At 74.4% G+C, this 56,574-nt stretch carries 59 protein-coding genes and 1 riboswitch (2 of these 60 cut by a window edge); of the genes, 15 read left to right on the top strand and 44 right to left on the bottom strand.

Features of this window, described 5'->3' with window-relative positions; translation table 11 throughout:
• The 3 genes in view from ABD644_RS11765 to ABD644_RS11775 are tightly spaced (at most 49 nt apart) and all read right to left on the bottom strand, a layout consistent with a single transcriptional unit that may run on beyond the window.
• Positions 1-314: the start of an HNH endonuclease family protein gene (locus ABD644_RS11765; protein WP_344689067.1), read on the bottom strand. Its footprint begins 397 nt before the window's first position; 314 of the gene's 711 nt are visible here — the first part of the coding sequence; it begins with the start codon at positions 312-314; its stop codon lies beyond the left edge, outside the window.
• Between the two features lie 49 nt (positions 315-363).
• Positions 364-2,034: an alpha-amylase family protein gene (locus ABD644_RS11770; protein ID WP_344689069.1), complete on the bottom strand. Its 1,671-nt coding sequence runs from the start codon at positions 2,032-2,034 to the stop codon at positions 364-366.
• Positions 2,031-3,002 carry a TIGR03885 family FMN-dependent LLM class oxidoreductase gene (locus ABD644_RS11775; protein WP_344689070.1) on the bottom strand — a complete coding sequence of 324 codons (972 nt, stop codon included), beginning with the start codon at positions 3,000-3,002 and terminating at the stop codon, positions 2,031-2,033. The genes ABD644_RS11770 and ABD644_RS11775 overlap by 4 nt, the downstream gene beginning before the upstream one ends.
• Positions 3,003-3,252: 250 nt before the next feature.
• Between ABD644_RS11775 and hrpB the strand changes: the two genes are divergently transcribed.
• The 5 genes from hrpB (at position 3,253) to ABD644_RS11800 (ending at position 9,075) form a co-directional block, all read left to right on the top strand.
• Positions 3,253-5,730, top strand: coding sequence for an ATP-dependent helicase HrpB (gene hrpB / locus ABD644_RS11780; RefSeq protein WP_344689071.1), 2,478 nt, complete (start codon positions 3,253-3,255; stop codon positions 5,728-5,730).
• Between the two features lie 37 nt (positions 5,731-5,767).
• Entirely contained in the window at positions 5,768-7,606 is a 1,839-nt protein-coding gene (gene malQ / locus ABD644_RS11785) for a 4-alpha-glucanotransferase (RefSeq protein WP_344689072.1), read from the top strand.
• Positions 7,607-7,677: 71 nt separating this feature from the next.
• Entirely contained in the window at positions 7,678-7,971 is a 294-nt protein-coding gene (locus tag ABD644_RS11790) for a hypothetical protein (protein ID WP_344689073.1), read from the top strand.
• Between the two features lie 68 nt (positions 7,972-8,039).
• Entirely contained in the window at positions 8,040-8,240 is a 201-nt protein-coding gene (locus ABD644_RS11795; RefSeq protein ID WP_344689074.1) for a hypothetical protein, read from the top strand.
• Positions 8,241-8,289: 49 nt separating this feature from the next.
• Complete coding sequence (locus tag ABD644_RS11800) at positions 8,290-9,075, top strand: DUF998 domain-containing protein (RefSeq protein ID WP_344689075.1); 786 nt, start codon at positions 8,290-8,292, stop codon at positions 9,073-9,075.
• Between the two features lie 7 nt (positions 9,076-9,082).
• Here the strand turns inward: ABD644_RS11800 and ABD644_RS11805 are convergent, their stop codons facing one another.
• A complete protein-coding gene (locus tag ABD644_RS11805; protein WP_344689076.1) occupies positions 9,083-10,084 on the bottom strand; it encodes an Acg family FMN-binding oxidoreductase in 1,002 nt (333 codons plus the stop codon).
• Between the two features lie 110 nt (positions 10,085-10,194).
• Between ABD644_RS11805 and ABD644_RS11810 the strand changes: the two genes are divergently transcribed.
• Positions 10,195-10,650, top strand: coding sequence for a pyridoxamine 5'-phosphate oxidase family protein (locus ABD644_RS11810; RefSeq protein WP_344689077.1), 456 nt, complete (start codon positions 10,195-10,197; stop codon positions 10,648-10,650).
• 36 nt (positions 10,651-10,686) lie between these two features.
• Here ABD644_RS11810 and ABD644_RS11815 read toward each other — a convergent pair whose 3' ends face one another.
• The 3 genes from ABD644_RS11815 to ABD644_RS11825 all read right to left on the bottom strand — a co-directional run bounded on the left by ABD644_RS11815 (position 10,687) and on the right by ABD644_RS11825 (position 13,793).
• On the bottom strand, positions 10,687-11,916 hold the full coding sequence (locus ABD644_RS11815) for an amidohydrolase family protein (protein ID WP_344689078.1): 1,230 nt from the start codon (positions 11,914-11,916) through the stop codon (positions 10,687-10,689).
• A gap of 66 nt (positions 11,917-11,982) precedes the next feature.
• Positions 11,983-12,939, bottom strand: coding sequence for a DMT family transporter (locus tag ABD644_RS11820; protein ID WP_344689079.1), 957 nt, complete (start codon positions 12,937-12,939; stop codon positions 11,983-11,985).
• A gap of 107 nt (positions 12,940-13,046) precedes the next feature.
• Entirely contained in the window at positions 13,047-13,793 is a 747-nt protein-coding gene (locus ABD644_RS11825; RefSeq protein ID WP_344689080.1) for an SDR family oxidoreductase, read from the bottom strand.
• 58 nt (positions 13,794-13,851) lie between these two features.
• Here ABD644_RS11825 and ABD644_RS11830 point away from each other — a divergent pair, with 58 nt between their 5' ends.
• Entirely contained in the window at positions 13,852-14,802 is a 951-nt protein-coding gene (locus ABD644_RS11830; protein ID WP_344689082.1) for an alpha/beta fold hydrolase, read from the top strand.
• A 15-nt stretch (positions 14,803-14,817) separates the two neighbouring features.
• Positions 14,818-16,377, top strand: a complete 1,560-nt coding sequence (locus tag ABD644_RS11835; RefSeq protein WP_344689083.1) for a helix-turn-helix domain-containing protein — start codon at positions 14,818-14,820, stop codon at positions 16,375-16,377.
• Positions 16,378-16,407: 30 nt separating this feature from the next.
• On the opposite strand, the gene ABD644_RS11840 is transcribed toward ABD644_RS11835, so the two are convergent.
• The 3 genes from ABD644_RS11840 to ABD644_RS11850 are packed head-to-tail and all read right to left on the bottom strand — an operon-like array spanning position 16,408 to position 19,941.
• Positions 16,408-17,166: an SDR family NAD(P)-dependent oxidoreductase gene (locus ABD644_RS11840; RefSeq protein WP_344689084.1), complete on the bottom strand. Its 759-nt coding sequence runs from the start codon at positions 17,164-17,166 to the stop codon at positions 16,408-16,410.
• Positions 17,167-17,225: 59 nt separating this feature from the next.
• Positions 17,226-17,981 (bottom strand): DUF5995 family protein, encoded by a 756-nt coding sequence (locus ABD644_RS11845; RefSeq protein ID WP_344689085.1) that lies wholly within the window; start codon positions 17,979-17,981, stop codon positions 17,226-17,228.
• A 16-nt stretch (positions 17,982-17,997) separates the two neighbouring features.
• On the bottom strand, positions 17,998-19,941 hold the full coding sequence (locus ABD644_RS11850) for a PucR family transcriptional regulator (protein ID WP_344689086.1): 1,944 nt from the start codon (positions 19,939-19,941) through the stop codon (positions 17,998-18,000).
• 273 nt (positions 19,942-20,214) lie between these two features.
• Between ABD644_RS11850 and ABD644_RS11855 the strand changes: the two genes are divergently transcribed.
• Entirely contained in the window at positions 20,215-21,225 is a 1,011-nt protein-coding gene (locus ABD644_RS11855) for an oxamate carbamoyltransferase subunit AllH family protein (protein ID WP_344689087.1), read from the top strand.
• Positions 21,226-21,384: 159 nt separating this feature from the next.
• Complete coding sequence (locus tag ABD644_RS11860; RefSeq protein WP_344689088.1) at positions 21,385-22,209, top strand: alpha/beta fold hydrolase; 825 nt, start codon at positions 21,385-21,387, stop codon at positions 22,207-22,209.
• Between the two features lie 19 nt (positions 22,210-22,228).
• Here the strand turns inward: ABD644_RS11860 and ABD644_RS11865 are convergent, their stop codons facing one another.
• Genes ABD644_RS11865 through rpe form a run of 8 tightly spaced genes read right to left on the bottom strand, consistent with a single transcriptional unit; the run spans position 22,229 to position 28,024 of the window.
• Entirely contained in the window at positions 22,229-22,663 is a 435-nt protein-coding gene (locus tag ABD644_RS11865) for an SSI family serine proteinase inhibitor (RefSeq protein ID WP_344689089.1), read from the bottom strand.
• A 51-nt stretch (positions 22,664-22,714) separates the two neighbouring features.
• The gene (gene hisG, locus ABD644_RS11870) at positions 22,715-23,581 is read right to left on the bottom strand and encodes an ATP phosphoribosyltransferase (protein ID WP_344689090.1); all 867 of its coding nucleotides are present in this window, start codon (positions 23,579-23,581) and stop codon (positions 22,715-22,717) included.
• A 36-nt stretch (positions 23,582-23,617) separates the two neighbouring features.
• The gene (locus tag ABD644_RS11875; protein WP_344689091.1) at positions 23,618-23,881 is read right to left on the bottom strand and encodes a phosphoribosyl-ATP diphosphatase; all 264 of its coding nucleotides are present in this window, start codon (positions 23,879-23,881) and stop codon (positions 23,618-23,620) included.
• On the bottom strand, positions 23,878-24,402 hold the full coding sequence (ribH, locus tag ABD644_RS11880; protein WP_344689092.1) for a 6,7-dimethyl-8-ribityllumazine synthase: 525 nt from the start codon (positions 24,400-24,402) through the stop codon (positions 23,878-23,880). The genes ABD644_RS11875 and ribH overlap by 4 nt, the downstream gene beginning before the upstream one ends.
• On the bottom strand, positions 24,399-25,688 hold the full coding sequence (locus ABD644_RS11885) for a bifunctional 3,4-dihydroxy-2-butanone-4-phosphate synthase/GTP cyclohydrolase II (protein ID WP_344689093.1): 1,290 nt from the start codon (positions 25,686-25,688) through the stop codon (positions 24,399-24,401). The genes ribH and ABD644_RS11885 overlap by 4 nt, the downstream gene beginning before the upstream one ends.
• A complete protein-coding gene (locus tag ABD644_RS11890) occupies positions 25,685-26,296 on the bottom strand; it encodes a riboflavin synthase (RefSeq protein ID WP_344689094.1) in 612 nt (203 codons plus the stop codon). The genes ABD644_RS11885 and ABD644_RS11890 overlap by 4 nt, the downstream gene beginning before the upstream one ends.
• Position 26,297: 1 nt before the next feature.
• The gene (gene ribD, locus ABD644_RS11895) at positions 26,298-27,356 is read right to left on the bottom strand and encodes a bifunctional diaminohydroxyphosphoribosylaminopyrimidine deaminase/5-amino-6-(5-phosphoribosylamino)uracil reductase RibD (protein WP_344689095.1); all 1,059 of its coding nucleotides are present in this window, start codon (positions 27,354-27,356) and stop codon (positions 26,298-26,300) included.
• Positions 27,353-28,024: a ribulose-phosphate 3-epimerase gene (gene rpe / locus ABD644_RS11900; protein ID WP_344689096.1), complete on the bottom strand. Its 672-nt coding sequence runs from the start codon at positions 28,022-28,024 to the stop codon at positions 27,353-27,355. Before rpe ends, ribD begins: the two co-directional genes overlap by 4 nt.
• Positions 28,025-28,078: 54 nt before the next feature.
• Here rpe and ABD644_RS11905 point away from each other — a divergent pair, with 54 nt between their 5' ends.
• Positions 28,079-28,720, top strand: a complete 642-nt coding sequence (locus ABD644_RS11905; RefSeq protein ID WP_344689097.1) for a GPP34 family phosphoprotein — start codon at positions 28,079-28,081, stop codon at positions 28,718-28,720.
• Between the two features lie 4 nt (positions 28,721-28,724).
• Here the strand turns inward: ABD644_RS11905 and ABD644_RS11910 are convergent, their stop codons facing one another.
• The 19 genes from ABD644_RS11910 to pyrR form a co-directional block, all read right to left on the bottom strand.
• Entirely contained in the window at positions 28,725-29,222 is a 498-nt protein-coding gene (locus ABD644_RS11910) for a hypothetical protein (protein WP_344689098.1), read from the bottom strand.
• A gap of 20 nt (positions 29,223-29,242) precedes the next feature.
• The gene (locus ABD644_RS11915; RefSeq protein WP_344689099.1) at positions 29,243-30,622 is read right to left on the bottom strand and encodes an RsmB/NOP family class I SAM-dependent RNA methyltransferase; all 1,380 of its coding nucleotides are present in this window, start codon (positions 30,620-30,622) and stop codon (positions 29,243-29,245) included.
• Positions 30,619-31,605 carry a methionyl-tRNA formyltransferase gene (gene fmt / locus ABD644_RS11920; RefSeq protein WP_344689100.1) on the bottom strand — a complete coding sequence of 329 codons (987 nt, stop codon included), beginning with the start codon at positions 31,603-31,605 and terminating at the stop codon, positions 30,619-30,621. Before fmt ends, ABD644_RS11915 begins: the two co-directional genes overlap by 4 nt.
• Positions 31,542-32,087 (bottom strand): peptide deformylase, encoded by a 546-nt coding sequence (gene def / locus ABD644_RS11925; RefSeq protein WP_344689101.1) that lies wholly within the window; start codon positions 32,085-32,087, stop codon positions 31,542-31,544. The genes fmt and def overlap by 64 nt, the downstream gene beginning before the upstream one ends.
• A gap of 99 nt (positions 32,088-32,186) precedes the next feature.
• Positions 32,187-34,142 (bottom strand): primosomal protein N', encoded by a 1,956-nt coding sequence (locus ABD644_RS11930; RefSeq protein ID WP_344689102.1) that lies wholly within the window; start codon positions 34,140-34,142, stop codon positions 32,187-32,189.
• Positions 34,143-34,192: 50 nt separating this feature from the next.
• On the bottom strand, positions 34,193-35,389 hold the full coding sequence (metK, locus tag ABD644_RS11935; RefSeq protein ID WP_344689103.1) for a methionine adenosyltransferase: 1,197 nt from the start codon (positions 35,387-35,389) through the stop codon (positions 34,193-34,195).
• A gap of 76 nt (positions 35,390-35,465) precedes the next feature.
• Positions 35,466-36,692 carry a bifunctional phosphopantothenoylcysteine decarboxylase/phosphopantothenate--cysteine ligase CoaBC gene (coaBC, locus tag ABD644_RS11940; protein ID WP_344689104.1) on the bottom strand — a complete coding sequence of 409 codons (1,227 nt, stop codon included), beginning with the start codon at positions 36,690-36,692 and terminating at the stop codon, positions 35,466-35,468.
• A 197-nt stretch (positions 36,693-36,889) separates the two neighbouring features.
• Positions 36,890-37,153 (bottom strand): DNA-directed RNA polymerase subunit omega, encoded by a 264-nt coding sequence (gene rpoZ, locus ABD644_RS11945; RefSeq protein WP_012949163.1) that lies wholly within the window; start codon positions 37,151-37,153, stop codon positions 36,890-36,892.
• 78 nt (positions 37,154-37,231) lie between these two features.
• The gene (gene gmk / locus ABD644_RS11950; RefSeq protein ID WP_344689107.1) at positions 37,232-37,831 is read right to left on the bottom strand and encodes a guanylate kinase; all 600 of its coding nucleotides are present in this window, start codon (positions 37,829-37,831) and stop codon (positions 37,232-37,234) included.
• A gap of 40 nt (positions 37,832-37,871) precedes the next feature.
• Entirely contained in the window at positions 37,872-38,198 is a 327-nt protein-coding gene (gene mihF, locus ABD644_RS11955) for an integration host factor, actinobacterial type (RefSeq protein WP_344689108.1), read from the bottom strand.
• A 312-nt stretch (positions 38,199-38,510) separates the two neighbouring features.
• On the bottom strand, positions 38,511-38,816 hold the full coding sequence (locus ABD644_RS11960) for a hypothetical protein (protein WP_344689109.1): 306 nt from the start codon (positions 38,814-38,816) through the stop codon (positions 38,511-38,513).
• The gene (gene pyrF / locus ABD644_RS11965; RefSeq protein ID WP_344689110.1) at positions 38,813-39,712 is read right to left on the bottom strand and encodes an orotidine-5'-phosphate decarboxylase; all 900 of its coding nucleotides are present in this window, start codon (positions 39,710-39,712) and stop codon (positions 38,813-38,815) included. The genes ABD644_RS11960 and pyrF overlap by 4 nt, the downstream gene beginning before the upstream one ends.
• Positions 39,709-40,659 carry a dihydroorotate dehydrogenase gene (locus tag ABD644_RS11970; RefSeq protein WP_344689112.1) on the bottom strand — a complete coding sequence of 317 codons (951 nt, stop codon included), beginning with the start codon at positions 40,657-40,659 and terminating at the stop codon, positions 39,709-39,711. The genes pyrF and ABD644_RS11970 overlap by 4 nt, the downstream gene beginning before the upstream one ends.
• Positions 40,656-41,555, bottom strand: a complete 900-nt coding sequence (locus ABD644_RS11975) for a dihydroorotate dehydrogenase electron transfer subunit (RefSeq protein ID WP_344689113.1) — start codon at positions 41,553-41,555, stop codon at positions 40,656-40,658. The genes ABD644_RS11970 and ABD644_RS11975 overlap by 4 nt, the downstream gene beginning before the upstream one ends.
• On the bottom strand, positions 41,552-44,848 hold the full coding sequence (carB, locus tag ABD644_RS11980) for a carbamoyl-phosphate synthase large subunit (protein WP_344689114.1): 3,297 nt from the start codon (positions 44,846-44,848) through the stop codon (positions 41,552-41,554). Before carB ends, ABD644_RS11975 begins: the two co-directional genes overlap by 4 nt.
• On the bottom strand, positions 44,841-45,953 hold the full coding sequence (carA, locus tag ABD644_RS11985) for a glutamine-hydrolyzing carbamoyl-phosphate synthase small subunit (RefSeq protein ID WP_344689115.1): 1,113 nt from the start codon (positions 45,951-45,953) through the stop codon (positions 44,841-44,843). Before carA ends, carB begins: the two co-directional genes overlap by 8 nt.
• Complete coding sequence (locus tag ABD644_RS11990; RefSeq protein ID WP_344689116.1) at positions 45,950-47,239, bottom strand: dihydroorotase; 1,290 nt, start codon at positions 47,237-47,239, stop codon at positions 45,950-45,952. Before ABD644_RS11990 ends, carA begins: the two co-directional genes overlap by 4 nt.
• Before the next feature lie 67 nt (positions 47,240-47,306).
• On the bottom strand, positions 47,307-48,227 hold the full coding sequence (locus ABD644_RS11995) for an aspartate carbamoyltransferase catalytic subunit (protein WP_344689117.1): 921 nt from the start codon (positions 48,225-48,227) through the stop codon (positions 47,307-47,309).
• On the bottom strand, positions 48,224-48,838 hold the full coding sequence (pyrR, locus tag ABD644_RS12000) for a bifunctional pyr operon transcriptional regulator/uracil phosphoribosyltransferase PyrR (RefSeq protein WP_344689118.1): 615 nt from the start codon (positions 48,836-48,838) through the stop codon (positions 48,224-48,226). Before pyrR ends, ABD644_RS11995 begins: the two co-directional genes overlap by 4 nt.
• Positions 48,839-49,087: 249 nt before the next feature.
• On the opposite strand from pyrR, the gene bldD reads away from it, so the two are divergent.
• From bldD to ABD644_RS12020, 4 genes are all read left to right on the top strand, one after another.
• Positions 49,088-49,639, top strand: a complete 552-nt coding sequence (gene bldD, locus ABD644_RS12005; protein ID WP_344689120.1) for a transcriptional regulator BldD — start codon at positions 49,088-49,090, stop codon at positions 49,637-49,639.
• A gap of 113 nt (positions 49,640-49,752) precedes the next feature.
• A riboswitch (guanidine-III (ykkC-III) riboswitch) is annotated at positions 49,753-49,817 on the top strand.
• 12 nt (positions 49,818-49,829) lie between these two features.
• On the top strand, positions 49,830-50,144 hold the full coding sequence (locus tag ABD644_RS12010; RefSeq protein ID WP_344689121.1) for a DMT family transporter: 315 nt from the start codon (positions 49,830-49,832) through the stop codon (positions 50,142-50,144).
• A 115-nt stretch (positions 50,145-50,259) separates the two neighbouring features.
• The gene (locus ABD644_RS12015; RefSeq protein WP_344689122.1) at positions 50,260-51,234 is read left to right on the top strand and encodes an ABC transporter ATP-binding protein; all 975 of its coding nucleotides are present in this window, start codon (positions 50,260-50,262) and stop codon (positions 51,232-51,234) included.
• Positions 51,231-52,265, top strand: a complete 1,035-nt coding sequence (locus tag ABD644_RS12020; protein WP_344689123.1) for a hypothetical protein — start codon at positions 51,231-51,233, stop codon at positions 52,263-52,265. Before ABD644_RS12015 ends, ABD644_RS12020 begins: the two co-directional genes overlap by 4 nt.
• 12 nt (positions 52,266-52,277) lie before the next feature.
• On the opposite strand, the gene ABD644_RS12025 is transcribed toward ABD644_RS12020, so the two are convergent.
• The 7 genes in view from ABD644_RS12025 to ABD644_RS12055 are tightly spaced (at most 17 nt apart) and all read right to left on the bottom strand, a layout consistent with a single transcriptional unit that may run on beyond the window.
• Positions 52,278-52,856 carry a nucleoside/nucleotide kinase family protein gene (locus ABD644_RS12025; protein ID WP_344689124.1) on the bottom strand — a complete coding sequence of 193 codons (579 nt, stop codon included), beginning with the start codon at positions 52,854-52,856 and terminating at the stop codon, positions 52,278-52,280.
• Positions 52,853-53,263: a transcription antitermination factor NusB gene (nusB, locus tag ABD644_RS12030; RefSeq protein ID WP_344689125.1), complete on the bottom strand. Its 411-nt coding sequence runs from the start codon at positions 53,261-53,263 to the stop codon at positions 52,853-52,855. Before nusB ends, ABD644_RS12025 begins: the two co-directional genes overlap by 4 nt.
• A gap of 17 nt (positions 53,264-53,280) precedes the next feature.
• Positions 53,281-53,841, bottom strand: coding sequence for an elongation factor P (gene efp / locus ABD644_RS12035; RefSeq protein WP_344689126.1), 561 nt, complete (start codon positions 53,839-53,841; stop codon positions 53,281-53,283).
• Entirely contained in the window at positions 53,841-54,944 is a 1,104-nt protein-coding gene (locus tag ABD644_RS12040; RefSeq protein ID WP_344689128.1) for a M24 family metallopeptidase, read from the bottom strand. Before ABD644_RS12040 ends, efp begins: the two co-directional genes overlap by 1 nt.
• The gene (gene aroQ, locus ABD644_RS12045) at positions 54,941-55,366 is read right to left on the bottom strand and encodes a type II 3-dehydroquinate dehydratase (RefSeq protein ID WP_344689130.1); all 426 of its coding nucleotides are present in this window, start codon (positions 55,364-55,366) and stop codon (positions 54,941-54,943) included. Before aroQ ends, ABD644_RS12040 begins: the two co-directional genes overlap by 4 nt.
• Entirely contained in the window at positions 55,363-56,427 is a 1,065-nt protein-coding gene (gene aroB, locus ABD644_RS12050; RefSeq protein ID WP_344689131.1) for a 3-dehydroquinate synthase, read from the bottom strand. Before aroB ends, aroQ begins: the two co-directional genes overlap by 4 nt.
• Positions 56,424-56,574 carry the 3' portion of a shikimate kinase gene (locus ABD644_RS12055; RefSeq protein ID WP_344689132.1) on the bottom strand. The gene runs 377 nt beyond the window's last position, so only the last 151 of its 528 coding nucleotides appear in the window; its start codon lies beyond the right edge, outside the window — the gene reads right to left on this strand; the stop codon is at positions 56,424-56,426. Before ABD644_RS12055 ends, aroB begins: the two co-directional genes overlap by 4 nt.

The following is a 56,574-nucleotide window of genomic DNA, read 5'->3' on the forward strand; positions in this document are numbered from 1 at the left end:
GCGAGGTCGCGGTGCAGCACGTCGTTGCGCTGGTCGCAGCCGTTGCGGTCGACGTCGGCCCAGGCCGGCCCGAATACGCAGCCCTCGCCGTCGCCGCAGCCCCGCTCGTACCCGTCGAGGGAGGTCTTCTCCTCCACCGGGAGTGCCACGAGCGCCGCCGCGGCGGCCGCCGGGTCGAGCGTTCCCTCCGGGACGTCGCCCTGGCCCACCGACGCCGCAGGAGCCGGCGGACCGGACTCGATCTGCCACTCGAACTCGCAGCCGGTGAGGGCGAACAGGACGGCGAGCAGCGCGACGACGGCGGAACGGGGCACACGCCGACGCTACGAGCGGCCACCGACGGTTCCGGGGACCGACACCCGTTCAGACCAGACGGCGGCTGTCCTGGGCGACCACGCGCAGCCAGCGGTAGCCGTAGCCCTCCAGCGGGATCTCGACCGTGCCCTTGTCCGACACCGGCGTGCTGCCGGTCTGCAGCAGGTCCACGAGCCGGTGCGAGGAGTCGCACCCCTCCAGCGTCAGCGGCACCGAGCGGGGCTCCGCGCAGAGGTTGTGCAGGGCCACCAGTGAGCCGTCGTCCCAGGTGGTCAGGTGGGCGAGCACCTCCGGGCACGGGTGCTCCAGCACGGTGAACTCCCCCCAGCCGAGCTCGGGTGACTCCCGGTACCGGCGGACCAGCAGCTTCATGAACGACAGCAGCGAGTCCGGGTCGTTGCGCTGGTCGGCGACGTTGACGAACTCGGGGGCGAAGCCGCCGGTGACCACGGGGCCGGGCAGCTTGCGCGGAGGCGCCGGGGAGAAGCCGCCGTTGCGACCGGAGGTCCACTGCATCGGCGTGCGGACGGCGAGGCGCCCCTCGGCGTCGAGGTCCTCCCCCATGCCGATCTCCTCGCCGTAGAAGAGCACCGGGGTGCCCGGCAGCGAGAACAGCAGGCTGTAGACGCAGCGCACCCGCCGCGGGTCGCCGTCCAGCATCGGCGGCAGCCGCCGGCGAAGGCCTCGGCCGTAGACCTGCATCCGCTCCTCGGGTCCGAAGGCGGCGAACACCTCGGCGCGCTCGGCGTCGGAGAGCTTGTCGAGGGTGAGTTCGTCGTGGTTGCGCACGAAGGTGGCCCATTGCGAGTCGGGGTGCAGGGCCGGGCGCCCGGTGAGCGCCGTGACCAGCGGGCCGGCGTCGGCGCGGGCCAGCGCCAGGTACAGCGCCTGCATGCCGATGAAGTCGAACTGCATGGTCAGCTCGTCGCCGTCGGCGCCGCCGAAGAACTCCAGCTGCTGGTCGAAGGGCAGGTTCACCTCCCCCAGGAGCACCCCCGCGCCCGACCGGCGGCCGACCAGCGAGCGCAGCGCCCGGAGGTAGTCGTGCGGCTCCGGGAGCGCCGCGCCGTCGGTACCCGCCGTCTCCAGGAAGAACGGGACGGCGTCCACCCGGAAGCCGTCGAGGCCCAGCTGCAGCCAGAAGCCCATGATCTTGGCGACCTCGTCGCGCACCCGCGGATTGGTGACGTCGAGGTCGGGCTGCTCCTTGTAGAAGCGGTGCAGGTACCACTCCCCTGTCTTCTCCGACAGCGTCCAGATGCTGTCCTCCTGGTCGGGGAAGACGACCTGGTCCGAGGTGTCCGGCGGCGGGTCGGAGCGCCAGACGTAGAAGTCGCGGAACGGCGAGTCCTTGCTCTGCTCCGCCGACCGGAACCACGGGTGCTTGCGCGACGTGTGGTTGACGACGAGGTCGGCGATCACCCGCATCCCCCGGTCCTTCGCCGTCCGGATGACCTCGACCAGGTCACCGTGCGTGCCCAGCCGCGGGTCGACGCCGTAGAAGTCGGTGATGTCGTAGCCGTCGTCGCGCTCGGCGGTCGGGTAGAAGGGCATCAGCCACAGGCAGGTGACGCCGAGGTCGGCGAGGTGGTCGATGCGCTGGGCGAGGCCGGCGAAGTCGCCGATGCCGTCGCCGTTCCAGTCCATGTAGGTCTCGACGTCGAGGCAGTAGACGACGGCGTTCTTCCACCAGAGATCGCTGGTGTCGGTGATCCTCATATCGGCATCTCGACCTCGAACTGCGGCAGCACGTGCTCCCCGAAGGCGTCGAGGAAGGCCCGTTGCTCCTGGCCGACGTGGTGCAGGTAGATCTCCTCGAAGCCGAGCTCGGCGTACTCGGCCAGCCAGGCAGCGTGCTGCCCGAGGTCGGCCGAGACGTTGACCACCGTCGCGACGTCGCCCGCTGTGACGTGCTCGCTGGCGGCATCGAACGCCTCGGCGGTGTCGAGGTCCCAGCACACCGGCGGCGGGAAGACGTTGCTCCGCCACTGGTCGAAGGCGAGGTCCGCGGCCCGGTCGGGATCGGGGTCGTAGGACAGGTGCACCTGGACGGCGAGCTTCCCGCGGCCGCCGGCGTCCCGGTAGGCGGCGATCATCTCGCGCAGCTTGTCGTGCGGCTGGTTCACGGTGACCAGGCCGTCGGCCCACTCCGCGCCGGCGCGGGCGGTGGCCACGCTGACCGCCGGGCAGATGAGCGCGGGCTGGATCTCGGGGAGGGTCCAGAGCCGCGCCCGGTCGACGTGCACCAGGCCGTCGTGGCTGACCTCCTCGCCGGCCAGCAGGGCCCGGATGACGTCGACGCACTCCCGCAGCCGGGCGTCCCGGAGCTCCTTGCGCGGCCAGCCCTGCCCGGTGATGTGCTCGTTGGACGCCTCGCCGCTGCCGAGCGCGATCCAGAACCGGCCAGGGAACATCGCGCCGAGCGTCGCGACCGCCTGGGCGACGATCGCCGGGTGGTAGCGCTGCCCGGGCGCGTTCACCGCCCCGAACGGCAACGACGTCGTCGCGAGGGCCGCACCCAGCCACGAGAAGCCGAACGCCGACTGTCCCTGCCGGGTGCTCCACGGCGAGAAGTGGTCGGAGCTCATCGCCGCGGTGAAGCCCACCTCCTCGGCGTGCTGCACGGCCTTCAGCAGCTCCGTGGGGTGCACCTGCTCGTGCGAGTTGTGGAATCCGATCACCGGCATCCGTCATGCCTACCGAGGTCGGGTGGATGCGGCCACCTCAGCCCAGGCCAGCGAGAGGCCGCCAGCGTGACGCCGAACCCGATGAGCGTCGTCCCGGTGACCCCGTCGACGGCCCGGACGGTCCTGGAACGGCGGAGCCGGGCGCCCAGCGCGGAGGCCAGCGCGATAGCACGTCGTAGGCGAGCTGGGAGGCGGTCAGCAGCGCCGAGACCCCCACGGGCCAGGAGGGCAGCAGGCGAGACTGGTCCCCGTGCTTCCACCGCCCGGGACGCCGGGGACCGACCTCCCGGTCCGCTCCGCCCTGCCCGCGCTGGCGGACGCGCTGTCGGCCCGGGGGTCCGCCGTGCTCGTGGCCCCGCCCGGCACCGGGAAGACGACGCTCGTCCCCCTCGCCCTGGCCGGCGCCCTGGCGGGGCGCATCGTCGTCGCCGAGCCGCGCCGGGTGGCCGCCCGGGCGGCCGCCCGCCGGATGGCCTCGCTGCTGGGTGAGGCCGTGGGTGGGCGGGTCGGTTACAGCGTCCGCGGCGACAGCAGGCGCAGCGCCGCGACCCGCATCGAGGTGGTCACGACCGGCCTGCTCGTCCGTCGGCTGCAGGCCGACCCGGAGCTGTCCGGGGTCGACGCCGTCGTCCTCGACGAGTGCCACGAGCGACACCTGGACACCGACCTGGCGCTCGCCTTCTGTCTCGACGTCCGGGCGGCGCTGCGCCCGGACCTGCAGCTGCTCGCCATGTCGGCCACGGCCCAGGCGCAGCAGCTGGCCACGTTGCTCGGCGGGGACGGCGACGCGGCCCCGGTCGTCGAGGCCACCGGCGCGCTGCACGACGTGGACGTCGTCTGGGCCCCGCCGTCCTCGCCGGTCGACCCACCGCACGGCATCCGGGTAGACCCCCGGTTGCTCGATCACGTCGCCGCGACGGTCCGCCGGGCGCTGGGCGAGCAGACGGGCGACGTGCTGGTCTTCCTGCCCGGTGCCGGAGAGATCGGCACCGTCGCCGGGCGGCTGAGCGGGGTCGACGCCGACGTGCTGCCGCTGCACGGCCGGCTCCCGGCCGGGGCGCAGGACGCCGCGCTCCAGGCCGGGCTCCGCCGCCGGGTCGTCCTGTCCACCGCGCTCGCCGAGAGCAGTCTCACCGTGCCGGGCGTTCGCGTCGCCGTCGACGCCGGTCTCTCCCGGGTCCCGCGGGCCGACCTGTCCCGCGGGCTGGGTTCGCTGGTCACCGTGCGCGCCTCGCGGGCAGCAGTCACCCAGCGCGCCGGCCGGGCAGGCCGGGAGGGACCGGGCGCGGTCTACCGCTGCTGGACCGCCGCCGAGCACGACCGGCTCCCCACGCACGACGAGCCGGAGGTCGCCACCGCCGACCTCACCGCCTTCGCGCTCGAGCTGGCCTGCTGGGGAGCGCCCGGCGGCCGCGGCCTGGCCCTTCTCGACCCTCCGCCGGCGGCGGCGATGACCGTGGCCGAGCAGACCCTGCGGAGCCTCGGCGCGGTCGACGACGAGGGCCGCGTGACCGCACGAGGGCGGGCGCTGACCGCCGTCGGCGTGCACCCACGCCTGGCCCGCGCACTGCTCGACGGCGCCCCGCTGGTCGGCCGCCGACGGGCGGCCGAGGTCGTCGCCCTGCTCTCCGGTGACACGTCCTTCCGCAGTGACGATCTCGGCGCTGTCTGGCGGAGCCTGCGCGAGGGCGCGGACCGTGGGGCCACCGCCCGCTGGCGGGAGGAGGTGGCCCGGCTCGTGCGTGCCGCCGCCGACGCCCCGCCCCCGCGCCTGCCAGACGACACCGCCGCCGGGCTGGTGGTCGGACTGGCGCACCCCGAGCGGCTCGCCCGGCGCCGGCCGGGCACGACCGGCACCTACCTCATGGCCGCCGGAACAGGCGCCGAGCTCTCCCCCGGGACGGCGCTGGCCGGGGCGCCGTGGCTGGCGATCGCCGTCGCCGACCGGTCCCCCGGCCGCCGTGACGCGCGGGTGCGCTCGGCCGTCGCGATCGACGAGGCGACCGCCCTGGAGGCCGGCGCTGCTCTCCACGTGGAGCGCGACGAGGTGGCTTGGCGCAACGGCGACGTGGCCGGCGCGCGCGTGGAGCGGCTGGGCGCGATCGTGCTGGCCGAGCGGCCGCTGCGCGATCCGGACCCGGCCGAGGTGGCCGGCGCCGTCGCCGAGGGCCTGCGCCTCGAGGGGCTCGGGCTGCTGCACTGGACGCCTGCCGCGCGCCAGCTCCGCGCTCGGCTGGCGGCGGCTCACGCCGGGCTCGGCGATCCGTGGCCGGCCGTTGACGACGACGTGCTGCTGGCCGCGATCGACGTGTCGGGTGCCCGCAGCCGCGCCGACCTCACCCGCCTGGACGTCGTCGCCGCCTTGCGCGCGCTCGTCCCGTGGCAGGTCGCCGGCGAGCTCGACGACGTCGTGCCCGAGCGGGTCGAGGTGCCCACGGGCTCCCGGATCCGGGTCGACTACTCCGATCCGGACGTCCCCACGCTCTCGGTGCGGGTGCAAGAGGTGTTCGGCTGGGCTCAGGCACCCTTGATCGCCGGACGTCCGCTCCGGTTGCAGCTGCTCTCCCCCGCCCAGCGGGTCGTCGCCACGACCGCGGACCTCTCCGGGTTCTGGGCCACCGGGTACCCCGCCGTCCGCAGCGAGCTGCGCGGCCGTTACCCCCGGCACCCGTGGCCGGAGGACCCCGCAGTGGCATCCGCCACGAAGCGGGCCCGACCGCGGCCCTGAGGCTGCAGGCTTTCCCCGGCGCGGCGAGGATCGCCCGGTGACACATGCGCGGACGACCGACGAATGGGGCATCGACGCCACCTGGCTCGACGCCCTCGACGAGGAGCACGAGGTCGCCGAGGCGACGATCGAGAGGCTGCGGGCGGTCATCGGCCGTCCACCGGCCGACCTCGACGACCGGGCACCGATCGTGGCCCGCCCCGGCGACGTCCTCGAGGTCGACCGGGCCTCAGTCGTCTGCGAGGACGGCGAGGTCCGGCACGTCGACGGCGCGCTGCCCGACGACTTCCCCCTCGGCTACCACTGGCTGCAGACGCCGGAGGGACGGCGCCGGCGGCTGATCGTCTCCCCCGGCCGCTGCTGGCTGCCCGAGGGGCTGCGCGCCTGGGGCTGGGCCGTGCAGCTCTACGCGACCCGCAGCCGGCAGAGCTGGGGCATCGGCGACCTCGCCGACCTGCGCGCGGTGCGCCGGATGGCCGCCGACCAGGGTGCCGGTTTCCTGCTGATCAATCCCCTGCACGCCGTCGCGCCCATCGCCCAGCAGGAGGCCAGCCCCTACCTGCCCGCCACGCGGCGCTTCCGGAACCCGATCTACCTGCGGGTCTCCGAGGTGCCCGGGGCCGAGGGCGTCGACCTCGAGGAGGACGCCGGCCGTGCGCTGTCGGCCGGTGCGCTGATCGACCGCGACGCGATCTGGGCCCGCAAGCGCGAGGTGCTCATGCGGATCTTCTTCGCCCACGGCGGCGGCGAGGCGTTCGGCCGCTGGCGGGCGGAGCAGGGGCAGCCGCTCCAGGACTGGGCGATCTGGGCGGCGATCACCGAGGAGCACGGCGCCGACTGGCACGCGTGGCCGGCCGAGCTCCGGCGCCCCGGGAGCCCCGCCCTCGACGCCTACGTCGAGCGGCACGGCGCCGTCGTCGCCTTCCACGCCTGGCTGCAGTGGGCGCTGGAGCTGCAGTTCACCGCCGCCACCGACGGGATGACCGTCATCCAGGACCTGCCGATCGGCTTCGCCGGCGGCGGGGCCGACGCCTGGACGTGGCAGGACGTCCTCGCCGAGGGGGTGAGCGTCGGCGCGCCACCGGACGCGTTCAACTCCCACGGCCAGGACTGGGGCTCCCCGCCGCTGATCCCGTGGCGGCTTCGCGACGCCGACTACGAGCCGTTCGTCCAGTCGATCCGCGCCACCATCGCCGGCGCCGGTGGGCTGCGGATCGACCACGTCATGGGCTTGTTCCGGCTGTGGTGGGTGCCCTCCGACGGGACGGCTGCCGACGGCGCCTACGTGCGCTACCCGGCCGAGGACCTGCTCGACATCGTCGCCCTGGAGAGCCACCGCGCGCAGGCGCTCGTCGTCGGCGAGGACCTCGGCACCGTCGAGGACGGCGTCCGGGAGGCCATGGCCGAGCACGGCGTGCTGTCCTACCGGCTGCTGTGGTTCGAGGACGACGACCCGGCCGAGTGGCCCGCCGCGTCGATGGCCGCGATCACCACCCACGACCTGCCCACGGTCGCCGGGCTGTGGACCGGCTCGGACGTCGAGGAGCAGCGGGAGCACGGCACGGGCACCGACGAGGAGCTCGAACGCGGCCGGGCGTCGCTGCTGGCCCACCTGCCGGGGCTCCCCGAGGGCGCCCCGGCCGCCGCGGCGGTGGAGCGGGCGCACGAGTTGCTGGCGCGGGCCCCCGCGACGCTGCTGTCGGCGACGCTCGACGACGCCGTCGGCGAGGTCCGGAGGCCCAACATGCCGGGGACGACGGACCGGCCGAACTGGTCCCTGCCGCTCCCGGTCGCCGTCGAGGACCTGCCGGACCACCCGCTCGTGCAGGCGGTCACCCGGACGCTCGGCGACGCCGTGGGCGGCGGACGGGGCTGACGCCACGCCGGACGCTGATCCGTCGAACACACGTTCGACAGACGTGCGACACTGCTCCGGTGGCCGGCGGCATGACTCCTGGACGCGGCGGTCGCTCCCTCGGTGAGCGGGCCGCCGCCTCCGGCCTCCGCGTGGAGGCACCGGAGCCGGGCCCCGCCTACGCCGCGGCCGGCGACGGCGGGGAGGGCCGGCACTGCTGGGTGCGCGACCCGCCCGAGGCGGCCGGCGTGTGGCCGGGCCTGCTGGTGGAGTGGCGGCAGCGGGGCGGCGCGTGGCAGGGCCGGGTCGCCTACACGGTGACCGGACCGCACGGCCCGGCGCTCGTGGAGTCGTGGCTGCCGGCCGCCCGGCTCGAGCCGCGCTGATCACGGTTGGCGGGGTCGCCGGCGGGCTATGCCCTCGACGACGCATCCCCTTCCGGACGGAGTCCCCCATGACCGCCCCGAACGACGGCCCGACCCTCGACGACGTCATCGTGCCCGAGGAGCACCCGACGCCGGACCGGACGCAGCACGCCAAGGACCCGCACCCGAGCGACGAGGTGCTCGAGCACCGCACGGAGCACGAGCGCCAGATGGTCGGGTCCGATGACGCGAACCCGGCCGGAGCCGACGAGCACGCGGCCACCGATTAGCCGGCGACCGCCACCGGCCTCCGGTGGCGGCCCCGACCGGCCTGCGACGATGGCGCCCGTGATTGCCCACCGGCTGCGCTGGGGCGCCCTCGCCTGGCTGCTGACCCTCCAGTTCTTCGTCGTCGAGACCGTGGTGCAGGTCCGGTTCGGGGGCGGGTACTCGCGGTCCGCCGATGTCATCAGCGCGCTGGGAGGTTCGACCTCGCCGGCGGCCCAGCTGATGAACGCCTCGTTCGTGGCGCAGGCGGCGCTGATCCTGGCCGGGGCGGTGGCGCTGCGCCCGCTGTTGCGCGGGACCGCCGGGCGCATCGCCGTCGGGCTGCTCGCCCTGGCCGCCGTCGGAGTGCTGCTGGTCGGCGTGTTCCCCCTCGACGGCAACGTGACCGCGCACCGCGCCGGGGCCGTGCTCTACCTCGTCGGCGGCGGCCTCGGGCTGATCGCGCTCGCGTACACCCTCCGCCCCCGCTCGGAGCTGGTCGGCACGGCCCTGGCGGTCCTCGGCCTGATCGGGACCGCGGGCACCGTGTTCTTCCTGACCGGAGTGACGTCGTTCCTGGGCGAGGGCGGCACCGAGCGGGCGGCCGCCTACGTGCTGCCGATCGCCCTGGCCCTGGCCGGCGCGACGCTCTGGCGGTCCGGGGCCGACCCGGCCGCTGCGACCGCGGCCCGCGACGAGCGGCTCGCGGCCCGGGCACGGGCCCGCGAGGAGAAGGCCGAGCAGGACCGGCTGCGCGACGAGGCGCTGGAGGCGGCCGCCCGTCGCCACGAGGCGACCCGCGAGCAGGAGACCGCCGACGACGACCACTGGTCGACCAGGGTGCGCCCCGGCGACTGACGGGGGCTCAGCCGAAGTCGAGCACCTCGGCGACCGGCCGGCGGCCACTGACCGCGCCGTCGGGCAGGTCCGGCGGGTACCCCATCCGCAGCAGCATCTGCGGGTGGCCCACCAGCGAGAGCCGGGACTGCAGCCGCGAGCGGGTGGACGGCCAGTCCAGCGCCTGGGTCAGCGGCGACGCCGCGACGCCGTCCACGGTGACGATCAGCAGCGCGCGGGCCAGCGCACGGCCGGCCATCAGCCAGTCGTCCCGGTCGTCCTCGTCGGTGCCCAGCAGCACGACGGCGGGCCGCTCGACCTCCGGCGGCGGCGCGTCCGGGTCCTGGCCGGGCAGGAAGTCGGCGCGCTCCCGGCTGCCCACCACGAAGTCGCGGATGAGCCAGTTGGACGGGCGCGCCTGCGGGTCGTCGGAGGGCACGGCCTCGACCGGGACACCGTCGACGGCGCCGGGCTCCGTGCGCATCCAGCTCTCGAGCTCGGCGAGGTAGGCCGGGTCGCTCTGCTCGATCTCCTCGGCCCGGGAGAGGAGGAAGACGGTGGCGACCTCCTCCTCCTCGCGCGTGATCGGCTTGACCCACGTGCCGAACCGCCCCGCCTCGACCTGGATCCGGTCGATCAGCTCCTGGGGCACCGCCCGGGGCAGGAACGGCGCGCGGACCGTGTGGCGGCGCTCGATCGCCGTCGCCAAGGCGGCGTCGTCGGCTCCGGTCGCCGCCGCGCCGGTCACCCGCAGGACGGCGAGGTGGTCGGGGTCGCCCGGATCCGGCAGCAGGTCCACCTCGGCGGCCTTCCCCTGGGCGGCGAGGGCGACGACGGCGAACTCGACGGCGATGCCGCAGCTGATGACCTGCTGGCGCGCGGTGGGGTCGAGCACCGGCAGGGCGCGGCCGGGGTCGAAGAACACGTCCAGCCGGTCGGCGGTCGCGCGGAACCGCCACGGCTGCGTGTTGTGGATCGACGGCGCCCGCGTCGCGGCCGCGACCACCTGCGCCCAGTCCTGCTGCTCCACCGCCACACCCCCTGCTCCAAGGTCTGCGCCGCGTCCGGGACGCCGCGCTGCTGCCTACCTTCTCAGCCTTCCCTACTGCGCACTCGGCGGGCACTGGCCAGGATGGGGCCATGACCAACGGTGGCTCGGACCCGACGATGAACGTGCTCCCGACCGAGGAGTGCTACCGCCTCCTCGCAACGCACGAGATCGGGCGCATCGGGGTCGTGGCCGACCACTATCCGCTGATCCTCCCGGTCAACTACCGCCTCGACGGCACGACGGTGGTGATCCGGACGCACGCCGGCACGATCCTGCACGCCGCCGAGCACGCCAACGTCACCTTCGAGGTCGACGAGGTCGACCGGGCCGCGCGCAGCGGCTGGAGCGTGCTGATCCGCGGCCAGGCCGAGGAGGTGACCGAGGCGCACCGCGCGGAGCTCGTGGCCAGCACCGAGGAGAGCGGCGTCCAGCCGTGGGCGCCGGGCGACAAGGGGCACTGGCTCCGGCTGATCACCCACGAGATCTCCGGACGGCGGATCGTCCCCGGCGAGCTGCCGGCGCTGGACCCCCGCGCCTACCTCTGACCGGCGGCCGGGCGGCCCCGCCCGCACCCGCCCGGCTCACGCATCCGCCCCGGCGACGACCCGGCCGGCGCGGAGAACGGCCCGGGGCGCCGCGTGGCGCGCCAGCAGGTCCACCGTGCGCTGTGCGTCGTGCACCAGGAGGTCGGCCGGGCCGCCCTCGCGCAGCCCGTAGGACCCGAGCCCGAGCACGCGGGCGGCCGAGGTCGTGACCAGGTCGACGAGCACCTCCTGCTGCGGCGCCGAGCGCATGTCCAGCAGGTGCGCGGCCAGGAAGGCCACCTCGAGCAGGCTGTGCCGGCCGAAGGGGTAGTACGCGTCCTCGATGTCGTCCTGCCCGAGCGCCACCGCCACCCCCGCCGCCAGTGCCCGCTCGACCGGGAGCGCCACCGAGCCGGTGTGCGGGTCGCTGACCAGGCCCAGCCCGGCCTCGCGGGCCAGGTCGAGCACCGCGGTCAGCCGCTCCTCGGGATAGTGGCCCAGCGCCCGGGCGTGGCAGGCGACCCCGCGACCGGTCAGCCCGTGCCGCAGCATGGCCTCGGCGAGCATGCCCGTCGTCCCGAGGGACGGGTCGGGCGCGTCGTCGGTCAGCATGGCCACCCGGCGGCCGAGCCGGGCGGCCAGCGCGCACGCCCACTCCACGTGGGCCTGCTGGTCGGCGACGGACTCCTCGATCCACGGGATGCCGCCGACGACGTCGGCCCCGGCGGCGAGCGCCTGCTCGACGAGGTCCGCGGCGCCCGGGTCGCGCAGCACGCCGTCCTGCGGGAAGGCCACGAGCGCGACGTCGACCCGGCCGGCGAACTCGCGGCGGGCGAGGTCGACCGCCTCGAACCCGACCAGGCCCGCCGCGGTGTCGACGTCGGCGAAGGCCTGGACGTGCAGGACGCCGTGGGTCAGGCCGTCCTGCAGCGCCTGCCGGATGTTCGGCAGCAGCCGCTCGACGGTGTAGTGCCGCTTGACGGCGCTGGCCAGGTCGATGCTGCGCGCGGAGCCGGCCATGCCGTCGGCCGTGTAGGCCCGGAGCGCCTCGTCGCCGATCAGCGGCAGCGTGCGCACCTTGTCCAGGTGCAGGTGGGCGTCGACGAAGGGCTCGGTGACCAGCCCGCCGCCGGCGTCGATCCGGGTCGCCCCGCCGGGTACGTGCAGGGCGTCCGCCGGCACCATCGCGGTGACGAGCCCCCCGGCACAGTGGACGTCGACGACCCGGCCGTCGCGCAGCCGGGCGCCGGTGACGACGAGCGGGCCGGACGCCGATGGATCGGTCACGGCGGAGGTCTAGCGCATCCGCAGCCCGGCGTGCGCGTTCCCGGCCCTCACCCGGTCACGCCGGGCTCAGGCGGTCGGGCCGGCTTCCTGCGCGGCCGGCACCGGTGGCCGCACCCGAGCGCGGCGACGGGACAGCGCCACACCCGCCAGGCAGACGACGCCGCCGAGCAGTGCCAGCGCCGGGGGGACCTCGTCGAGCAGCAGCCAGCCGAGCAGGATCACCAGGGGTGGCACCAGGTAGGTGGTCACCCCCAGCCGCCCGGCGTCCATCCGGCGCAGCGCGTAGGCCCAGGTGCTGAATGCCAGCGCCGTCGGCACCACGCCGAGGTAGACCATGCCGGCGATCGACGCCCCCGAGGCGGCACCCAGCTCCCCGACCAGCACACCGGCCCACGGCAGGCAGCAGGCCGCGCCGATGGCGCAGGCGAGGAAGGTGACCTGGATGCCGGGAAGCCGGCGCAGCACCGGCTTCTGCGCGACCACGCCGCCGGCGTACGCGACGGCGGCCACCACGCAGAGAACGACACCGACCAGGTCGGTCTCGGCGCCCCGCGTCGCCACCCCGATCAGCACCACACCGGCGAACGAGACGCCGATGCCGGCGACCAGCCAGCGCGGGAAGCCCTCCCCCAGCATCAGCCCGGCGAAGACGGCGATGAGGATCGGCCCGATGTTCACCAGCATCGCCGTGGTGCCGGCGTCGAGGTGCTGCTCGGCGGCGTTGAGCGCGACGTTGTAGATGCCGAACCAGCCGACCCCGCAGAAGGCGATGAGCGCCCACTCGCGGCGGGTGGGTTGCACCCAGCCGCCACGCAGCATGAGCAGCGCGAGGACCGCGGAGCCGATGAGCAGCCGGCCGACCGCCAGCGCGCCGGGCGAGAAGTCGCGCCCCACCCCGCGGATCGCGACGAAGGCCGAGGCCCAGGCGAGCAGCGTCACGACGACGGCGAGCACCGTGCGGCCGCCGATGCCGGCCGACGGGGCGGTGCTCGCGGAGGGGACGGGCTGGGTCTGCGTGCTCACGAGCGGACAGTAGGCGGCGGGTACGACGATTCCCGGCGGCTTTCGGCCACGGCACCCAGGTCGACCGTCGCGGTGCGGGAACTGGCAGGACCGACGCGGTGCGGACCTCAGCCGCGCAGGTGCTCGGCGTAGGTCCGCCGTCCCCGGCCGCCGCCCGAGGGCAGCGCGGCGCCCTCCCGCACCGCGGTGCTCATCCGGCCGGGCACCGGCGTGGCCACCACGTGGGCCCCGGACGCCCGCTCCGCCGCCCAGGCCCGCGCCACCTCGGCGGCGGTGAGCTCCTCCGGCCCGCCGAACTCGACCACGTCGCCGGCCGGCTCGGCACCCACCAGCCCGGTGATGTGCTCGGCGACCTCGCCGACGTCGACCGGCTGCAGCCGCCAGCCCATCGGCACCGGCAGGACCGGCCCCTTCCGGGCGGTCTCGAGCAGCGTGTCGACGAAGTCGTGGAACTGGGTGACGCGCAGCAACGTCACCGGTAGGCCGGAGGCCAGCAGCACCTGCTCGGCGGAGAACTTAGCGCGGTAGTAGCTGAACGGGATCCGGTCGACGCCGACGATCGAGACGTAGACCAGGTGCCGCAGCCGATCGCGGTCGACCGCCTGCACCAGGCGCCGCGTGCCGGCGACGTCGACCTGCCACGGGTCGCCCCGCGGATCGCTGGCCGCGTGCACGACGACCTCGGCCCCGGCCAGCGCCGCGGCCAGCCCCTGGCCGGTGGCCAGGTCGGCACGCACGCCACCCGGGCCCGCGCCCCGCCGCGACATCTGCCGGACCGAGTGCCCGGCACCCTGCAGGGGCGCCAGGAGCCGTTGACCGAGATGACCGCTGCCGCCGGTGACCAGTACGTCCACGCCGCCCAGTCTGTCGTGACGCCCCCGCCCGGCACACCCCTTCCGGCAGGATGCGGTCGTGCCCGCCCCCCACCCCCAGACCGAGCCCGACGAATCCGGCCTGCTCGAGGTGGGCGAGGGCAACGCCGTGTACTGGGAGTCGCGCGGCGACCGGGAGGCCCGTCCCGCCGTCGTCGTCCACGGCGGCCCCGGGGCGCCGGCCCGGGGCATGCACCGGCTGCTCGACCCGGCCGTCTACCGGACCGTGGTCATCCACCAGCGCAACTGCGGCCGCAGCACGCCCTCGGCGGCCGATCCGGCGACCGATCTCTCGGCCAACACCACGACCGCCCTGGTCGCGGACATGGAGGCCGTGCGCGAGCACCTCGGCATCGACCGGTGGCTGGTGTTCGGCGCCTCCTGGGGGACGACGCTCGGCCTCGCCTACGCCCAGGCGCATCCCGAGCGCGTCACGGCGATGGTGCTGCTGGCCGTGTGCACGACGACCGCCCGCGAGGTCGAGTGGATCACCCGGGACATGGGGCGGATCTGGCCCGAGGCCTGGGAGCGGTTCCGGGGCGGCGTGCCCGAGGCCGACCGGGACGGCGACCTGGCCGCGGCCTACGCGCGCCTGCTCGAGTCGGGCGACCCCGCCGTCCGGGAGCAGGCGGCACGCGACTGGTGCGCCTGGGAGGACACCCACGTCTCCCTCGACCCGGCCTGGCAGCCCAATCCGAGATTCGCGGACCCGGTCTTCCGGATGGAGTTCACCCGGCTGGTCACGCACTACTGGTCGCACGCCGGGTTCCTCCCCGACGGGGCGCTCCAGCGCGGGGTGGCGCGGTTGTCGGGGATCCCCGCCGTCCTCGTCACCGGCCGGCAGGACGTGAGCGGGCCGCCCGACGTCGCCTGGCAGCTGCACCGCGAGTGGCCGGGCAGCGACCTGGTGATCGTCGAGCAGGGCGGCCACGGCACCGGCTCCGCGGAGGCCCTGGACGCCGCCTTCCACCGATTCGCATCTCACATGTGAGATAGCGTGCCCCGGGTGACGGTCACCGACTCTTCCCTCGACACCACCGACGCCGCCGCCGTGACCCGACGCATCGGCAGCCTGGTGCGCGACGCCCGCCGCCACCGCGGCCTGACCCAGCAGCAGCTGGCCGACCGCCTCGGCACCAGCCAGAGCGCGATCGCCCGCATCGAGCAGGGCAACCAGAACCTGACCCTCGAGCTGCTCGGCCGGCTCTCGGCCGCGCTCGACAGCGAGCTGATCACCCTCGGCCCGACGGGGCCGACCCACCTGCGGGTCACCGGCGGCCGCCCCCTGCAGGGCAGCGTGACGGTGAAGTCGTCGAAGAACGCCGCGGTCGCCCTGCTCTGCGCCTGCCTGCTCAACCGCGGTCGGACGACGCTGCGCAACGTGGCCCGCATCGTCGAGGTGGACCGCATCCTCGATGTGCTGCGCTCGATCGGCGTCTCGGCCACGTGGGACGACGCGGGCCGCGACCTCACCCTCGTCGTCCCGGACGAGCTGGACGTGGCCGGCATCGACGCCGACGCCGCCCGCCGCACGCGCAGCATCATCATGTTCCTGGGCCCGCTGCTGCACCGGGCGGAGGTCTTCGCGCTCCCCTACGCCGGGGGCTGCGACCTCGGCACCCGCACCGTGCAGCCGCACATGATCGCGCTGCGCCCCTTCGGCCTGGACGTGGAGGCCCGGGCGGGCGAGTACCACGCGACGGTGCGACCGACCGGCGCGGCGAGCCGCACCGTCGTCCTGACCGAGCGCGGGGACACCGTCACCGAGAACGCGCTGCTGGCCGCCGCGCGCACCGAGGGCACGACGACGATCCGCAACGCCAGCTCCAACTACATGGTGCAGGACCTCTGCCTGTACCTGCGGCTGCTCGGCGTCGGCATCGAGGGCCTGGGGACGACGACGCTCGTCGTCACCGGGAGCACCGAGTTGGACGCCGACGTCGACTACACGATCAGCGAGGACCCGGTGGAGGCGATGAGCCTGCTCACCGCGGGCATCGTCACCGGCTCCGAGCTCACCGTGCGGCGGGCCCCGGTCGACTTCCTGGAGATCGAGCTGGCCGTGCTCGCCGAGATGGGCCTGCGGTACTCGCTCTCCCCCGAGTACCTCGCCGACAACGGGCACACGCGGTTGGCCGACGTCACGATCTCGCCGTCCACCCTGCAGGCCCCGCTCGACAAGATCCACCCGATGCCGTTCCCGGGCCTCAACATCGACAACCTGCCGTTCTTCGCCGTCATCGCGGCGACGGCGACCGGCTCGACGCTGATCCACGACTGGGTCTACGACAACCGGGCGATCCACCTGTCGGACCTGACGCGGCTGGGCGCCGACGTCCGGCTGCTCGACCCGCACCGCGTGCTGATCGACGGGCCGACGCACTGGTCGAGCGCCGAGGTCGTGTGCCCGCCCGCGCTGCGCCCGGCGGTGTGCATCCTGCTGGCGATGCTGGCGGCCAAGGGCACGTCGGTGCTGCGCAACGTCGACATCATCGCCCGCGGCTACGAGCACCTCTACGAGCGGCTGGTCGAGATGGGCGCCTCGATCGAGGTCTTCCGGGACTGAAAGAGAGGACCCCTGCTCCACCCGACTCGATCAGCCCTCCTGGTCGGTGGGGCGGACCAGGATCTCGTTGATCGCCACGTGGGGCGGCTGGCTGACCATGTAGAGCACCGCGCGGGCGATGTCGTCGGCCGCGAGCACCCGCATGCTGGCGTGCATCTTCTCCGAGGCGGCCTTCGCGCCCGGGTGGGTGATGTGGGTGTTCAGCTCGGTGGTGACGGCGCCGGGCTCGACCAGGCCGATCCGGACCCCCTTCGCCGTCACCTCCTGGCGCAACGACTCGCTGAAGGCGTTCACCGCCCACTTGCTGGCGTTGTAGACGCCCGCGCCCTTGCGGGCCACGCGGCCGGCGACGCTGGACACGTTGACGACGTCGCCGGAGCCCTGCTCGACCATCCCCTCGATCGCGGCGTGGGTCATGTACATCAGGCCGAGGACGTTGGTGTGCATCATCCGGCGCCACTCCTCGGTGTCGGCGCCGCGGATGGTGCCGAGCAGCATCACGCCGGCGTTGTTGACCAGCACGTCCAGGCCGCCGAGTTCCTCCCGCGTCCGGCGGACGGCATCGGCGCAGGCCTGCTCGTCGGTCACGTCGAGGTCGAGCGTCAGCACCGACGCGCCGCCGTCGGTGAGCTTCGCCGTCAGCGCGTCGAGCCGGTCGCGGCGGCGGGCGCCGATGGCGACGGCGGCACCGGCTCCGGCGAGCGCGACCGCCGTGGCCTCGCCGATCCCCGACGAGGCTCCGGTGACCAGTGCGACCTTGCCGGACAGCGGACGGGCGGGTTCGGACATGCGGGATCTTCCCTCCTCGCGCCGCCGGGTGCGGCGCTCCTCCCCCACCCTGCCGGGGATCAGGCCGGCGCGCCGCCCGGCGCGGGCGCGATCGTGACGCCGAAGCCGCGGACGGCCAGCCGGAGCAGCACCGGCCCCGGGCGCAGCAGGTCGCGCACCCGGGCGGCCGCGGCCTCCTCCAGGTCGGCCAGCCGGATCGCGTACTCGCCGTCCCCTCGCCGCCGCGCCGCGTCCAGGGCACGGGCGTTGCGCCACACCTTGCGCCGAGCCTCCTTGAGGAAGGTGCGGGCCGCGTGGCGGTTCGCCGGGGCGATCAGCCGGTCCACCGGCGTCCGCCGGCCACCCACGCGCTGGAGCGCGAGGTCCTCGTCGGCGACGCGGGACGCCAGGACGCCGTCGATCCGCTCGTGGTCGCGGCGGCGGCGGTCGAGCAGGTGCGGGTCGGCGAAGTCCGCGGGCGGGATCATCGCGAGCAGCGAGGGCGGCAGGTCGTAGTTGATGTGCGCGTTCATGCCCAGCAGCACGTGCGCCTCGGGCGGCAGGCCGGGCTTCGCGCCGAACGCCAGCTGCCAGGGCAGGGGGACGTCGGGAGCCGCTGCCCGCCAGGCCCGCAGCGCGGCGAGGTAGCGGTCGGCGAAGTCCACGACCCACGCCGCCACCCACTGCGGGTCCTCGAACAGCCCGCGGGCCAGCGCCGCGTCGACCGCCCGGGTGGTGCGCAGGTACGTGCCCAGGAAGAAGCGGGCCGGGTCGCCGTCCATCGACGCGAGCAGCGCCGCCATGCGCCCGGTCAGCCCCTCGACGGCATCTGTCACGCTCCGGGGTCCTGCTTCAGACGAGGGCGTCGAGGCCGTCGTCGGGCGGCATCAGCAGGCCGGCCTCGATCGGCGGTCGGTGCGGCTGGTCCAGCCCGCGCATCCGGGCGGCGTGCAGGGCCAGCAGCAGGTTGAGCCGCAGCGTCGGGTCGGACGTGAACGGCCCGAGCATCCGCTCCAGCTTGCCGATCCGGTAGCGCATCGTGTTGTAGTGGAAGTGCAGCCGGCGGGCCGACTCGGCCACGTTGAGGTTTGTCTCCAGGAGCACGCGCAGGGTCTCGCGCAGGTCGGCGGAGTCGGCGTCGGACGCGTCGGCCAGCGAGCCGAGCACCTCGTCGACGTAGGAACGCAGCTCGGAGCTGTCCGGGATGAGCGAGAGAAGCCGGAACACCCCGAGCTGGTCGAAGTGGGTCACCGCCGTCCCGCCGTGGATCTCCTGACCGACCCCCAGCGCGCGCTGGGCCTGGCGGTGCGCCTCGGCCAGGGCCGACAGCGACTCGGCCGGGCGGCCGATCCCGGTGCCGAGCAGCCGGCCCACCCGCCGCAGCCGGCCGTTGACGCGTGAGGTGACCGCCGAGACGAGCGCGGACACCTCCTCGGGGGTGCGCCCGTCGAGCGGGAGCAACGTGACGATCTCGGTGGCCAGGCCGGCGACGGCGGCGCCGGCGACCTCGGTCTCCAGGGCGGCGCGCCAGCCGTCGGCGAGCCGGTCGAGGACGTCGAGGGCCTTCGTCGGGTCGGCGGCCGCGTCGGCGACGGTCTCGGTGGCGGTGACCAGGACGGCGACCGGCCCGTCGAGCCGCCAGCCGAAGGACCGCGTGTAGGCCAGCGTCCGCTCGGTGTGGCCGACCGAGCCGCCCACCAGCCGGCGCACCAGGTCTCCCTGGAAGCGCAGCTCCACCGAGTGGACCGCCTGCAGCCGGATCACCGAGAGCGCGGCGATGACCGCGGCCCGCTCGAGCACGCCACCGGCGCCGACCATCATCGCGCCGGTCCGGTGCACGGCCACCAGCCAGCCGTGCCGCTGGTCGCCGGCCATGATCGGCGCGACCGCGTACTCCCCGACCCCGCCGGGGAGCTGGTGGTGCCCGGGCACGAGCAGGATGCCGTCGGCCGGTGACAGGTCGGCGTCGGCGAGCACGTCGGCGGGGGTGACGACCGTCTGGTCGGCGCGCACCCCGGAGAGCCGTCGGGAGGGGGTGAGCTCGGCCAGGGCGTCGTCGGCAGCGGCGTCGAGCAGCCACAGCCAGTCGCTGATCTCCTCGACGTCCTCGCGCGGCCCGGCGCTGGTGACGACCTCGCGGTCGGGGCCGAGCCCGAGGACCGCGGCGCCCTCGAGCATCACGGCCAGCCGCTGGGCGACCTCGGCGAGCCCCCCGCCGGTGAGGGCGACGCCGATGAACTCGTCGTCCATCCGGGAGGAGAGGGCCAGGGCCTGGCTCTGCTTGGTGACGACGGTGCCGAGGACCTCGGACACGATCTCGTCGAGGCGCACCCCGGCGGGCAGGGCGAGCACGGGCAGGCCGCGGCGGTCGGCCTCGGCCAGCACCTCGCCGGGCACGGGGGCCGGGCCGTCGCTGCGGCGGTAGGCCAGGGCGGCGGTGCCCATGGAGTCGAGGCGCTCGACGAGGGCGCGGCAGTTGGCGGCGTCGGCGGGGGGCAGCCGCGCACCGAGGACGACGAGGACGTCGGGGCCCGCGCCGGCCAGCGGATCGGTCGGGTCGTCGACGACCATGTGCCGCACCGTGCGCCCCAGACCCGACGCTCCGGCGGCCACGGCGGTGCCGGCCAGGCCCGGGAGGTCGAGGGCGTCCTCGACCGTGAGGCCCATCCGCTCCTGCCAGCTGGTCCGCTCGTCGCGGCTGTCGGCGCGCGACTCGGCGACCGCCCAGTTGCGACGGAACGGAATCGACTCGTAACGGTGTGTCGAGGGGCCCGGTGAGGCGCTACCCTGCGTCACGACGCGTCCCCTCTCCGTTCGCCGTCCAGGTTGCCACACACTGCCATCCTGTCAGTTGTCCCTGGACGCCGACCCCCATTCTTGGCGACTTCCGCCATACGAGGGCGTGCGACGCGCCGCATAGGTTCGAGGCCCGGTCCACCCCGTCCGCTGGATGGTAGGCCCCTCACCAACGTCGGTGATCGACCCATCTTCCGCCACGGACGAGGTCGGATCCGGGCGGGGGGGTCAAGAGGTCGGCTTCTCCGCAGTTCTCCCTGGTGAGAGGCCGCCATGCGCACGATCGACGACACCACAGGCCAGGCGAGCCGTCGCCCCGAGTCGGAGGCACCGCAGCGCGGTCGCGCCGCGCGGGCCGGTCTGCCCACGATCCCCCTCCCCCGCGAGTCCGCGCAGGCCACTGCCCGCACCGCCCCGCCCGCGCGCGCCGCCACGGCCGTGCCCGCCTCGGCGAGCACCGGTGTCGCCGAACTGCTGCGCGGCCCGGTCCGCCCGGCCCGGGTGCTCATGAGCCTGCCGGCGGCGGTCTACCTGTTCGTCCCCACCGAGCGCGGCGGTGACGTCGTCGGTGTGCTCACCAGCGACGCCGCGCGCCTGCCCCTCGGGTGCGTGCTCTTCCGTCCGAGCAACGGCCGCCCCCTGGTGGCCCTGCCCAGCGGTGCCCCGGCAGAGGTCGGGGGCGGCCGGATCGTCGTGGGCGACCTCGCGGTCAGCGCCGCCGCGTGGTGGAACCCGCGCCCCAAGCTGCCCAGCACGCGGCCGGCCCTGCTCCCCGAGGGCGTGCGGCAGCTGCGCAACGCGCTGTACGGCGAGGGCGTCCCGCACAGCGCCTTCACCCTCCCCGGCCTGCCGACCGGCCCGGGCGGCCCCCTGGCCGCGTTGCGCGGCGCCGTCCGCCGGGCAGACCTCGACGCCGCCCTGCGCACCGCCACCCGGCTGATCGGGCTCGGTCCCGGCCTCACGCCCGCCGGTGACGACGTCATGGCCGGCACGATCGCCGGGCTGGTCCTGCTCGGCCACCCGTCGGCCGAGCGCTTCGCGGCGGGCGTCTACTCGCTGGCCGGCGGCCGCACGACCGAGCTCTCCCGGGCCCTGCTCCGGCACGCCGCCTGCGGCCGGGTCAGCGGCGAGTACGCAGCCGTGCTGCACGCACTGGTCGGCGAGCGCCCGCTCGCCCCGGCCGTCGCCGGCCTGCTGGCGACCGGTTCCACCAGCGGCCGGGCCATGGCGCTGGGGCTCTGCACGGCGATCGACCTCGTCGACCGGACGCTGCGCCCCCGCTGATCCCGCGACCCGACGCGCCCCCGGTCCACCGGACCGGGGGCGCGTCGGCGTTCCGGGCCGGCCCGCGATGACCATCCGCACCGCGGGAGGGACCTTCGCCCCGTGAGCGACGACCGCCGGCCACGCGATCGTCGGGACGGGGCGGCGAGAGGGGACGTCATGGCGGTGCGGACGGCGACGCGCGCCGAACCACGCGCGGGCACCTTCCCCGGCGCGATGGAGTACCTGACCTGGGGCGACGGCCCCCGGACCATGCTGTTCATCCAGGGCGGGCCGGGCCGCACCATCCCGACCGGGCTGATGCGCCGGGCCACCGGACGGCTGTTCGCCCCCTACGTCTCGGCCGGGTACGCGGTCTGGATCGTGGCACGACGCCGGCACATGCCCGCCGGCCACTCGATCGCCGACATGGCCGACGACTACGCCCGCATCATCGCCGAGCAGTTCGGCGGCTCGGTCGACCTGGTCGTGGGCGAGTCCTTCGGCGGGATGGTCGCCCAGGACCTCGCCGCGCGGCATCCGGAGTGCGTGGGCCGCGTCGCCCTCGTCGTCAGCGGGTACGAGGTGAGCCCCTGGGGCAAGGCGGTCGACCTCCGGCTCGCCGAGGCCCTCCGCCGTGGCGACCGCCTCGCGGCCGGAGGCGCGTTCGCCGAGTACCTGCTCCCCGGCCGGGCCCTCGGTCCGGTGCGCCGGCTGCTCGCCCCACTGCTGGCGCGAGCCGTCGTGGATCACGGCCCGAGGGAGGACATGCTCGTCGAGGTCGAGGCCGAGGTCGGCTACGACTCACGGGGCGTGCTCGACCGGGTGAGGGCGCCGGTGCTGCTGATCTGCGGTGACCGGGACCGCTTCTTCCCGCCCGCGGTCGTGCGGGAGACCGCCGCGCGGATCCCGGACTGCCAGCTGGTCTGGTACTCCCGGGCGGGACACATGCGGGCCGCCTCGAGCAGCCGGATCGCCCGGGACGTGCTCGCCTTCGCGACGTAGGACCCGGGCGAGCTCCGACTCAGTCGGCGACCGCACCCTCGACCGGCGGCAGCACCGGACCCAGCGCGTCCCACTGGGAGATGCGGCAGCCGTCGGTGCGCGAGAGCTCGGCCTCGACCGGCTCGGCGTGCCAGCGACCGGCGATCCGGGCGGTCTCCGGGCCCCCGTACTGCTCGGTGCACACCATGTCCGTCGGCAGCGGCGCGAACGGCGCGTCCATGCCCGCCAGGTGCGTGCACGCCGCGGCCGGATCGGGGTGGTCGCCCTCCGGGGCGTCCCCGCACACCAGCGTGTACCGCTCGGGTTCGGAACCGTCGCCCCGGTCGACCTCGATCACCAGGTCGTCTTCGCCGGAGGCGCCGGTCGCCGAGCTGGAGGCACCGGCATCCGTGCCGCCGCTCCCCGAGGACCCGCAGGCCGCCAGGGCGAGCAGCACCGCCAAGCCAGTGATCACGCGCATGACGCTGGAACGTACGGGAGGGCGCCGGAGTTGCCGCGGAGTCCCTCAGATGCGCGAGGCGTGGATGCTGGTGACCAGGATCGCCCGCGCGCCGAGCTCCCAGAGCTCGTCCATGACGCGGTTGGTGTCGTTGCGGGCGACCATCGCGCGCACCGCCGACCAGCCCGGCGTCTGCAGCGGGCTGACCGTCGGCCCCTCGATGCCCGGGGTCACGGCGGTCGCCGCCGCCAGGATGTCGTTGGGGCAGTCGTAGTCGAGCATCACGTACTGCCGCGCCACCAGCACCCCGCGCAGCCGGCGGCGGAGCTGGGCGACGGCCGGGATCTCCTCGGCACCCTCGCGGCGCACCAGGATCGCCTCGCTGGTCAGCACCGGGTCACCGATCGTCTGCAGCCCGGCCGCGCGCAGCGTCGTCCCCGTCTCCACGACGTCGCAGACCGCGTCGGCGACACCGAGCCGGCAGGCGGTCTCCACCGCGCCGTCGAGCTTGACCACGCCGGCCTTGATGCCCGACTCGGCGAGGTAGCGCTGGAGCAGCACCGGGTAGGCCGTCGCGATCCGCTTGCCCGCCAGCTGCTCGACCCGCTCGATGCCCGACTCCACCGGCGCGGCGAAGCGGAACGACGAACGGCCGAAGCCCAGCGGCATGACCTCGACCGCCGCGGCGCCCTCCCCGTTCGACGGCGCGGTCTCCATCAGCATGTCGCGGCCGGTGATGCCCACGTCGAGGGTGCCCGCGGCGACGTAGACGGCGATGTCCCGCGGGCGCAGGTAGAAGAACTCGGTGTCGTTGTCCGGGTCGTAGACCGCGAGGTCCTTGGTGCTGCGGCGCTGGCGGTAGCCGCTCTCGGCGAGCATCTCGGCCGCGGGCTCGCTCAGGACGCCCTTGTTGGGCACGGCGATGCGCAGCACGGGACGAACTCCTCGACGGGTGACGGCGGGGCGGAATTACAGGTGAGCGTAGACGTCGTCGAGGGTGAGGCCCCTGGTCAGCATGAGGACCTGCACCCGGTAGAGGAGCTGGCTGATCTCCTCCGCCGTCCGCTCGCCGCTCTCGTGCTCGGCGGCCATCCACGCCTCGGAGGCCTCCTCGACCACCTTCTTCCCGGCGGCGTGCACGCCGTCGCGGACGGCGCGCACCGTGCCCGAGGCCGGGTCGTCGGTGGCGACCTTGCCCGACAGCTCGGCGAACAACTCGTCGAAGGTCTTCACGAGCGGGCCTCCCGGACCGGCGCGGCGCTGAAGCCGGTCGTCCGCTGCGGGGCCCGCAGCTCGCGCAGGGTCAGTGCGGTGGCCAGGGCCGCGATGGCGGCCTCCCAGCCCTTGTCCTCGGCCGAGCCCGGCAGGCCCGCACGGTCGCGGGCCTGCTCCTCGGTGTCGCAGGTGAGGACGCCGTTGCCGACCGGCTTGCCGGCGTCGAGCGCGACCCGGGTCAGGCCGGCGGTGACCGCGTCGCAGACGTACTCGAAGTGCGGGGTGCCGCCCCGGATGACGACGCCGAGGGCGACGACCGCGTCGTGCCGCTCGGTCAGCGCCTGGGCGACGACCGGCAGCTCGACCGCGCCGGGCGCCCGCACCACCGTGGGGTCGGCGATGCCGCTGGCCCGGGCGGCCGCGACGGCGCGGGTCAGCAGGGTGTCGGTGATCTCGGCGTGCCACGTGGTGGCGACGATGCCGAGGGTCAACCCCGCGGCGTCCACCGGCTCGACGACGGGCGCCCCCGAGCCGCTCACGAGGGCTGCTCCTCGGCGAGGGCGGCCGGGCTGTCGGCGGGGCCGGACTCGGTCTCGGGCTCGATGATGTCCAGCAGGTGCCCCATGCGGTCGCGCTTGGTGCGCAGGTAGTCCAGGTTCTCGGCGGTGACGTGGCTGGGCAGCGGCACCCGGCCCACGACCTTGAGGCCGTAGCCCTCCAGGCCGGCGCGCTTGGCCGGGTTGTTGCTGAGCAGCCGCATGGTGCGCACGCCGAGGTCGACGAGGATCTGCGCGCCGGTGCCGTAGTCGCGCGCGTCGGCCGGCAGGCCCAGGTCGAGGTTGGCGTCGACCGTGTCGGCGCCCATGTCCTGCAGCTGGTAGGCCTGCAGCTTGTGCAGCAGTCCGATCCCCCGGCCCTCGTGCCCGCGGATGTAGAGCACGATCCCGCGGCCCTCCTGGGCGACGGCGGCCAGCGCGGCCTGCAGCTGCGGACCGCAGTCGCACCGCAGCGAGCCGAACACGTCGCCGGTCAGGCACTCGGAGTGCACCCGGACGAGCACGTCCTCGCCGTCGCCGATCTCGCCGTAGACGAAGGCGACGTGCTCGCGGTTGTCGTACGTGCTGCGGAAGCCGACGGCGGTGAAGGTGCCCGGGGCGAGCGGGACCTTGGCCTCGGCGACGCGCTCGACGAGCTTGTCGAAGCGCTTGCGGTAGGCGATCAGGTCGGCGATCGAGACCATGCACAGGTCGTGCTCGTCGGCGAAGACGCGCAGCTCCTCGCCGCGGGCCATGCCGGTGGGGTCCTTCTCGCTGACGATCTCGCACAGCGTCCCCGAGGGGCGCAGCCCGGCGAGGACGGCGAGGTCGACGGCCGCCTCGGTGTGGCCGGGGCGGCGCAGCACGCCGCCGTCCTTGGCGCGCAGCGGCACGATGTGGCCGGGGCGGGCCAGGTCGGCCGAGGTGGTGCCGGCGTCGGCCAGCAGCCGGATGGTGTGCGCCCGGTCGGAGGCGGAGATGCCGGTGGTCACGCCCTCGCGGGCGTCGACGGTGACCGTGTAGGCGGTGCCGCGCCGGTCCTGGTTGACCCGGAACATCGGCGGGAGGTCCAGCCGGTCGGCGTCGGCCTCGGTGACGGCGACGCAGATGTAGCCCGAGGTGTAGCGCACCATGAACGCGACCAGGTCGGGCGTCGCGAGCTCGGAGGCGAAGATCAGGTCGCCCTCGTTCTCGCGGTCCTCGTCGTCGATGACGACGACCGGGCGGCCGTCCTTGATGGCGGCGATGGCGCTCTCGATGGAGTCGAGGCGACCCAGTGGAGCGCTCATGCGACCCGTCCTCCGAGCAGTCGCTCCACGTACTTGGCGATCACGTCGACCTCCAGGTTGACGGGGTCCCCCGGGGCGCGCGCACCGAGCGTGGTCTCGCGGAGGGTGGTGGGGATGAGGCTCACCTCGAACCACGGGCGGGGGTCGTCGGCCGCGCTGACGGCGCTGACCGTCAGCGAGACCCCGTCGACGGCGACGGAGCCCTTCTCGACGACGTAGCGCGCCAGCTCCGGCGGCAGGCCGATCCGGACGACCTCCCAGTCGGCGCCCGGGGTGCGGGCGAGGACGCTGCCGACACCGTCGACGTGGCCCTGCATCAGGTGCCCGCCGAGCCGGGTGTGCGGGGTGACCGCGCGCTCGAGGTTCACCGCGGCACCGGCCACCGCGCCGCCCAGGCTGCTGCGGCGCAGGGTCTCGGCCATGACGTCGGTGCTCCAGACGCCGTCCTCGACCCCGGTCACGGTGAGGCACACGCCGTCGACGGCGATGGAGTCGCCCAGGGCGACGTCCTCCAGCACCCGCTGCGCACGGATCCGCAGCACGGCGGAGTCCGGTCGGTCCTCGCGGACGACGACGGTGCCCACCTCTTCGACGATCCCGGTGAACACCTCAGCTCCCTCCGTCCACGTGCTGCCGGCCCCCAGTGTGCCGGGTGGGACGCAACCTGAGTTGCACGTCCCCGCTCAGGGGGGTGACATCGACGATCTCGAGGGTCAGCGCGCCGCCGATCGACGGGATTCCCAGGTCACCCACGAGGGAGGGTCCGGCCCCCAGCAGCTTCGGGGCCAGGTGCAGCAGGATCTCGTCGACCAGGCCGCCGCGGAGGAACGCCGCGGCCAGCGCCGGACCACCCTCGAGCAGGGCGCGGCGCACGTCGCGGTCGAACAGCTCGGCGAGCAGGGCCGCCGGATCGGTGGCGCGACTCACATGGGTCGGGGCCGCGTCGTCGAGCACGCGGGCGGTCGCCGGCACCCGGCCACGCCGGTCGGCGACGACGCGCAGCGGCTGCCGCGCGGCGGGCCGCCCGTCGGCGTCGCGGACGGTGAGCTGGGGGTCGTCGGCGAGCACCGTGCCCGACCCGACGACGACGGCGTCGCACGTGGCGCGCAACCGGTGGACCTCCGCCCGGGCGGCCGCTCCGGTGATCCACCGGCTGCTGCCGTCGGCGGCGGCCACCCGGCCGTCCAGGGTGGCGGCGGCCTTCCAGACGACGAACGGCCGCCGCTCGCGGGCGCCGGTCAGCCAGCCGGCCAGGGCACCGGTCTCGGCCTCGGCCCGCTGCACGCCGAGCTCGACGTCGATCCCGGCCTCGCGCAGCCGCTCGGCGCCGCCGTCGGCCAGCTCGGTGGGTTCCGGGACGGCGACGACGACCCGCGACACACCCGCGGCGATCAGGGCATCGGTGCAGGGACCGGTGCGGCCGGTGTGCGCGCACGGTTCGAGGGTGACGACGACGGTGCTCCCGCGGGCGCGGTCGCCGGCACGGGCGAGTGCGGTCACCTCCGCGTGCGGGCCACCCGGCGGGGCGGTCGCGCCCTCCCCCACCACCGCACCGTCGGAGGCGAGGACGACCGCGCCGACGGGCGGGTTGGGGCTCGTGGTCCCGAGGACGCCGTCGGCCAGGGTTCGCGCCCGGGCCATGGCGGCCTGCTCGGCCGGGGTGGTCACCCCGTCATCGCAGCGGCGGCGCGGGCACGCAGCGCGGCGATGGCCTTCGCGGGGTCGTCGGCCCCGTAGACCGCCGACCCGGCGACGAACACGTCGGCGCCGGCCTCGGCCGCCTGCTCGATCGTGTCGCCGTTGACCCCGCCGTCGACCTCCACGAACAGCGACAGATGCCCGGTGTCGACCAGCTGCCGGGCCCGGCGGACCTTGGGCAGCACCTCCTCGATGAACGACTGCCCGCCGAACCCGGGCTCCACGGTCATGATCAGGAGGGTGTCGAAGTCGTGCAGCACGTCGAGGTAGTGGTCGAGCGACGTCTCGGGCTTCAGGGCCAGCCCGGCGAGGGCTCCGCCGGCGCGGATGTCGCGGGCGACCGCACGGGGGTCCGTGCAGGCCTCCGCGTGCACCGTGACGTTGCGGGCCCCGGCCTCGGCGTAGCCCGGCGCCCAGCGCCCCGGGTTCTCGATCATGAGGTGGCAGTCCAGGGGCACCGGGCTGACCGCCTGCAGGGCCTGCATCACCGGCAGGCCGAAGGTCAGGTTCGGCACGAAGTGCCCGTCCATCACGTCGAAGTGCAGCCAGTCGGCATCCGCCACCCGCTCCGATTCCTCGGCGAGGCGCGTGAAATCCGCCGACAGCAGGCTCGGCGCGATCATCGGTTCCCTGGCCACGTCCACCGAGTCTAGGTGGCCGGTGATCGGCCGCCCCCCACCTAGGCTTCCCGCGTGACCGAGCGCACAGCAGCGGGGGCCGGGGCCGGCGACGTGTCCATCCGGGTGGCCGCGCTGTGCCTCGGCCAGAACGGCCGGCTGTCCGACCGCCTCGTCTGCGGGCCCGCCGTCCGGGGGGCGCTCCTGCTCGACCTGGCGCTGAGCGCCCGCGTGGAGCAGACCGAGGACAGCATCCTGGTCGACCCGACCCCCACCGGCTTCGCCCCGGCCGACCGCCTGCTGGCCGCGATCGGCATCGAGCCCGAGCGGTCGCTGGACGGGTGGCTCGACGAGCGGCGGATCGGGCTGCGGGACGTGGCCGACGGCGCGGTGCGCGCAGGCCGCTGGTCGCAAGGCCGCGGCGCTCTCGGTCTGGGCCGCCGCTACGTGGACGGCGACGTCGCGCGCACCCTCGCCGATCTCGCTCGTGATCCCGACGGCGAGCCGGCCGGCTGGACGCCGGAGGACGCCGGCGTCACCGCGATCGCGGCCGTGGCCGGGCTGCGCGACCGGGAGCTGGGCTACGCGGAGTCCCTGGCCCCGGCCGTGCTCGCCGCGACCGGGAGCGCCGCCTGGCTGTGCACGGCGATCGTCGACCACCTGCGGGTGCTGACCGCGCGCTACGCGGCCGAGGCGGCGGGCCTCGGCCCGTTCTAGGGGGTCACTCGCGCCCGGGCAGCGCGATCCAGTCGTCCCAGGACAGGTCCCGGCCGATGTACCGGGGCCGCGGCATCGGCCACTGCGCCTCCAGCCAGCGCGGCACGAACTCGTCGAACGCCCGCTCCACGTCGGTGCCGACCAGCCGGTCCACCACCCACCACGACACCTCCGCGCCGGCCTCGCCCGCCTTCTCCGGCGGGTCGATGTACAGGCACCCGAGCAGCTCCGACTCGTCCTGCTCGAACAGGCCGTAGAGGAAGCTCTCGTGCGCGGCGATCTCGCGCTCGTGGTGCGCGAGGTCGTCCCGGTCCTGCTCGACGGTCATGTGCGCCGGCGGCCAGCCCCAGGCCTTGCCGTAGACGGACCACAGCCGCTCGCGCGACCCCATGACGGCCGGGAAGTCGATCTCCGTGTCGGCGGCCCCCATGGGGCGGAGGTGCTGGCCCGTGGGCAGGTCAGCGCGGAGCGGGTGCTCGAAATCAGCGGGCAGCCAGTCCATGCGCGGCAGGCTATCGGGGGTCAGCGGGTGCGGCGGAGCAGCGCCATGAACATCGCGTCGGTGCCGTGCCGGTGCGGCCACAGCTGACCGTGGTCGCCGCGCGCGACATCGGGCACGTCGGGCAGCAGCGGCGCCACCGGCAGCACCTCGACGTCGTCCCGCCGGGCCGCCGCGTCGACGACGGCCACGGTCTCGGCGGTGTGCGGCGAGCAGGTCACGTAGGCGACCACTCCCCCGGGCCGCACCGAGGCCAGGGCGCTGTCCAGCAGCGCGGTCTGCAGCTCGACCAGGGGCGGCACGTCGTCGGGGGTCCGGCGCCAGCGCACCTCCGGACGACGCCGCAGGGCACCCAGGCCGGTGCACGGCGCGTCGAGCAGCACCCGGTCGAACGAGGCCGGCGCCCACGGCGGTCGCGTGCCGTCGGCGGTGAGGACCTCGACGTCCGGCTCGCCGCTCAGGGCCTGCCGCACCAGCTCGGCCCGGTGCGGGGCGCGGTCGACCGCGGTGAGCCGCACGCCCTCGGGGCGGACCGCCGCGAGCAGCGCCGCCTTGCCGCCAGGGCCCGCGCACATGTCCAGCCACGCGGCGTCCGGGCCGTCCAGGGGCACTCGCGTCAGGAGCAGCGCGGCGAGCTGGCTGCCCTCGTCCTGCACCGCGGCCGCGCCGGAGCGCACCGACGCCACCCTGCCGGGGTCGCCGCCGGGCATCCGCACGGCGTACGGGGACCACGGGCCGGGCTGCCCGCCCGCCTCCGCGGCGAGCGCCTCCCGGTCGATCCGGCGGGCCACGAGGTGCACCTCTGGCGCGGCGTCGTCGGCCAGCAGCGCGGCCTCGAGCTCGGTGTCGTCCCTCCCGAGGGCGTCCCGCCAGGCGTCGACGATCCACCGGGGATGGTCGGTGGCCAGGGCGAGGCGCGTCGCGGCGTCGCCGTCGAGCCGGTCGAGCCAGGCTTCGCGGTCGCCGCCGGTCGCCACCTTGCGCAGCACCGCGTTGACCAGCCCGGACGCGCCGGTGCCGACGATGGCCCGGGTGAGGGCGACGGTCGTGTCGACGGCGGCGTGCGAGGGCACCCGCAGGTCGAGAAGCTGGTAGGCGCCGAGCCGCAGCAGGTCGAGGACGCGCGGGTCCAGCTCTGCCAGGGGCCGGCTCACCAGCCCGGTGAGGACGGCGTCGAGGGTGCCCTGGGCCCGCAGCGCCCCGTAGGCCAGCTGGGTGGTGAAGGCGGCGTCACGCTCGTCGAGTTCCCGCTCGCGCAGCAGCTGCGGCAGCAGCAGGTTGGCGTAGGCGGCGCGGGAGGACACGCCGTCGAGCACGTCGTAGGCGGTGAGCCGGGCGCCGTCGAGCACCGGACGGCGGGTCGCCGGGTGCCGCCGTCGTCCCTTCCGGGAGGCGCCCGTCACTGCCCCACCCGCTCCCCCGCGGAGGGACGGGCGCCGCGCGCCCAGTCGGTGGCGGGGAGCATGCGCTTGCCGGCCGGCTGCACCTGGTCGAGCAGGACCGGGCCGCTGCCGGTGCCGACCAGCACCCGACCCGACGCGACGAGCAGCTCACCGGGCTCGAGGGAGGGCTCGTCCGTGGTGGTCACCGGCCCCAGACGCAGCCGGTCCCCGCGCCAGGTGGTCCACGCGCCGGGGGCCGGCGTGACGCCGCGGATCCGCCGGTCGACCACGTGCGCGGGCAGCGCCCAGTCGACGCGGGCGTCGGCGGTCTCGATCCGCGGGGCCAGGCTGATGCCCTCGGCGGGCTGCGGCTGCGGCACCAGGGTGCCCGCCGCGATCCCGTCGAGGGTGGCGACGAGCAGCCCCGCCCCGCTGACGGCCAGCCGGTCGAGCAGCGCCCCGGCGGTGTCGCGCGGGCCGATCCGCTCGGTGACGGTGCCGAAGACGGGGCCGGTGTCGAGGCCGGCTTCCAGCAGGAAGGTCGATGCGCCGGTGAGGTCGTCGCCGGCCATGATCGCGTGCTGCACCGGTGCCGCCCCGCGCCAGGCGGGCAGCAGCGAGAAGTGCAGGTTGACCCACCCGTGCCGGGGCAGGTCGAGGGCGGCCTGCGGCACGAGGGCGCCGTAGGCGACCACGGGTGCGCAGTCCACGGCGAGGCCGGCGAGCTGCTCGAGGAACTCCGGCTCGCGGGGCGACCGGGGCTGCAGCACGGGGATGCCGGCGGCGTCGGCGCGCTCGGCCACCGGGGACCGGCTCACCGTGCGCCCGCGGCCGGCGCGGGCGTCGGGACGGGTGAGGACGGCGACGACCTCATGACCGGAGGCGAGCAGCGCCTCCAGCGACGGGACGGCCGGCGCGGGGGTGCCCGCGAACAGGAGCCTCAGTGCGGGCTCACCTTCACGAGCGGGACGGGGACGGGCAGGTACTCGGCCATGCCCGCCCACTCGGCGTCCTCGAGCAGGGCCAGCGCCGCGGCCCGGGCCTCGGCGTCGAGCCGGTCGACGAACAGCACGCCGTCCAGATGGTCGGTCTCGTGCTGGATCGCACGGGCCAGCAGCTCGGAGCCCTCGACCTGCACCGGGTCGCCGTGCATGTTCCAGCCGCTGGCCACCACGTGCAGGTGCCGCCGGCAGTCCCAGCGGTAGCCGGGGATCGACAGGCACCCCTCGGGGCCCTCCTCGGTCTCCTCCCCGACGGCGCGGACGTCGGGGTTGACCAGGTGGCCGACCTCGCCGTCGACGTACCAGGTGAAGACACGCAGACCCACGCCGATCTGCGGGGCCGCCAGGCCGGCGCCCCCGGCGGCGTGCATGGTCTCGGTCAGGTCGGCGACCAGCCCGCGCAGCTCGGCGTCGAAGTCGACGACCGGGGCCGCGGGGGTGCGCAGGACCGGGTCGCCGAGGAGCCGGATCGGGGTGACGCTCACCCGTCGATCCTAGAAGGCGGGAGTTGATCATCGGATTCGTGCACGCGACACGGGCCGGCACGCCGTACGCCTGTACACGAATCCGATGATCAACCGGGGCTAGACGAGGTCGAGCGGGTCGAGCTGCACGCGGACGTGCTCCAGCGCCTTCTTCGCACTGCGCACGCCCTGCACCTCGGTGAGCGCGTGCGCCAGCACGGCCCCCTCGGCCCTCGGCACCCGCACCAGGTAGCGCTCCCGCTCACCCTCCTGGCCGGGCCGCGGTGGCTCCGGCACGGGCCCGAGCAGGTCGGCGTCGGCCGGCAGCCGCAGGGCCTCGAGGAACTCGGCCAGCGCGGCCGGCGAGCCCGACAGGGCCGCGATGCGGGTGACCGGCGGGAAGCCGAGCTCGCGACGGTCGGCCAGTTCGCGCTCAGCCAGCCACGCCGGGTCCCAGCGCACGAGCGCCTGGACGACGGGGTGCGCGGCGTCCGCGGCGACGACGACGGCGCCGCCCGCCGAGGCCGGCCGCACCAGGGTGGCCGCGTTCATCCACCGCCGGAGCGTCTCCTCCCCCGCGCGCAGGTCGGCCCGGCCCAGCAGCGCCCAGGAGTCCAGCAGCAGGGCGGCGCCGTACCCGCCCTCGACGACCGGCTCGGCGCCCGGGGTGGCCACGACGAGCGACGGTCCGCCCGGGATCGTGGCCAGCACGCCCGACGCGCGGCCGGAGACGCGCAGGGTGGCCCCGGGGAACGCCCGGGCCAGCTCCTCGGCGGTGCGGGCCTCCCCCACCACCGAGGCGCGCAGCTTCGTCCCGTGGCAGTGCGGGCAGTCGAACGTTGTCGCCGGCCGGGCGCACCAGCGGCAGGCCGGGATCCGGCCGCCGTCGGGGCCCGGTCGCGGCGAGATGCCCAGCGGCCCCGCGCAGTGCGCGCAGCGGGCCGGGGCCCGGCAGCGGGCGCAGGCCAGCGACGGCACGTAGCCCGACCGGGGCACCTGGACGAGCACGGGTGACCCGGAGGCCAGGGCGCGGCGGGCGGCCTCGTGCGCCATCGACGGCAGCCGGGCGGAGCGGGCGGCCGGGTCGCGCGCGAGCTCGAAGTCGTCGCCGAGCGCCTGCACGCGCGGAGCCGCCGCCCGCAGCGTCGCGCGGTCGGCCACGAGTTCGTGCGCCCAGCCGGACTCCACCAGCAGCGCCGCCTCCGCCGTGCGGGCGGTGCCGGCCACGACCGCCGCGCAGTTGTCCAGGTAGGCACGGTGGAGCAGGACGTCGCGGGCGTGCGGGTAGGGCGCCAGCGGCTCGGCGTGGATGTCGTCGCCGTCGTCCCAGACGACCACCAGCCCGAGATCGCGGACCGGGGCGAACATCGCGGCCCGGGTGCCGAGCACGACCTGCGCCGCGCCCCGCGAGGCGGCGAGGAACTGCCCGTAGCGCTTCTCGGGCGCGTCACCGGCCCGCAGCACCGTGAACGAGTGCTCGGGCAGCAGCCGGCCGGCCGCGGCCTCCAGCCGGTCGAGGTCCTTGTGGTCGGGGACGACGACGAGCGCGCCCCGGCCCCCCGAGAGCGCCGCGCGGCACAGCTCGGCCAGCCGGGTGGGCCAGTCCTCGCCGGGCAGGGCGGACCAGACCGCGCGCGGGGGTCGCCCCTCGGCCAGGGCGGTCAGCAGGGCCGGGCCGGCGGTGTACCGGGCGAAGCCCGCGGGGTCCGGCGGGCCGGGGAGCGCGTCGGGCGTCGGGCTGGGGCGCTTCTCGGCGGCGGCCCGGCGGGGCGGCAGGGCCAGCCGCAGCACGTCGCTGAGCGTGCCGGCGTAGCGGTCGGCGATGGCCCGGGCGAGGCGGGCCACCTGCGAGGTCAGAACCGGCTCGCCCGACGGCACGTGCGAGAGCGGCTGCAGCCGGCCGGCGAAGTCGGTGGTGCCGCCGAGCTCCCAGACCACGCCGTCGACGAGGCGGCCGTGGAACCGGACCCGCACGCGGCAGCCGGCCTGCACGGTGTCGGCGAACTTCTCCGGGACGCCGTAGTCGAACGGGCGGTCCAGGTGGGCCAGGGGCACGTCGACGACGACCCGGGCCACCAGCGGGGCGCTGGTACCCGGGCCGTCGGGAGCGGGGTCGCTCAGTGCGTTCAGGCCCCGGTGGCCGAGCGCAGGGCCTCGACCCGGTCCAGCCGCTCCCACGGGAGGTCGAGGTCGGTGCGCCCGAAGTGGCCGTAGGCCGCCGTCGGCGCGTAGATCGGCCGCAGCAGGTCCAGGTCGCGGACGATCGCGCCCGGCCGCAGGTCGAACACCGAGCTGATCGCCTTCTCGAGCACGTCGTCGGCCACCGTGCCGGTGCCGAAGGTCTCGACGAACAGGCCGACCGGGTGGGCGGCGCCGATCGCGTAGGCGACCTGCACCTCGCAGCGGCGGGCCAGGCCGGCGGCCACGACGTTCTTGGCCACCCAGCGCATGGCGTAGGCACCGGAGCGGTCGACCTTCGACGGGTCCTTGCCCGAGAAGGCGCCGCCCCCGTGGCGGGCCATGCCGCCATAGGTGTCGACGATGATCTTGCGACCGGTCAGGCCGGCGTCGCCCATCGGTCCGCCGATGACGAACTTGCCGGTCGGGTTGACCAGCAGCCGGTAGCCGGTGGTGGGCAGCCCCAGCGCGGCCAGCTCGGGCTCGACGACGAGCTCCTGGACGTCGGGGGTGAGCAGCTGCTCGATCGAGATGTCCTCGGCGTGCTGCGAGGAGACCACGACGGTGTCGACGGCGACCGGCTGGTCGTCCTCGTAGACGACGGTGACCTGGGTCTTGCCGTCGGGCCGCAGGTAGGGCACCGACCCGTCCTTGCGGACGGTCGACAGGCGCCGGGACAGGCGGTGCGCCAGCGCGATGGGCAGCGGCATCAGCTCGGGGGTCTCGTCGGTGGCGTAGCCGAACATCAGCCCCTGGTCGCCGGCGCCCTGACGCTCGATCTCGTCCTCGGCGGCGCCGGCGGTGCGCGCCTCGTACCCGGTGTCGACGCCCTGGGCGATGTCGGGCGACTGCGCGCCGATGGACACGCTGACGCCGCAGGAGGCGCCGTCGAAGCCCTTGCGGGAGGAGTCGTAACCGATGCCGAGGATGGTCTTGCGGACGATCTCGGCGATCTCGACGTAGCCGGCGGTGGTGACCTCGCCGGCGATGTGCACCTGGCCGGTGGTGATCATCGTCTCGACCGCGACCCGGCTGCGCGGGTCCTGCTCGAGCATGGCGTCCAGGATCGAGTCGCTGATCTGGTCGGCGATCTTGTCCGGGTGGCCCTCGGTCACCGACTCGGACGTGAAGAGGCGGCGTGGCACTCGGTACTCCCTGGGGCTCGTGTGTGATGGAACCGGTTCCTGCCACGGTACCGGCGCGGGGGGACAGCGCCGCCCGTCAGCCCCCGGGACGTGGGCCGAGTCGCGCCGCGACCGCCCCCCAGATGCCGGCTGCGACGGCGTCCTTGCTGCCCTCGAGCAGGTCGGTGGCGCCGCCGTCGGCGGAGAGCACGACCACGGCGTTCTCCGGTCGGCCGAAGACCTGACCGTCGGAGACGTCGTTGACGACGAGCAGGTCGCAGCCCTTGCGGGCGAGCTTGGCGCGCGCGTGGGTGAGCACGTCGCCGTCGTCGTCCCCCGTCTCGGCGGCGAAGCCGACGACGAGCTGACCGGGGGCGCGCTTGGTGACCAGCTCGGCGAGGACGTCGGGATTGCGGACCAGCGGCACCGCCGCGGGCTCGCTGCCGCTGCCCTTCTTCAGCTTGGTGGCCGCCACGGCCTCGGGCCGGAAGTCGGCCACGGCGGCGCTCATGACGACGACGTCGGCGCCCACCGCCTCCTCGAGCATCGCCGCGCGCAGCTCCTCGGCGGTGCCCACCGGGACGACGCGGACGCCGAACGGCGACGGGGCCTCGACGTTGGCCGCCACGAGGACCACCTCGGCACCGCGCGCGGCGGCGACGCGGGCCAGCGCCCAGCCCTGCCGGCCCGAGGAGCGGTTGCCCAGGTAGCGGACGGGGTCCAGCGGCTCGCGGGTGCCGCCGGCGCTGATCACGACGCGGCGGCCGACGAGGTCCTGGGCGAGCGCGTCGGCGCCGAGCCGCAGCACGACCTCGGCGAGGGCCGCGATGTCGGCGGGCTCGGGCAGGCGGCCGGGCCCGGAGTCGGGGCCGGTGAGCCGCCCGACCGCGGGCGGCAGGACGACGGCGCCGCGCCGGCGGAGGGTGGCGACGTTGTCCTGCGTGGCCGGGTGCAGCCACATCTCGGTGTGCATGGCCGGCACGAACACGACCGGGCAGGACGCGGTGAGCAGGGTGGCGGTGAGCAGGTCGTCGGCGCGACCCGCCGCGGCCCGGGCGAGCAGGTCGGCGGTGGCCGGTGCGACCACGACGAGCTCGGCGGCCTGCCCGATGCGGACGTGCGCCACCTCGGGGACGTCGGACCAGACGTCGGTGGTGACCTTGTTGCCCGACAGCGCCTCGAAGGTGGCCGCGCCGACGAAGTGCAGCGCGCCGGGGGTGGGCACGACGCGCACGTCGTGCCCGGCCTCGGTGAACGCCCGGAGCACGAAGGCGGCCTTGTAGGCGGCCACTCCCCCGCTCACGCCCAGCACGATCGACGACACGGCACTCATCCTCCCAACACGAGAACGCACCCGGCAGGTGCTGCCGGGTGCGTTCTCATCAATCTGGGTGCCCAGGTGAGGTACTGGAGCGGCCACCCTGCAGGGTCCCGCCGCGAGCTTGCGAGCGGTGGGGGGCAGCGGAAGGACCCCGTCCTCCTCACCACTCGCAGGCTCGCGGCGAGCCTCCGGACGGGGCCTTAGTTCTCGCCGGCGGTGTGGGTCAGCAGACCCTCGTTGATCTCGCGGAGCGCGATCGACAGGGGCTTCTCCTGCGGCGCTGTGTCGACCAGCGGGCCCACGTACTCCAGCAGGCCCTCGGAGAGCTGGCTGTAGTAAGCGTTGATCTGGCGCGCGCGCTTGGCGGCGAAGATGACCAGGCCGTACTTGCTGCTGGTGCGCTCGAGCAGCTCGTCGATCGGCGGGTTGGTGATGCCCTCGGGGGCAGGTGCGACTCCGGACACGGGCGGGCGTGCTCCTCAGTAGATCGGCGAAAGCGACGGGCCGGCGATCAACGCGGCGGCGGTCTCATCAAGGCACCGTCACTCGTGCGCGCCCGTCCCCTGGTGCAGACCGGGAGCGGGCGCAGTCAGCAAGCCTACCAACTCGTCGGCCGCCCGGGCCACGTCGTCGTTGACGACGACGACGTCGAACTCCCCGGCGGCGTCGAGTTCGGCCTGCGCCAGGGCCAGCCGGCGCTCCTGCACCGCGGGCGCTTCCGAGCCGCGGCCGGTCAGCCGGTTGACCAGTTCGGCCCAGGACGGCGGCGCCAGGAACACCAGTTGCGCCTCCGGTGACCGCGTCCGCACCTGCCGCGCGCCCTGCAGCTCGATCTCGAGCAGGGCCGGGAGGCCGCGGGCCAGTCGCATCCGGACCGGGGTGGCCGGCGTGCCGTAGCGGTTGCCGGCGTACTCGGCCCACTCCAGCAGCCCGTCGTTCTCGATCAGCCGGTCGAACTCGGCGTCGTCGACGAAGTGGTAGTGCACGCCGTCGACCTCACCCGGACGCGGACGGCGAGTGGTCACCGAGACCGACACCCACACCTCCGGGTGCCGCCGCCGGACCTCGGCGATCACGGTGCCCTTGCCGACCCCGGAGGGTCCGGACAGCACGGTCAGCCGTGCCGGTGCTGGTGTCGCCACTCGTCGTCCTCGTCCGGGTCGGTGTTCCCCCAGCCAGGTGTCAGACGACCTTCTCGCCGCTGAACTCGGCCTCCAGCGCCTTCCGCTGGTTGGCGCCCAGGCCGCGGACACGGCGGGTCGGGGAGATCTCCAGGCGCTCCATGATCTTCGCAGCCCGCGCCTTGCCCACTCCGGGCAGGGATTCCAGGACCGCGGAGACCCGCATCTTCCCGATCACCTCGTCGGTCTCACCCTGCTTCAGGACGTCGCCGACGGTGGCGCCCTTGCTCTTCAGTCGCTCGCGCAGCTCGGCGCGCGCCTTGCGGGCAGCGGCGGCCTTCTCGAGGGCGGCGGCACGTTGCTCCGGGGACAGGTCAGGCAGGGGCATGGTCGACCCAATCGTGTCGTTCGCCCGGCCGGTGGTCCGACCCGGCGGTCCGGTGAGGGACTCGGTGGGAAGGGGCTCGCCTCTGAGCCTCACGGCCAACCTAGTTCCCGGCAAATCCGCTGGTCACGTGGGTTGTGCGCGACTTTCCGTCACGCGCGTGTCGTCGCGTTCACGCGTCGTTCACGTACGCAGTGACGATGCGTGATGCCCGCAGGTCAGCGGCATCCGGACGAGGCGGTTCCGGATGCCGCTCCACGGGCCGCCCGGCGAGCGGCACTGTGCGACACGCCGGGGCACGACACGCCGGACGGCTCAGCCGAGGGTGCTGCCACGCGCCCGGCGACGCCCGAGGAGCCATCCGCCGAACCCGGCCAGCACCAGCAGGCCGAGCACGACCAGGACCGCCCCGAGGGCGTGCTGCCGGGTCCACAGAACCGCACCGTCGGAGAACAGGATCAGGTCGCTCTGGTAGGCCTCGGTGATCGGCTCGAGGGGCGCCTCGCTCATGTACCCGGCCCAGCCGACGCCCGAAGAGTTGGCCGAGGCGAAGACGGCCACGCCCGCCACCGCCAGGACGCCGCCCAGCGCGGCGACCAGCCACGGCAGGGCCCGCCTCATGCGGAGAGCTCGGTGGCCCACCGGTCGGCGGCCACCCGCAGGGCGCCCGGGTCCGCACCGGCCCCCAGCACGCCGCGCGACACGGTGGGCAGGACGGCGCGATCGGTGCCGAACAGCCGGCGCAGGTCGGCCGGCGAGCCGCCCTGCGCGCCCAGTCCCGGGGCGAGGATCGGCCCGCCGAGGCTGTCGAGGTCGACGTCGAGCTCCGGCAGCGTGGCCCCGACGACGACGCCGAACGAGCCGGTCGAAGCCCCCCAGGAGCTCCGTTGATCACGGAACGAGGCGATGTCGGTCGGCGGGTCGGTCACCAGCCAGTCCGGGGTGTTCCAGCCGCGGACGGTGTCGACGACGGACTGCGCCACGGTCCGGTCCCCCACGACCGCGTGCTGGAAGGTGCCGGCGTCGGGGTTCGACGTGCGGGCGAGCACGAACAGACCGCCTCCGAAGTCCCTGGCCGTGCGGTGCGCCGGCGCCAGGGACTCCGGGCCGAGGTAGGGGCTGACCGTCATCGCGTCGACCTGCATCGGATGGTCGCTGCGCAGGTAGTCGGCGTAGGCCTCCATGGTCGAGCCGATGTCGCCGCGCTTGGCGTCGAGCAGCACCAGCGCGCCGGCGGACCGGATCTCGGCCACGGCCTCCTCGAGGACCGCGATCCCCCGCGACCCGAACCGCTCGTAGAAGGCCATCTGCGGCTTGAGGACGGCGACGGAGCCGGCCAGCGCCTCGACGACGAGTTCGGTGAAGCGGCGCAGCCCGTCGAGGTCGTCGCCGACCCCCCAGTCGATCAGCAGCGACCGGTGCGGGTCGAGACCGACGCACAGCGGTCCGCGCTCGGCCACCGCGCGGGCCAGCCGTTCGCCGAACCGCGGGCCGTCGGCGAAGCCGGGGCGCGTCATGCGTCCACCGGCCGGTGCGCGTGGCCGACGGCGTCCTGGAGCGAGGCGAACCCCCGGGCGGACAGCGCGGCCGCCAGCTCCTCGTGCACCCGGCCGAGCGCGGAGGGGTCGTTGAACACCGCCGTCCCGACGCTCACCGCCGAGGCTCCGGCGAGGACGAACTGCAGCGCGTCGAGCCCCGTGCGGATGCCGCCCATGCCGAGGATCGGCACCTGCGGCAGCGCCGCGTGCACCTGCCAGACGCAGCGCAGCGCGACCGGGCGGATCGCCGGGCCGGAGAGCCCGCCGGTGATCCCCCCGAGGACCGGGCGCATCGTGTCGGGGTCGATGACCAGGCCGAGCAGGGTGTTGATCATCGACAGGCCGTCGGCCCCGGCGTCGGTCACCGCACGGGCGACGGAGACGATGTCGGTGACGTCGGGGCTGAGCTTGGCGTAGACCGGGTGCGCCGGGTCGGCGGCGGCCCGCACCGCGGCGATGACGTCGGAGGCGGCGACCGGGTCGCAGGCGAACACCTCGCCGCGGCTCTCCACGTTCGGGCAGCTGATGTTGACCTCGAGGCCGAGCACCCCGGGCACGCCGCGCAGCCGCTCGGCCAGCTCGGCGAAGTCCTCGACGCGGGTGCCGGCGATCGAGACCAGCGAGCGCACGCCCCGCTCGGCCAGCCAGGGCAGCTCCTCGGCCAGCAGACCGTCGATGCCCGGCCCCTGGAGGCCGATCGAGTTGAGCATCCCGCTCGGCGTCTCGGCCATCCGCGGGGTCGGCCGGCCCGAGCGCGGGCGCAGTTGCACCGACTTGGTGACGACGGCGCCGATCGCGGTCAGGTCGACGAAGGGCTCCAGCTCGCGGCCGAACGCCGAGCAGCCCGAGGCGGTGAGCACCGGGCTCGGGATCGGCACCGACCCGATCGCCGTCCCCATGTCCACCGCGGTCTCGACGGCGGTCACGGCGCCACCACTCCCATCGCGTCGGCACCCACGAGGTCGTACGGCAGCTTCCCGACGTCGGCGAAGCGCACCCGGTCCCCGCCGAACACCGGCCCCTCGGCGCACGACCGGGCGAACCGGCTGCGGCCGTCCTCCCCGATCACCGGCAGCACGCACGTCATGCACACCCCGATCCCGCAGGCCATCGACTCCTCGACGGCGACATAGCTCGGCACCCCCGCCGCGGTGGCCAGCTCGCCGACCGCCCGCAGCATGCCCATCGGCCCGCACGCGTAGACGACACCGACGTCGGCGATCAGTTCCGCGGCCGGCTCGGAGACCCAGCCCCGGCGTCCGGCGCTGCCGTCGTCGGTGGTGACGACGACCTCGTCGGCGACGGACCCCAGTTCCTCCACCGAGCACAACCGGTCGGCCGAGGCCGCCCCGGCGATCGCGGTCACCGGCGAGCCCGTCGCGCGCAGCCGCTCGGCCAGCCCGACCAGGGCCGCGGCCCCGTACCCGCCGCCGACCACCAGAGCCGGCGTGCCGGGGGCGGGCATCGGGAACGGCCGGCCGAGCGGCCCGACGACGTCGATGACGTCCCCCGTCTGCAGCCCCGCCAGCCAGGTCGAGCCCGGCCCGTGGGCGGCCACGACCACCGTCACCACGCCGTCGCCGGTGCCGGCGATCGCGATGGAGCGGCGCAGCAGGCTTCCCGAGAGCGGACCACCGACGGCGAAGGCCACGAACTGCCCGGGGACGGCGGTGGCGGCGATCTCCGGCGCGGCCAGCCGCAGCTCGGTGTAGGCGTTGACCGGCCGACGGCCGACCACCTCCGCCACCCGCTGCACCGGCGGGTGTTCGGCCTTCGCAGCCGGCGCGGTCAGCGCGCCAGAATGGCCATTCTGGCCCTTCACGCGCGGCGTCCCGTCAGGGCGGCGTGCACCTCTTGGAGGCTGCGGACGCCGATCTCACCGCGGCGCAGCGCCTCCACCCCCTGCACGGCGGCGGCCATGCCCTGCACCGTGGTGATGCACGGGATCCCGGCCGCCACGGCGGCGGTGCGGATCTCGTAGCCGTCCAGCCGCGGCCCGCCGTTGCCCGGGGACCCGAACGGCGTGTTGACGACGATGTCGATCTCGCCGGCCAGGATCTTCTCGACGCAGTTGCCGGGGCCCTCGCTGTACTTGCCGACGACCTCGCAGTCGACGCCGTTGCGACGGAGCACCTGGGCGGTGCCGGACGTCGCCATCACCCGGAAGCCCAGGTCGGCGAGCCGCTTGACCGGGAAGATCGCCGAGCGCTTGTCCCGGTTGGCCAGCGAGACGAAGACGGTGCCCTCCGTGGGCAGCGACCCGTAGGCCGCGGCCTGGGACTTGGCGAAGGCCCGCCCGAACTCCGAGTCCAGGCCCATGACCTCGCCGGTGGACTTCATCTCCGGGCCGAGCACGGTGTCCACGCCATGGCCCTCCTCGGTGCGGAACCGGTGGAACGGCAGCACCGCCTCCTTGACCGCGATCGGCATGTCGTCGGGGAGGTCCGCGCCGTCACCGCTGGCGGGCAGGACGCCGGCCGCGCGCAGGTCGGCGATCGACTCGCCCACCGCGATCCGCGCCGCCGCCTTGGCCAGCTGGACGGCGGTGGCCTTGGAGACGAACGGCACCGTGCGGCTGGCCCGGGGGTTGGCCTCCAGCACGTAGAGGATGTCGTCCTTGAGCGCGTACTGGACGTTCATCAGCCCGCGGACGCCGATCCGCGCGGCCAGCTTCTCGGTGGCGGCCCGGATGTTGATCATGTCGGCCGAGCCGAGCGTGATCGGCGGCAACGCGCACGAGGAGTCGCCGGAGTGGATGCCGGCCTCCTCGATGTGCTCCATGACCCCGCCCAGGTAGAGCTCGGTGCCGTCGTAGAGGGCATCGGCGTCGATCTCGACGGCGTCCTCCAGGAACCGGTCGACGAGCACCGGGTGCTCCGGGCTGACGTCGGTGGCCTTGGCGATGTAGGCCTCGAGCGTGGCGTCGTCGTAGACGATCTCCATGCCCCGGCCGCCCAGCACGTAGGAGGGCCGGACCAGCACCGGGTACCCGACGGCCGCGGCGATCTCACGGGCCTCGTCGAACGTCGTCGCCATGCCGTGCTTCGGGGCGGACAGCCCGGTGTCGTGCAGCACGCGGGAGAACGAGCCGCGGTGCTCGGCGGCGTCGATGGCCTCCGGTGAGGTGCCCAGCACCGGGATCCCGGCGTCCTTGAGCCGTTGCGCCAGACCCAGCGGCGTCTGGCCGCCGAGGGTGCAGATGACCCCCGCCACCGGCCCGGCCGCCCGTTCCGCCTCGACGACCTCGAGCACGTCCTCGAAGGTCAGCGGCTCGAAGTACAGCCGGTCGGCGGTGTCGTAGTCGGTGGAGACGGTCTCGGGGTTGCAGTTGACCATCACCGCCTCGTAGCCGGCGTCCTGCAGCGCCATGACCGCGTGCACGCAGGAGTAATCGAACTCGATGCCCTGCCCGATCCGGTTGGGCCCGGAGCCGAGGATCAGCACGGCCGGCTTCTCGCGTGGCCGCACCTCGTTCTCCTCGTCGTAGGAGGAGTAGTGGTACGGCGTCTGCGCGGCGAACTCCGCGGCGCAGGTGTCGACCGTCTTGTAGACCGGCCGGATGCCGAGGCGCCAGCGCAGCGTCCGGACGCCGTCCTCACCGGCGAGCTCGGGCCGCAGCGCCGCCACCTGCCGGTCGGACAGCCCGAACCGCTTGGCCCTCCGCAGCAGCTCCGGCGTGAGGGACGGCGCCTCGCGCACCTGCGCCCCGATCTCGGACACCAGCGCGATCTGGTCCACGAACCACGGATCGAAACCACTGGCCGCCGCGACGTCCTCGACGCTGGACCCGGCGGCCAGCGCGGCCTCGGCGACGTAGAGCCGGCCGTCGACCGGGGTGCGCAGCGCCTCCAGCAGCTCCTCGGCGGAGCGCCCGTCGGCCGGGCCGGTCCAGAAGCCGGCGACCTTCGTCTCGGTCGACCGCATCGCCTTGCCCAGCGCCTCGGCGAAGTTGCGCCCCATGGACATGATCTCGCCGACGCTCTTCATCGTCGTGGTCAGCCGGGGGTCCGCGCCGGGGAACTTCTCGAAGGCGAACCGCGGGATCTTGACCACGACGTAGTCCAGCGTCGGCTCGAACGCCGCCGGCGTGACGCCGGTGATGTCGTTGGTGATCTCGTCGAGGGTGTAGCCGATGGCCAGCTTCGCGGCGATCTTGGCGATCGGGAAGCCGGTGGCCTTCGAGGCCAGGGCGCTCGAGCGGGAGACGCGCGGGTTCATCTCGATGACGACCAGGCGGCCGGTCTCGGGGTGGACGGCGAACTGGATGTTGCAGCCGCCGGTGTCCACCCCGACCGCGCGCAGCACCGCGATGCCGACGTCGCGCATCTGCTGGTACTCGCGGTCGGTGAGCGTCATCGCCGGGGCGACGGTCACCGAGTCGCCGGTGTGCACGCCCATCGCGTCGATGTTCTCGATGGAGCAGATGACCACAACGTTGTCGCTGCGGTCGCGCATCAGCTCGAGCTCGTACTCCTTCCAGCCGAGCACCGACTCCTCGATGAGCACCGTGTGCACCGGGGAGTCGGCCAGCCCGTGGCCGGCCATGCGGCGCAGCATCGCCTCGTCGGTGGCGATGCCGGAACCGAGGCCGCCCATGGTGAAGCTCGGCCGGATGACGACGGGGTAGCCGACCTCCTCGGCGGTGGCGATCGCCTCCTCGACGCTCGCGCAGACCGTGGAGCGCGGGGCGTCGGCGCCGATCGACCGGACGATGTCCTTGAACATCTGGCGGTCCTCGCCGCGGTTGATCGCGTCGACGTCGGCGCCGATGAGCTGGACGCCGTACTTCTCGAGGACGCCGTTCTCGTACAGCCCGATCGCGATGTTGAGCGCGGTCTGCCCGCCGAGGGTGGCCAGCAGCGCGTCGGGCCGCTCCTTGGCGATGACCTTCTCGACGAACTCGGGGGTCAGCGGCTCGACGTAGGTGGCGTCGGCGATGCCGGGGTCGGTCATGATCGTCGCCGGGTTGCTGTTGACCAGGCTGACCCGCAGGCCCTCGGCGCGGAGGACCCGGCAGGCCTGGGTGCCGGAGTAGTCGAACTCCGCGGCCTGGCCGATCAGGATCGGCCCGGAGCCGATCACCATGACGTGCTCGATGTCGGTCCGCTTAGGCACCCTTGTTCTCCTCCATCAGGTCGACGAACCGCTGGAAGAGCGGGGCGGCGTCGTGCGGGCCGGCCGCCGACTCGGGGTGGAACTGGACGCTGAAGGCCGGCACGTCGAGGCAGCGCAGACCCTCGACGACCTGGTCGTTGAGCCCGACGTGGCTGACCTCCACCCGCCCGTAGGGGGTGTCGGCGTGGCCCTCCAGCGGCGCGTCGACGGCGAAGCCGTGGTTGTGGCTGGTCACCCGCACCGTGCCGCTGACCCGGTCGAGCACCGGCTGGTTGAGCCCGCGGTGGCCGAAGCGCAGCTTGTAGGTGCCCAGGCCCAGGGCGCGGCCGAGGATCTGGTTGCCGAAGCAGATGCCGAACAGCGGCCGGCGGGCGTCGAGGACGCCCCGCACCGCCGCGACGGCGTAGTCGGCAGCGGCCGGGTCGCCCGGCCCGTTGGAGAGGAAGACGCCGTCGGGTCCGGCGGCCAGGAGGTCCGCCGCCGTGGCGGTCGCCGGCAGCACGTGGGTCTCGACGCCGAGCTCGGCCAGGTGCCGCGGGGTCGCCGTCTTGATGCCGAGGTCCAGCGCGGCGATCGTGAACCGCTTCTCCCCCACCGCCGGGACGACGTAGGGCTCGTCGGTGCTCACCTGCGGCGCGAGGTCCGCGCCCACCATGCTCTCGGACGCGCGCACCCTCTCCAGCAGTTCGTCGATATCCGTCCGCTCGCTGCTGATCCCGACCCGCATGGCGCCGCGGTCGCGCAGGTGGCGGGTCAGCGCGCGGGTGTCGATGCCGCTGATGCCGACGACGCCCTGCTTCGCCAGCTCGTCGTCCAGGCTGCCGGTGGAGCGCCAGTTCGCCGGGCGGCGGGCCGGGTCGCGGACGACGAAGCCCGCGACCCACATCCGCGAGCTCTCGTCGTCCTCGCCGTTGACCCCGGTGTTGCCGATGTGCGGGGCGGTCATGACGACGACCTGCCGGTGGTAGCTCGGGTCGGTCAGCGTCTCCTGGTAGCCGGTCATCCCGGTGGCGAACACCGCCTCGCCGACCGTCGTCCCGATGGCGCCGTACGCGTCGCCGCGGAAGCTCCGTCCGTCCTCCAGGACCAGGATCGCGTCGCTCACCGGTTCGCCTTGCCGTCGGTCACCGTCGGAACACCTCTCAGGAACGTGTGGACCACCCGGCCGGGCAGTTCCCGGCCGGCGTAGGGGCTGTTGCGGCTGCGGCTGGCCAGCGCCGCCGGGTCGACGGTGGCCCGGACGGCGGGATCGAACAGCAGCAGGTTGGCCGGCTCGCCGGGGGCCAGCGGGCGGCCGTGGCCCGTGAGACGGCCGATGACCGCCGGCCGGGTCGACATGCGGTCGGCGACCCCCTGCCAGTCGAGCAGGCCGGTCTCGACCATGGTCTCGACGACGACGGAGAGCGCCTGCTCGAGCCCGAGCATGCCGGGCCGGGCCGCGGCCCACTCGCTCTCCTTGTCCTCCACCGCGTGCGGGGCGTGGTCGGTGGCGACGGCGTCGATCGTGCCGTCGGCCAGCCCGGCGCGGAGGGCGGCGACATCCTCGGCCGTCCGGAGCGGCGGGTTGACCTTGAACACCGGGTCGTAGGACTCGGCGCACGCGTCGGTGAGCAGCAGGTGGTGCGGGGTGACCTCCGCGGTGACCTGCACGCCGCGCGCCTTGGCCCAGCGCAGCAGCTCCACGGAGCCGGCGGTGGAGACGTGGCAGACGTGCAGCCGGGCGCCGACGTGCCCGGCGAGCAGCACGTCGCGGGCGATGATCGCCTCCTCGGCAGCGGCCGGCCAGCCGGCCAGGCCCAGGCGGGCCGACCGGTCGCCCTCGTGCATCTGGGCCCCGAGGGTCAGCCGCGGCTCCTCTGCGTGCTGGGCGACGACGCCGTCGAAGGCCTTCACGTACTCGAGCGCCCGGCGCATCAACGCCGGGTCGGCGACGCAGTGCCCGTCATCGGAGAAGACCCGGACACGTGCCGCGGAGTCGGCCATGGCCCCGAGTTCGGCCAGTCGCTCGCCCGCGAGGCCCACGGTCACCGCCCCGACGGGGACGACGTCGACCAGACCGGCCTCCTGCCCGAGCCGCCAGACCTGCTCGACGACGCCGGCGGTGTCGGCGACCGGGTCGGTGTTGGCCATGGCGTGCACGGCGGTGAACCCGCCGAGCGCGGCGGCGCGGCTGCCGGTCTCGACGGTCTCGGCGTCCTCGCGGCCGGGCTCGCGCAGGTGGGTGTGCAGGTCGACCAGGCCGGGCAGCGCGATCAGCCCGTCGGCCTCGATCACCTCGGCACCCGGCACGGTCAGGTTCTCACCGATCGAGGCGATCCGACCGTCCGCGACCAGGATGTCGGCGGCCTCGCCGCCGAGCGGCCTCGCCCGCTTGATCAGGTAGCTGCTCACTGATCGACTCCTTTGCCGAGCGGCGTACGGACGCGTGGCCCTGCTGAGCCGGTCTTGGTGGGCATGGTCATGCGGGCGCCCCTCCGAGCAGCAGGTACAGCACGGCCATGCGCACGGAGACCCCGTTGCCGACCTGTTCGACGATCGTGGACCGGACGGAGTCGGCCACCTCGGCGGCGATCTCCATCCCGCGGTTCATCGGGCCCGGGTGCATCACGATCGCGTCGTCGGCGAGCGTGGCCATCCGGCGGGCGTCGAGGCCGTAGCGGCGGCTGTACTCGCGGGCGCTCGGGAAGAACGACGCGTTCATCCGCTCGGCCTGCACGCGCAGCATCATCACGACGTCGACCTTCGGCAGCACCGAGTCGAGGTCGTAGGAGACGTCGGCGGGCCAGCTGCCGACGCCGACCGGCAGCAGGGTGGGCGGGGCGACGAGGGTGACCTCCGCGCCGAGGGTGTGCAGCAGCCGCACGTTGGAGCGCGCGACCCGGCTGTGCAGGACGTCGCCGACGATCCCGACGCGCAGGCCTTCGAGCCGGCCGAGCCGGCGGCGCATCGTGTAGGCGTCGAGCAGCGCCTGGGTCGGGTGCTCGTGGGTGCCGTCGCCGGCGTTGACCACGCTCCCCTTCACCCAGTTCGCCAGCCGGTGCGGCGCCCCGGAGGCGTGGTGGCGGACGACGATCGCGTCGGCACCCATCGCCTCGAGGGTGAGTGCCGTGTCCTTGAGGCTCTCGCCCTTGGAGACGCTGCTGCCCTTCGCCGAGAAGTTGATGACGTCGGCGGAGAGGCGCTTGGCGGCCAGCTCGAAGCTGATCCGGGTGCGGGTGGAGTCCTCGAAGAAGAGGTTCACCACCGTGCGGCCGCGCAGCGTCGGCAGCTTCTTGACCTCGCGCCCGGCCAGCGCCTGGTCGATCTGCGCCGCGGTGTCGAGCACGAGGGTCGCGTCGGCGCGGTCGAGGTCGGACGATTCGAGCAGGTGGCGCTTCATGCGGGCTCCCCCTCGGTCACGAGCACCTCGTCGACGCCGTCGGTCTCGGCGAGATGCACCTTCACCTGCTGGCTCCGCGACGTCGGCACGTTCTTGCCGACGAAGTCGGCGCGGATCGGCAGCTCGCGGTGGCCGCGGTCGACCAGCACCGCCAGCTGGACCGCCTTCGGGCGGCCGAGGTCGCGCAGGGCGTCGAGCGCGGCACGCACCGACCGGCCGGAGTAGAGGACGTCGTCGACGAGGACGACCAGGCGGCCGTCGATACCGGCGTCGGGGAGCACGGTCGACTCCAGCGCCCGGACGCCGCGCAGCCGCAGGTCGTCGCGGTAGAGCGTGATGTCGACGGTGCCGACGTCGATCGGCGTGCCGGAGAACGCCTCGACGCGGGCGGCGAGCCGCCGGGCGAGCGGGGCCCCACGGGTCGGGATGCCGACGAGGACGAGATCGGAGAGGCCGCCGTCGGTCGCAGCGGAATCGATCGCTCTGTCGTCGCCCCGGGCGCACCGCTCGATGAGCTGGTGGGCCATCCGATCGACCACGCGGGCGACGTCGGCAGAGGAGAGCAGGGCACCGGACACGGGATTCCGGGCAGGCTCGGGAGAGCTGGCCATGAGGCCTCCTTCCCCGCCTCACTGGACGGGTCGTTAAAGGAGTGATGTGGACCGCCGACGACGGTACTGCACGCGCACGGGAGACCCCGACCGGGCATCGGGGCGCTCGGCGGCGGCGCGCCCGCACGCTGCGTAGCAGGTAGATGACCTACCCGGGAGGAGTGGCCGGGTGTTGCGTGATCCCCCTGACCAGTACGCTGCGTGACGAACTTGACCTTCCCGAGACGACGGACAGTGAGCAGGACAGCGATGAGTACCGACTACTCACGGGCGCTCGGCGCCCGGCTCCGCGCCATCCGCAACCAGCAGGGGTTGTCCCTGCAGGGAGTGGAGGACAAGTCGCACGGCCGCTGGAAGGCCGTCGTCGTCGGGTCCTACGAGCGGGGCGACCGCGCCGTCACGGTCCAGCGGCTCTCGGAGCTCGCCGTGTTCTACGGCGTGCCGGTGTCCGAGCTGCTGCCCGACCCGCGCCCCAGCTCCGCCGTCACCACCAACACCAAGATCGTGCTGAACCTCGAGTCGCTGGGCTCGCTGCCCGCCGACGAGGCCGGCCCGCTCGCCCGCTACGCCTCGACCATCCAGGCGCAGCGGCACGACTACAACGGCAAGGTCCTCTCCATCCGCGCGGAGGACCTCAAGTCGCTGGCGATCATCTACGACATGAGCCCCGACGAGCTCACCTCCCGGCTCATCGAGTGGGGGGTCCTCTCCCCCGGCATGGAGGGCATCGCCAGCATGGGCGGCGACGAGCTGGACGACGAGCTCGACCCGCACTGGGAGCGCCGCCGCTCTCCCCGCTGATCGAGCACGACGAGGGCCCCGACCGCACCGCGGTCGGGGCCCTCGCCATGTCTGACGGCGGCACCTGGTGGCGATGGTCACCGGCCGCGCGTCCGAACCCGTGCGAGGATCGGGACGGGTCCGGAACCGGACTCCCGGACGAGTGCGCCGTACCCGGACAGCGACAAGACGGCGTCCCCTGGGAGACACCGTGTACTGGCTCGTCCTCATCCTCTCCGGCGTGCTCGAAGCCGTGTGGGCCACCGCCCTGGGCCGGTCGGACGGTTTCACCCGCGCCCTGCCGACCATCGTCTTCGCGGTGGCGTTGGCGGGCAGCATGGCCGGTCTCGCCTACGCCATGCGGGGTCTCCCGATCGGCACCGCCTACGCCGTCTGGGTCGGTGTCGGTGCCGCGCTGACCGCCGGGTACGCGATGTGGTCCGGGCAGGAGCCGGCCTCGGTGGTCCGGGTGCTCCTGCTCGTGGGCATCGTGGGCTGCGTGGTCGGGCTCAAGCTCACGCACTAGCAGCCCGCCCCATCAGTAACGGATCGATTCGGTCTCGGCACGTGTCGTCGGCGGCCGACAGGGCTCCCCGTGTGCCAAGGTGCCCCCGATCGGTACCCGGAGCGAGGAGGGGCGCATGCCCGCCGTACAGATGGCCGGGGTCTCCAAGACCTACCGGCGCCGCGGCGGCATGCCGCAGAAGGCGCTGGACTCGCTCGACCTCGTCGTCGAGAACGGCGGGGTGCACGGCTTCCTCGGGCCCAACGGCTCGGGCAAGACGACGACGATCCGCGTGCTGCTCGGCCTGGTGGCCTCCGACGGCGACGGTGAGATCAGGCTGCTCGACCGTCCCGTGCCCGCCGGCCTTCCCGAGGTCATCGGCGGCGTGGGTGCACTGGTCGAGACGCCGCTGTTCTTCCCGAACTTCAGCGGCCGGCTCAACCTGCAGCTGCTGGCGGAGACCGCAGGGGTCTCGCGCAACCGCGTCGAGGAGTGCCTCGAGATCGTCGACCTGCGGGACCGCGCCGACGACCGGTTCAAGGGCTACTCGCTGGGCATGAAGCAACGCCTCGGCATCGCCGCCGCACTGCTCAAGTCACCGCGCCTGCTGATCCTCGACGAGCCGAGCAACGGCCTCGACCCGGCCGGCATCCGTGACGTCCGCGAGCTGATCCGCCGGCTGGGCCGTGACGGGCGGACGACGGTGCTGCTGTCCTCCCACCTGCTCGCCGAGATCCAGCAGGTGGCCGATCACGTGTCGATCCTCGCCCGTGGTCGCTGCGTCGCCTCCGGACCGGTGCACGAGGTGCTGGCCGCCGCCGCGTCGTCCGACGTGCGGGTCCGGGTGCCCGACCCGAGCGCGGCCGCGGCGGTCATCACCGGCGCGGGGTTCCGGGTCTCCCCCGGCACCTTCCCCGACGGCTCCCCCGACTGGTCGGTGATCGTCGTGCACGCCGTGACGTCGCCCGCGGACATCACCCGCCTGCTCGCCGAACACGGTCACTGGCTGGAGGAGCTCACCCGCGCGACGCCCGACCTGGAGAGCGCCTTCCTGGCGATCACCCAGGACCACCCCACCGCCGGGAACCCGATCCCTGGGAGCGCCGCGTGAGCACCGTCGTGGAACAGCCGCAGGCCGCCCCCGCCGACCCGCCCGCCGAGCGCACCCGCTCCGGCAGCCTGTTCCGCGCCGAGCTGCACCGGTTCCGGTCCCGCCGCTTCATCCAGGTGCTGGTCGGTCTCCTGGTCGTCGGGTGGGTCGCCGCGACGGTGATCGGCCTGCTGAACTTCGGCGAACCGACCGACGCCGACCGGGCCGACGCACAGGCGCAGATCGAGCAGATGGTCGAGGACCAGGAGTTCTACCGGCAACAGTGCCTGGACGACCCGAACCGTCCCGAGGACCTGCCGCCGGAGGAGGTCTGCGGGCCCCCGATGACCGCCGACGAATTCCGGGCCGAGGACTTCCTGACCAAGGCCCCGTTCGACCTCGAGTCCTCGGCCTCCGGGGGCGCGGTGGGATTCGGCGCGGCCGCCGCCGTCCTCGCCTTCCTGATCGGGGCGACGTGGATCGGCGCCGAGTGGTCGACCCGGTCGATCGTGGCCCTGCTCTTCTGGGTGCCGCAGCGCCTGCGCGTGATGGGCACCAAGATCGGCGTCCTGGTGCTGGGCGCGGCGGCCCTCGGCGTCCTCGCGCAGGTCGCCTGGCTGGCCATGGCCGGCATCCTGCGGGCCACCGTCGGTACCGACGCCGACCTGCCCGATGGCTTCTGGGGCGAGCTGCTCGGCACCCAGGCCCGCAGTGTGCTGCTCGTCGTCCTGGCCGCCGTGGGCGGATTCGGGCTGGCCAACGTGGTCCGCAACACCGGGGCGTCGCTGGGCATCGGGTTCGTCTACTTCGCCATCATCGAGACGGCGGTCGGCGCGTTCCGGCCTACCTGGCAACCGTGGCTGCTCACGAACAACGCCATCGGGCTCGCCATGCCCGACGGGTACACCGTCTACATCTGGGAGTCGGCGCGCCAGATGGAGCCCACCGAGTATCTGGTCACGAACCTGCAGGGCGGCGTCCTGCTGGCCGCGGTCACCACGGTGGTCGTCGCCATCGGCGTGGCCCTCTTCGCCAAGCGCGACCTGCACTGACGGCGCCGGGGGTCAGCAGTCCCAGCGCAGCACCCGCGGCTCGGCGGGGTCGGTGTTGTCGACGACCACGTCGGCCCACCCCTCCGGATCGGCCTCCTGCCGGTACAGCGCCTGACCGGGCAGGTAGCGCTCGCGGTACCTGCGCTCGACCTCGTCCGGGGAACCGTGGAACTCGACGTCCCGGACGAGCGCGCGCTGCAGGGTCGTCTCCTCCGGCACGGTGACGTACACCGACAGCGTCCACAGCGAGCGCAACTCCGGGCGCAGGAGGAAGACCCCGTCCACGACCAGGGTCTCCTGCCGTCCGTCGGCGGACCTACACGCCAGCATCAGCGCGGGCAGGTCGAACAAGTCGCGGTAGTACCCCTCCGGCGAGAGTTCGCCCCGCCGGTACCGCTTGTGGCTCGGGTGCAGGAAGTCGTCGGCGGACACGCGGCGCACGGGGCCCGGCAGCGCGGCGGACAGCCGGCCGGCGAGGGTCGTCTTTCCGGCGGCGTCCGGACCGTCGATGCCGACGAGCACGCGGCCATCGCGCCGCCGGCGTTCGTCGACGACGTCGACCAGCCGGGCGACCAGGTCCACGGACCTCACGCCTGGGTGGGTACCTCGGCGGCCAGGATCGCGCCGAGCACGCCGTTGACGTAGGCGGGTGAGTCGTCGGTGGACAGCGTCTTGGCCAGCTCCACCGCCTCGTCGATGACCACGGCGTCGGGGACGTCCTCGGCCCAGAGCAGCTCGAAGACGGCCATGCGCAGGATCGCCCGGTCGACGTCGGGCAGGCGGTCGAGCGACCAGTTCGACGCGTGCTGCTCGATCAGCGCGTCGATGCGGCCGGCGTGCTCGGCGACCCCCTCGACCAGGCGCACGGTGTGCTCCGGCACGGGCGGGTTGCCCGTCTCGATCCGGTCGCGGAGCACCGCGAGCCGGTCGCCGCCACGGACGTCGGCCTCGTACAGGACGTCGACGGCGCGCTTGCGCGCCTTGGTGCGTGCGGCCATGTGCAGCTACCGGGACTTCAGTTGACGCGGCCGAGGTACCGGCCGTCGCGGGTGTCGACCTTCAGCTTCTCGCCGGTGGTGATGAACAGCGGCACCTGGATCTGGGCGCCGGTCTCGAGCGTGGCGGGCTTGGTGCCGCCGGTGGAGCGGTCGCCCTGCAGGCCCGGGTCGGTGTGCTCGACCACGAGCTCCATGGTGACGGGCAGCTCGACGTACAGCGGCGTCGAGTCGTGGACGGCGACGATCACCTCGGTGTTCTCGAGCAGGTAGTCCGCGCCCCCGCCGACCGTCTCGGCCGACACGTGGATCTGGTCGAACGTGTCGCCGTCCATGAAGACGAAGTCGGAGCCGTCCTTGTACAGGTAGGTCATCGAGCGCTTGTCGACGTTGGCGGTCTCGACCTTGGTGCCGGCGTTGAAGGTCTTGTCGACGACCTTGCCCGAGAGCACGTTCTTCAGCGTCGTCCGCACGAAGGCGCCGCCCTTGCCGGGCTTGACGTGCTGGAAGTCGGTCACCGTCCAGAGCTGGCCGTCCAGGTTGAGGACGATGCCGTTCTTCAGGTCGTTGGTGGTAGCCATCAGAGGACCAGCAGTTCCTTGCTCGTGAGGGTCAACAACTCGGGCGCGTCGTCCGTGACGATCAAGGTGTCCTCGATCCGGACACCGCCGTGGCCGGGCAGGTAGACGCCCGGCTCCACGGTGACGGCCATTCCGGCGGCCAGCGTACCCGCGCCGAGGGGGCCGATGCCGGGCGCCTCGTGGATCTCCAGGCCCACACCGTGCCCGAGCCCGTGGGTGAAGTGCCCCCCGTGCCCGGCGGCGACGATGACGTCGCGGGCTGCCTGGTCGACGGCGACGACGTCGGCGCCCACGGCCAGCGCGGCCCGGCCGGCGGCCTGCGAGGCGGCCACCAGCTCGTAGATGTCCCGCTGCCAGTCGGCCGCGTGCCCCAGCACGACGGTGCGGGTCATGTCGGAGTGGTAGCCGTCGACGGTCGCGCCGAAGTCGAGCTTGAGGAAGTCACCGTCGCGCAGGACGGTGGCGTCGGGCCGGTGGTGCGGGATCGCCGAGTTGGCCCCGGTGGCCACGATCGTCTCGAACGACGGCGCCTCGGCCCCCAGCCGCAGCATCCGCGCGTCGAGTTCCCGGCCCACCTCGAGCTCGGTCCGGCCGGGGCGCAGGGCCCCTTCCGCGGCCAGCTCGGCGAGCGCCTGGTCGGCGACCGCGCAGGCCCGGCGGAGCGACTCGATCTCGTCGTCGTCCTTGATCGCCCGCTGGGCCTCGACCGCCCGTCGGACCGACGCCAGCTCCGGGGCCGTCCCCCCGGCGGCCGTGTCGGCCAGCACCTTCTCGAGCATCGCCAGTCCGTCGACGGTGACGTCGTGGGACTCGAAACCGATCCGCCCGGCGCCTCGCCGCACCGCCTCGGCCGCGAGCGCGGCGACGGTGGCGCGGTCGACCAGCACCTCGACGTCGGGCACCTGCGCGGCGGCCTGCGTCGTGTACCGGCCGTCGGTGCCGAACAGGTCGGCCCCGTCGGTGCGCACCAGCAGCGCACCGTTGGATCCGGTGAACCCCGTCAGGTAGCGGACGTTGAGCAGGTTGGTGACCAGGACGGCGTCCAGCCCGCGCTCGGCGGCGGTGGCCCGGAGCGTGTCGCGCCGTTCGGCGGCCCCACTCACCGCTGGGCGATCCACTGCAGGGCGAGCACGTACCCGAGCACCCCGAACCCGGCGATCACCCCGTCGGCGACGGCCGACACGTACGAGTGGTGCCGGAACTCCTCGCGCTGGTGGATGTTGGTGATGTGCACCTCGACCAGCCCGGCGGTCAGCTGGGCCAGCGCGTCGCGGAGCGCGATCGAGGTGTGCGACCAGGCCGCCGGATTGAGCACCACCGGGTCGCCGGCGTCGGCGGCCGCGTGCACCCAGCCGAGCATCTCGGCCTCGTCATCGGTCTGGCGCACCTGCACCTCGACCCCGAGGTCCCGGCCGGTCGCTTCGAGCAGCTCGACCAGCTGTGCGTAGGTGGTCGTCCCGTACTTCTCCGGCTCGCGCAGGCCGAGCCGGCCGAGGTTGGGGCCGTTGAGCACCTGGATCGTCATGCGGGGGCTCCTTCATCAGAGACGGCTGCCCAGGCGGCGTCGAGCCAGGCCTGTTGTGGATCGGTCAGGATCGTGGGATTGCCCAGACCGTCGAGGACGACGAAGCGCAGCGACGCGCCGCGGGCCTTCTTGTCCACGCGCATGACGGCCTGCAGCTTCGCCCAGTCGCCGGCGTACGTCGTGGGCAGGCCCATGGCCCCGATCAGGCCGCGGTGCCGGTCGACCTGGGCGGGGGTGAGCAGCCCGGCCTGCCCGGCGAGCTCGGCGGCGAACACGAGCCCCACGGCGACGGCCTCGCCGTGCCGCCAGCCGAAGTCCTCGACGCGCTCGATCGCGTGGGCCAGCGTGTGCCCGTAGTTGAGGAACTCCCGGCGCCCCACGTCGTAGAGGTCCTCCCCCACCGCGTCGGCCTTCACCTGCACCGCGCGGGCCACGAGTTCCTCGGTGTCGCGCCGCCCGGTCGGGTCGGCGTCGAGCAGGTCCAGGATCACGCCGTCGGCGATGAAGCCGCACTTGACCACCTCGGCCAGCCCCGACCGGAACTCGGCCTCGGGCAGCGCGGCCAGCGCGTCGGTGTCGGCCAGCACGGCCGCGGGCGGGTGGAACGCGCCGACCAGGTTCTTGCCCGCGGCCGTGTTGATGCCCGTCTTCCCCCCGACCGCCGCGTCGACCATGCCGAGCAGGCTGGTCGGCACCTGGACGACGCGGATGCCCCGGGTCCAGGTGGCGGCGAGGAATCCGGCCAGGTCGGTGACCGCTCCCCCGCCGATGCCGACGACGGCGTCCGAGCGGGTCAGCCCGAGCCGACCGAACTCCTCCCAGGCTGCGGCGGCGACCTCGGCGGTCTTCGCCGCCTCGCCGTCGGGGACGACGACCGTCTCCGCCGCGAGGCCCGCGGCCCGCAGCGTCTCCACCGCTGCCCCGGCGGCCGCGGCCAGCGGCGGCGCGTGGACCACGGCGACGCGCGCGGCACCGTCGAGCACGCGTCCCAGCTCGGCCTGGGCGCCCCCGCCGATGACGACCTCGTAGGGCTGCGGCCCCTGCACCTGGATGCGCCTCACCGTGCGGTCCCTGGGAGCGACCCGAGGATCTCCGCCACGACGTCGTCCGGACGGCGGTCGCTCGTGACGACGGTGCGGGTCGCGACCTCGCCGTAGAGCGGTGCGCGCTGCTCGAGCATGGTCCGCAGCATCGCGCGCGGGTTGACA

The sequence above is a fragment of the Blastococcus jejuensis genome, from assembly GCF_039534705.1.
GTDB classification, from domain to species: domain Bacteria; phylum Actinomycetota; class Actinomycetes; order Mycobacteriales; family Geodermatophilaceae; genus Blastococcus_B; species Blastococcus_B jejuensis.

Bases quoted from the DNA above. Each gene is read 5' to 3' on its own strand.
- ABD644_RS11770 (WP_344689069.1), bottom strand. From the start codon at position 2,034: ATGAGGATCACCGACACCAGCGATCTCTGGTGGAAGAACGCCGTCGTC.
- ABD644_RS11775 (WP_344689070.1), bottom strand. From the start codon at position 3,002: ATGCCGGTGATCGGATTCCACAACTCGCACGAGCAGGTGCACCCCACG.
- ABD644_RS11790 (WP_344689073.1), top strand. From the start codon at position 7,678: ATGACTCCTGGACGCGGCGGTCGCTCCCTCGGTGAGCGGGCCGCCGCC.
- ABD644_RS11795 (WP_344689074.1), top strand. From the start codon at position 8,040: ATGACCGCCCCGAACGACGGCCCGACCCTCGACGACGTCATCGTGCCC.
- ABD644_RS11800 (WP_344689075.1), top strand. From the start codon at position 8,290: ATGGCGCCCGTGATTGCCCACCGGCTGCGCTGGGGCGCCCTCGCCTGG.
- ABD644_RS11810 (WP_344689077.1), top strand. From the start codon at position 10,195: ATGACCAACGGTGGCTCGGACCCGACGATGAACGTGCTCCCGACCGAG.
- ABD644_RS11840 (WP_344689084.1), bottom strand. From the start codon at position 17,166: ATGTCCGAACCCGCCCGTCCGCTGTCCGGCAAGGTCGCACTGGTCACC.
- ABD644_RS11855 (WP_344689087.1), top strand. From the start codon at position 20,215: ATGCGCACGATCGACGACACCACAGGCCAGGCGAGCCGTCGCCCCGAG.
- ABD644_RS11860 (WP_344689088.1), top strand. From the start codon at position 21,385: ATGGCGGTGCGGACGGCGACGCGCGCCGAACCACGCGCGGGCACCTTC.
- ABD644_RS11885 (WP_344689093.1), bottom strand. From the start codon at position 25,688: ATGAGCGCTCCACTGGGTCGCCTCGACTCCATCGAGAGCGCCATCGCC.
- ABD644_RS11910 (WP_344689098.1), bottom strand. From the start codon at position 29,222: ATGGACTGGCTGCCCGCTGATTTCGAGCACCCGCTCCGCGCTGACCTG.
- mihF (WP_344689108.1), bottom strand. From the start codon at position 38,198: ATGCCCCTGCCTGACCTGTCCCCGGAGCAACGTGCCGCCGCCCTCGAG.
- ABD644_RS11960 (WP_344689109.1), bottom strand. From the start codon at position 38,816: ATGAGGCGGGCCCTGCCGTGGCTGGTCGCCGCGCTGGGCGGCGTCCTG.
- pyrF (WP_344689110.1), bottom strand. From the start codon at position 39,712: ATGACGCGCCCCGGCTTCGCCGACGGCCCGCGGTTCGGCGAACGGCTG.
- ABD644_RS11995 (WP_344689117.1), bottom strand. From the start codon at position 48,227: ATGAAGCGCCACCTGCTCGAATCGTCCGACCTCGACCGCGCCGACGCG.
- pyrR (WP_344689118.1), bottom strand. From the start codon at position 48,838: ATGGCCAGCTCTCCCGAGCCTGCCCGGAATCCCGTGTCCGGTGCCCTG.
- bldD (WP_344689120.1), top strand. From the start codon at position 49,088: ATGAGTACCGACTACTCACGGGCGCTCGGCGCCCGGCTCCGCGCCATC.
- ABD644_RS12015 (WP_344689122.1), top strand. From the start codon at position 50,260: ATGCCCGCCGTACAGATGGCCGGGGTCTCCAAGACCTACCGGCGCCGC.
- nusB (WP_344689125.1), bottom strand. From the start codon at position 53,263: ATGGCCGCACGCACCAAGGCGCGCAAGCGCGCCGTCGACGTCCTGTAC.
- efp (WP_344689126.1), bottom strand. From the start codon at position 53,841: ATGGCTACCACCAACGACCTGAAGAACGGCATCGTCCTCAACCTGGAC.
- aroQ (WP_344689130.1), bottom strand. From the start codon at position 55,366: ATGACGATCCAGGTGCTCAACGGCCCCAACCTCGGCCGGCTCGGCCTG.